Raw genomic sequence first — 57,671 nt, 5'->3', positions numbered from 1 at the left:
CCTCGCCGACGGTGTAATGAGCAAGGCCCAGAGCCAGGCCTTCATCCGCGTTGTACTTGCGGCCGGTCAGCATCATCTCGGTCATCCGGTCCGCGCCCAGAATGCGGCCCACGCGCACGGAAGCGCCACCACCGACGAAGATGCCCCTGCGGCCTTCCGGCAGCTGGAAGAACGCGGAGGTTTCGGCAACGCGCACATGGGTGGCACTGGCCAGTTCCAGACCGCCGCCGATGACGGCGCCGAACATGGCGGATACCACCGGCAATCCGCCGAACTGGATCCGGTCCATCACCTGGTGCCAGCCGCGCGAATGGCGCATGGTTCCTTCCGCGTCGCGGGCCACATGCTCGGACAGATCAAGGCCCGAGCAGAAATGCCCGGCCGTGCCGGTGATGACCACCGCCTTCACCTCGGCGGGCGGAGACAGGAAGAAGCCGTCGATGGCCCCAAGCAGCTCGTCGCACATGGCGTTGCGCTTGTCCGGACGGTTCATGGTCAGGGTCGCGACGCTATCGGAAATCTCAATTTTCAGGATCGGTTCTGTCATCGGTGTCTCCTCAGCGCGGCGGCAGACGCACGGCGCCATCCAGGCGGATGGTCGTGCCGTTCAGGAACGGGTTGGTCACGATGTGCCCGGCAAGCAGGGCGAATTCCTCCGGCTCGCCAAGACGTGGCGGGAACGGAATGTTGGCCGTGATCTTGGCTGAGACCTCTTCCGGCAGGCCTTCCATCATCGGCGTTCTGAACAGGCCAGGCGCAATGGCCATCACGCGGATGCCGTGCTGGGCAAACTCCCGCGCTGCCGGCAGACACATGGCGGCAATGCCGCCCTTGGAAGCCGAATAGGCAGCCTGGCCCAGCTGGCCGTCCTCGAAGGCGACCGATGCCGTATTGACGATCACGCCACGCTCGCCGTTTTCCAGCGGCTCCACGTCCATGAGACGTCTTGCGGCATGGCTCATGACATTGAATGTGCCGAAGAGATTGACCTTCAGCGTCTTTTCAAACGTATCGAAGGAGAGCTTGCCTTCCCGGCCGACGATGCGCGCGGCAAAGCCGACGCCGGCGCAGTTGACGACAACGCGCGGCGTTTCACCGAGCAACCCGATCGCTTCGTCCAGTGCAGTCCCTACGGCTGCCTCGTCGCTGACGTCGGCCTGAACGGCGAAGCCGCCGATTTCTCCCGCCACAGTGCGGGCCCGGTCGATATCAAAATCAAGGATCGCAACTTTCGCGCCCTGGCTCGCAAAATGACGGGCCGTCGCCGCCCCGAGGCCACTGCCGCCACCTGTCACGAAAGCCGCTTGTCCGGATATCAGCATGGCACAGCCTCTGAATTGGTTTTAGTCATCATTGTTATATCTCATACCTATTTTGATACGCCGAAAGGGCGCACTCCTTCCGGCTGGGTTAGCCAGCCAGAAGGAACAGGGTGATTGACGGAAAGAGAACCAACAGGATCACGCGGACTATGTCGGACGTTACGAACCAGAGAACCGCCTTGTAGGTCTCCTTCATCGGCGTCGACCGATCCATCGCGTTGATGATGAATAGGTTCATGCCGACGGGTGGTGTTATCAGCCCCACCTCGACAACGATCAGCACCAGGATACCGAACCAGATGGCAACGTGTTCCGGGCTCATGCCGAAGTCGAGTACGCTGATCACCGGAAAGAAGATCGGGATGGTCAGAAGGATCATCGACAGGCTGTCCATGAGGCAACCGAACACCAGGTAGAACAGCAGGATCAGCGTCAGAACAACAAGCGGACTGAACCCCTGGCCGACGACCCAGCCGGAGAGTTCCTGCGGCAGCTGGCTGAGTGCCAGGAAGCTGTTGTAGAAGCCGGCACCGAGCACGATGAAGAAGATCATCGCCGTACTCATGGCCGTCTGAATCATGCTGTCGACAAAGACCTTCCAGGTCAGGTTACCGGAAATGAGCGCGATGATGCCCGTTCCGGCCGCACCGACGGCAGCGCCCTCGGTCGGGGTGAACCAGCCCAGATAGATGCCACCGACCACGAGCCCGAACACCAGAAGCACAGGCCAGACGTCCATCAGCGCACGCATGCGCTCCGCATAAGGCACCGGCTCACGCGTTCCGGCGGAGCCGGGGTTGAGGCGGACATAGATCGAGATGGTGATCATGTAGCCGATGGCCGCCAGGATGCCCGGAATGAAGGCAGCCAGGAACAGTTTGGCGATGTTCTGTTCGGTCAGGATGGCATAGATCACCAGGATGACCGACGGCGGAATGAGAATGCCGAGCGTGCCGCCGGCGGCCAGCGTTGCCGTCGAAAAGCCGCCGGAATAGCCGTAGCGGCGCAGTTCCGGCAGGGCGACACGGCTCATGGTGGCGGCGGTTGCCAGCGACGATCCGCAGATGGCGCCAAAGCCCGCGCAGGCCCCGACGGCAGCCATGGCAACACCGCCCTTGCGATGGCCGAGCCAGCTTTCGGCGGCCTTGAAGAGAGACGACGACATGCCAGAGTGGGTCGCGAACTGCCCCATCAGCAGGAACATCGGAATGATCGTCAGCGAGTAGCTGGAGAAGGTGGAATAGGTCTCCGACTTCAGCTTGGCGAGAATGATGTTGGAACTGCCGGTCGCAAGATAGAGACCACCCAGACCGCAAATCATCATGGCAAGGCCGATCGGCGCCCGCAGGAAGATAAGCAGCAGAAGAACGGGAAACGACAGATAGCCGAGTTCAAGCAGGCTCAATGGACCCCTCCCTCGGCATCGGGCGTGAAACGCCGGCCGGTGATCAGTTCAAGCACCTTGGCGACGGCGCAGTAGAGCGCGACGACGGAGGCAACAGCGGCGGCGGCAAAGCTGAGCGCGAAGGCCCACCAGATCGGAAACTGCAGCAGGAAGGTGGTTTCGTTGTAGCGGATCTTGTCTTCCATGCCGACAAACAGCCGCCAGGTGATCAGGAAGATCAGCAAGCTGAGGAGAACCTCCCACACGACTTCCAGCCACCGGTTCATCCAGCGCGGAAAACTGCCGGCGAAAACGTCCACGGTGGCGTGCCCCCGCTTAAGCTGACAGATGGGCAGAAAGGCGAAAATGGTGAAGCTGATCCCCGCCTCGACCAGCTCGAAATCGCCGGAAACCGGACCGACACCGGTCGCGATCAGCGCGTTGGCGGCGCTTTCGGACAGCGAGGTCATGAATTCGGAATGACCGAATGTGTTCAGCCCGCGGCCAAGCACGCTGACACAGGTCAGCCCGATCAGCGCTGTCAGAACCAGACCGCCAAGGATCGCCATGAAGCGCGCGAGACGCTCCACCAGAGTGAGCAGCATTTTACGTGTATCCTGTCGAAGGATGCCCTCCGGAACACCTGGTTCCGGAGGGCTGCTTCATGACGGTCAGTTGGCCATCAGCGCTTCGGCACGGGCCTGCAGCGCCTTGCCGTCGATGCCCTTGGCATCCATTTCGGCGTACCACTCGTCGATGGTGCCCTGAGCGGCGGCTTCCCACTCGGCAGCCTGCTCGTCCGTCAGCGTGATGATGTTGTTGCCCATCTCCACGGCTGCGGCCCGCGGGCCGGCATCATCGGCCTGCATCTGCTTGCCGGCGAAGGCAGAGAATTCCTCACCGGAGTTTGCGTCGATGATGGCCTTCAGGTCGTCCGGCAGGCTGTCGTACTTGTCCTTGTTCATCCCGAAGATGAAGGACGTGGTGTAGAGCGCCTTGCCCGGAAACTCGGTATGGTTCTTGACCAGCTCGTTCACCTTCAGCGCGCCGACGACTTCCCACGGAATAACCGTCGCATCGACAACACCCTTGCTGAGAGCTTCCGGAATGGCCGGAACCGGCATGCCGATCGGCGTTGCACCCAGATTGGAGAACAGCTTGTTGGTGACACGGGTCGGTGCACGCAGCTTGACGCCGTTCAGGTCGGACAGCGCGACGATCGGCTTGCTGGAGTGGATGACACCAGGACCATGAACCCAGAGGGCCAGCGGCTTGAAGCGCGCGAAGTCCTCATCCATCATCGTTTCTTCGGCAAGCTTCCAGTAGGCGCGGGACATGGTCTCCGCATCCGTCATCGTGAACGGAAGCTCGAACACTTCTGCGCGCGGGAAGCGGCCCGGGGTATAACCGGCAACGGTCCAGACGATATCAACGACACCATCGACGACCTGATCGATCAGCTCCGGCGGCTTGCCGCCCAGCTGCATGGCCGGATAACGCTCGATCTTGATGCGTCCACCGGATTCCGCTTCGATCTTGTCGGCCCAGGGGTCGAGAACGTTCTTGGGTACATTGGCCTGAGCCGGCAGGAACTGGTGCAGGCGCAGCGTGACTTCCTGCGCAAGTGTGGACGACATGCTCCCGCCAAGTGCGATTGCGGAGACAGTCGCAGCCACAGCCAGTTTGGCAAACTGCTTATGCAAGTTGATCATGGTTTCCTCCCTGTTCGATCAACTTCAAAACCTGACCGGATTCCTCCCTCCGATCAGATGATGATCTATAATAGTTATATTACATAACTTTTTTCAAGCTCTATTTGGCGACCTGGTTCACTCCCTTCGCCCTGAGCTTTGCATGCAGGCGACCAATCGGAAAGTTATACATTCTGGTCAGCCGCAAAAGCATCACAAGATCCCGTAAAATTTGCCGGAGTTTGTGATGGATCAATCCCGAAGGCAAGGGTTTCCGTGAGAAGAATGGACAGAAAACGTCTTTATCATCAACCCTGCCACTTCCTGCAAAGGAAGACCCGCCAGCCGGCATGACGACAGGCACCTTACCTAACGCAAGGGCATCAAGGCGGTAGCATCAAGCCAACGGGAATTTGTGGAAAGCCTGCCGGAGATCGCAATGTCCCGGGACTTGCGGGTTATCCGAACGCCGGAACACCATTGGCGTGGACACGCGACCAGGGGCTGGCTCAATGGAATGGAAAATCAGGGAAAGCACCGGCAGGCCGTGGGCTCGAAGCCCGGCCTGCCGGTCAGGTGCCGGCCTACGCGGACTTGGAGTTAAGGGCCGGTGAGAGGGTCAGTTGCTCGAACAGCCGGGCGACGGCCTCCGCGCCCGGATCGTTGTGACCGGAGAGGTTCGCCTCCGAGACATAGGATGCCCTGCCCGCGCGCGCCCGCGTGATCCGCGACGTGGCGTCCGCGCCCTGACGGGCTTCGGCAGCAGCCGCCTCGACACCGTTTTCCAGAGCGTTGAGCGCCGGCAACAGAGCATCGATCATGGTGCGGTCACCCGGCTGGGCGCCGCCCACCTGCATGATCCGGTCAAGACCCGCTTTCAGCGCTCCAATGGCCCCACGGCCGCTGGAGGACGCATCGCCGGCAGCGGCAAAGAAGATCGCCAGCAGGACACCGGAAGACCCGCCCATCGTCTGGCTGAGTTCCAGACCGATAGCGCGATAAAGCTGGGTGAGATCCGCCAGCGGCAACCGGTCGAGCGCCTTCACCAGCGCCCGGGCGGCGGTGGCAAGCGTGCTGCCGGTATCGCCGTCGCCCGACTTGGCATCAAGCGCATTGAGATCGTCCTCGGCCGCGATCAGGATGTCGCAGCAGCGTTCGATGAACTTCCGCGTCTCCGGGTTCTTGGACGGCAGCGGCTGGATCGGCGTCAGACCGTCCGGCAGCGGCAGCACCGACACAGCGCCAAGCGCCAGACAACCGGGCCACGCCCAGGGTGCGACCGGCGCCTGCAGCAGGGCTTCTTCCGTCTTGCCGACCGGCAGCAGCGACACGGAGAACCCGTGCATGTCGAGCGAGGTCATCATGGCGGCCGGGCCGATGACCCAGCGGATCTGGCTGCCGATGCGCGAGGCCGTGAGCTCTTCCAGAAGCACCGACATTTCAAGAGGTGTCGTGCTGCCCAGATTGTTCACGATCGCCACATGAGGTCCGGGTGCGAGGTTCGGTGCAAGCCGGTCCACCACCATCGCCATGGCGGCACGGGCATTCGAATAGTCAACCTGCTCGATCCCCGCCTCGCCATGAATGCCAAGCCCGAGTTCCGCCTTGCCATGGGCAATCCGGTCTTCCTTGGGCGAGCCAGGCACCGTGCAGGTGTCCAGCGACATGCCGATCGAGATCGCACCGCCGATGGTTTTCTTCGCCGCCTCGGTAATGGTTTCCAGATCCGCGCCCTGATCGGCAAGCGCTCCGGCGATCTTGTGCACGAACAGCGTACCGGCGACACCGCGTGCCTGCGGCAGGTCTGGCAGGGCAACGTCGTCATCGACGATCACCATGTTGACCTTCAGTCCGAAGGAGCGAGCCCGCTCGGCCGCAAGACCGAAGTTCAGCCGGTCGCCGGTGTAGTTCTTGACGATCAGCAGGCAGCCGGCCTTGCCGGTGACGGCCAGAATGCCCGCCAGCACGGCATCCACGGAGGGCGAGGCAAACACCTCGCCGCAGACGGCCGCCGTCAGCATGCCCTGGCCGACGAAACCTGCATGGCTCGGCTCATGCCCAGAGCCGCCGCCGGAGACCAGCGCCACCTTGGATTTGTCCCAGTCGGTGCGCACCACCACCTTGATATGCGGATAGCCGTCGAGACGGGCGAGCCGCCCGCCGGCCGTGCGCAGCATGCCGTCAATCGCTTCGGTGACGAGCGTTTCCTTGGTATTGATGAATTGCTTCATGTCCCGTCTCCTCAGGAAATGCGAGCGCCGCTGGCGTCGAAGAAAAGCGGATTTCTTGGTTGAATGGCGAGAGTGTCGCCCGGTTCCAGGGCGGTGTGGCTGTCTGACAGCGTTACGACGGAATGTCCATCCAGAGATAGATGCAGCCGGGTCTGATCACCCAGATGTTCGACCCGGCGAACTTCCGAGACCTTGCCCTCGCCTTGCGCGATATGCTCCGGGCGCAGGCCGATGGTCTTGGCACCGCTCGGCGCACCGGCAAAAAGATCGGCCGGCAGCACGTTGATACGTGGCTGGCCGAGACGCCCGGCGACATAGAGATTGACCGGGTTCTCGTAGATCTCGCGCGGCGACCCGAATTGCACCAGGCGGCCATGATCGAGAACTCCGACGTGCGTTGCCATGGTCATGGCCTCGATCTGGTCATGGGTCACGTAAAGCAACGTCGCCCCCAGGCTTTCCTGGATGCGCTTCAACTCGATGCGCAGGTCCGAACGCAGCTTCGCATCGAGCGAGGAAAGCGGTTCATCCATGAGATAGATGGACGGATCGCGTACCAGCGCCCGGCCGATGGACACCCGCTGCATTTCGCCGCCGGAAAGGTTGGTCGCCTTGTTGGCAAGCTTGTGCGAAATGCGCAAGACTTCGGCCACTTCGGCAACCTTGCGGTCGATCTCGTCCGCAGGCGTCTTGAGCAAGGGCGAGCGAAGCGGAAATGCCAGGTTCTCCCGCACGCTCATGTGCGGATAGAGCGAATATTGCTGGAACACCATGGCAACGTTGCGCTGCGCCGGTGTGTCGCCAACCACCGACCGCCCCGCGATGACGACGTCGCCCGCGTCCGGCTGTTCCAGTCCCGCGATCAGACGCAGAATGGTGGTCTTTCCGGCCCCCGTCGGCCCCAGCAGCGTCACGAAGGCGCCGTTGGGGATGTTCATGCTCACCTCATCGACAGCGAGCGTATCGCTGAACCGCTTGGTGAGGCCTGACAGCCTGACTTCAGCCATGAGCAAGCACTCCCTCGTTCAGTTCCGACCGCAGCGCCCGCCCCGACTGATTGTCGAACAGCGTCACCGTTGACCCGTTGAATTCGAGGCCGACAAATTCGCCGGCGCGAACAGGCTGGTCTGAGGGAATGCGGGCCTTCAGCTCACCGGAGGTGGTCTTCAACGTGACGATCTGCGTGGTGCCGAGATATTCGGCGGCCAGAACCTCGCCCCGGTAGGATCCGCTGTCGTTGAGCGTGATGTGCTCCGGACGGATGCCGAAGACCATGTCGCCTTCAAAGGGTTCCATCAGCCGCGGCACGTCCAGTTCCTCGTGATGCATCATCACCTTGGATGCGCCCGCATGGACCTCGCCGTGAAAGCGCAGGAAGTTCATCGGCGGCGAGCCGATGAAGTCGGCAACGAACATGGTTGCCGGCTTGTCGTAGATATCCTGCGGCGTGCCGAACTGCTCGATGACGCCATGGTTCATGACCACGATCTTGTCGCCCATCTGCATGGCCTCCAGCTGGTCGTGGGTGACATAGACAGTGGTGGCGCCCATGCGGTCATGCAGCGCCCGCAGCTCCTCGGCCATATGCTCGCGGAACTCCGCATCGAGCGCACCGAGCGGCTCGTCCATCATGAAGGCTTTCGGATCCCGGACGATGGCCCGGCCGAGCGCGACACGCTGGCGGTCGCCGCCGGAAAGCCCGCCCACCGGCCGGTCGAGGATCTTCTCGATCCCGAGAATGCGGGCAACTTCCGCCACCTTCTCGGCAACCTGATGTTTCGGCATGCCCTGGCTGACCAGCGGATAGGAGATGTTCTTGCGCACATTCATGTGCGGGTAGAGGGCGAACATCTGGAAGACAAAGGCAATATCGCGCTGGCTCGCCGGCCGTTGGCCGACCTCCTCGCCGTCGATATAGATCTCGCCTGACGTCGGCAGCTCCAGCCCGGCGATCATGCGCAAGGTGGTGGTCTTGCCGCAGCCGGACGGCCCCAGAAGCATGAAGAACTCACCGTCCTCGATCTTGAAGGAAGACGACTGCACGGCAGTGAAGTCGCCGAATTCCTTCCGAAGGTTTCTGATTACGATCTCTGCCAAGACAGTCACTCCGGAAAGTGGCTGACGATGATGAACATGACTGTTCCGGTCAGCGTGACGATGAAGGAATAGGTGTAGGCCCACAGGAAGACCGGCTGCATCAGCATGATCACACCAATGGCGATCAGAAGGGATGCGAGCATTTCCCAGGACCCGCGGCGCAGGCGGACGAGGCCGCTCATGAAATCGCTGATCATTTGCGGACCGCTCCGAAGGTGATGCCGCGCAGGAGATGTTTGCGAAGCAGGATGGTGAAGACCATGACCGGCACCAGGAACAGGGTTGCCCCTGCCGCGACCGCCGGCCAGTCCTGGCCGCCGACGCCGATGATGGTCGGAATGAAGGGGGGAGCCGTCTGTGCCGTGCCGGAAGTCAGCAGCACCGCGAAGGCATATTCGTTCCACGAGAAGATCAGGCAGAAGATGGCAGTGGAGGCGATGCCCGTTGCCGCCTGCGGCAACACCACCTTGTAGAATGCCTGGAAGCGGGTGTAGCCGTCGATCAGCGCCGCTTCCTCGTATTCTCGCGGGATCTCGTCGATGAAGCCCTTCAGCAGCCAGACCGCAAGCGAGATATTGACCGCCGTATAGAGCAGGATCATGCCCAGGTGCGTATCCGACAGCCCAAGGGTGCGGAACATCAGGAAGATCGGGATCGCGACCGCGATCGGCGGCATCATTCTTGTCGACAGGATGAAGAACAGCAGGTCGTCCTTCAGCGGCACCTTGAACCTTGAAAAGGCATAGGCGGCGAGCGTTCCGAGGAACACCGACAGGAAGGTGGAGCCAAATCCGATAATGACCGAATTCAGGAACCTTTCGCCGTAGCGGGAGGGGCCCGCGATCACCATGTCGCGGTTACGCACGATTTCCTCGTACCAGGTAGCGGGCGGCGGCAGGGCCTGAAGCTGTTCCGGCGATACGCGGGTGCGGGTGGTGAAGAGGTTGACGTAGCCTTCCAGAGACGGCTCGAAGAGCACCTTCGGAGGATAGGCGATGGCATCGACCGGAGACTTGAACCCTGTCGTCAGGATCCAGACCAGCGGCAGCAGGGTGATGACCGCGTAGGCGATGACCAGCAACCCGGCCACCCACTTCTGCCGCGAAGACGGTTCTGTGATGGAATAGCTGCTCATCTTTCCTTCACCTTGTTCAGGGCTTTGACGTAGATCGAGGCGAGGCCGAAGACAGTCACGAACAGGACGATCGCGTAGGCGGAGGCATAGCCGGTGCGCCACTTCTCGAAGGCTTCACGCTTCAGGTTGATGGAGGTGAGTTCGGTCACGGAGCCTGGGCCACCGCCGGTGAGCTGCACCACAAGATCGAACATCTTGAAGTTCTCGATGCCGCGGAACAGGACTGCCAGCATGAGGAAGGGCAGCACCATGGGCACAGTGATCGTCCAGAACTGGCGCCACTTGCTGGCCCGATCGATTTCCGCGGCCTCGTAGATATAGTCCGGTATCGATCGCAGGCCTGCCAGACAGATGAGCATCACGAAGGGGGTCCACATCCAGGTGTCGACAATCACGATGGCCCAGGGCGCGAGCGCCACGTCGCCGATCATCTGGAAGGATGCCGGATCGACCCCGGTGAAGAAGGACACACCGTAATTGAAGAGACCGATCTGCGGCTGGTAGAGAAAGGTCCAGAAATTGCCGACAACGGCCGGCGACAACATCATCGGCAGCACAATCAGGGTGGTCCACAGATCGTTGCCCTTGAATTTCCGGTTGATCAGCCAGGCCAGTGTGAAACCGATCAGCACCTGCAGGACGATGGTCCAGAACAGGAAATGCGCGGTCGCCTGCATGGTCAGCCAGATGTCGCCATCGGTTAGGATGCGCTCGTAATTGCGCAGGCCGATGTATTCGACATCGCGGTTGGGCCGATTGGCGCGGAAATTCGTGAAACTGAGATTGATCGTCCAGATCAGCGGGAAGATATTGACCGCAAGCAGCAGGAAAATTGTCGGAGCGACAAAAAGCCAGGCAATCGTACGGTCGGAAAGCCCTCGGATTTTCGCGGCAACGGTGGGCGGCGTTGCCTTTGCTACTCGGTCTATCGGGGTGTCGGACATGAGACGCTCTTCTTGAGAAACGGTTCCGGAAAGCACGGGCCGGTACGGCCGGTCTTTCAGGGTGAGACAGCCCGCCAGAAGGCGGGCCGTCCGCAGAGGCAGGATCAGGATATGGCCGCCAAAAGACCGGCCATCCGCTGAGACAAGGGCAGGTCAACCCCTGACAAGCGCATTGGTATCGTCAGGGTTCACCTGGAGCCGTCAGAGTTTGCCTTCGTCCTCGAAGGTTTCGGTCCAGTCGGCGATCAGCTTGTCGAGCGCTTCCTGTGCAGTGCCCTGGTCGGCAACCACATAGTCATGAAGGCGTTTTTGCATCGCCAGCAGCAGTTCGGCGTAAGCCGGCTCCTGCCAGAAATCCATCACGTTATCCATGGCCAGAAGGAAGTCGGACGCAAACGGCGCACTGTCCGGGAAGCTCGGGTCACTGAGAACGCTGACATGGCAGGAATAGCCGCCGAGATCCCACCACTTCTTCTGAACGCTCGGCTGCGCGAACCACTTGATGTACTCAAGCGCCGCATCCTGCTTGTCGGAATAGGCCACCACGGAGATGCCCTGCCCGCCGAGCGTCGAGGCTTCCCGGTTCTGGCCGGGATTGACGAAGAAGCCGATCTTGTCGCCGCCCACATCCGGGTCGGCATAGAGGCCTGGGAAGAAGGCGAACCAGTTCATGGCCATGGCCACCTGCCCCGACTTGAAGGCATCGAGGGACTGTTCCATGTAGCTGTCGGTGTAGCCCGGGGGCGTGCCGGTCTTGTAGAGTTCCTTGTAGAACTCCAGTCCCGCCACGGCTTCGGGCGAGTTGACCGCACCTTCCATGTCGTATTTGCCCGGCGTCATCTCGTATTTGAAGCCGAACGGATAAAGCGCGCTGGTCGCGCCCATGGTGATGCCTTCCGAGCCGCGCTCGGTGAAGATGGACGCGCCGTACCGGGTTTGACCGTCGATCTCGCGCCCCTGGAAGAATTGTGCGACTTCCAGAAGCTCAGCTTGCGTCTTGGGCGGAGCCAGGTCACGGCCGTGCTTCTCCTTGAACGCAGCCTGAATTTCCGGCATTTCGAACCAGTCCTTGCGATAGAACCAGCCGTTGGCATCGCCCATGGCCGGCAGCGCATAGTAGTTCGGCTCCCCCTTGGGCCAGGTGGAATAGGCATAGACGGTCGCCGGAGCGAAATCGTCCATGCTGATGCCTTCCTTCTCGAAGAAGTCGTTCAGCTTGACGTAATGGCCGTTTTCGGCGCCGCCGCCGATCCACTGGCTGTCGCCGATCAGCAGATCGCACAGCTTGCCGCCGGAGTTCAGCTCGTTCAGCATGCGGTCGGCGAAGTTCGGCCAGGGCACGAATTCGAAATTCATGGTGTGGCCGTATTCGGCTTCAAATTCCTTCGACAGCTCGACCAGCGCGTTGGCCGGATCCCAGGCCGCCCAGCACAGCGTCAGCTCATCGGCCTGCGCATTGGAAACAGATAGTCCGCTAACCGCAACAATGGCGGTTGCCGCGAGAAGTTTCGCAGTTTTCATGGGTGAAGTCCTCCCGAATGGTCGCGTGCCGGCGCATGCCGGACCGCAGCACTCCTCCAAGTGCAGGCTCACGCTATCTGACATACGTATGTCACGTCAATCAAAAAACTGACATACGTCTTTCTTTTCGAGGTCAATCAGACCTGATTCATGCCGACAACACAGGGCATGATATTGATATTGCTTATTTTTAGGGGACAGAACTCTTGGCTGGAGCGGCCAGCCTCAATAGAGGTTTTCGCGCATGATGATCTCGATCCGGATCTTTTCCTGCGCCTCATAGATGTCCGTGCCGTCGCATTTGGCCCGCAAGACCCGCAGGGCACTGCGCACGAGATGCCCGACATTCTGGGCGATGACAGCATCAAGTTCGCCATCGGCAAGAGCCTGCCGCGTTACGGGCGTCAGATCGTGAGCGATCACCACAAACCGTCCGGCAACGCCATGCTCACGCAATGCATCCAGCATGGCCGCATTTCCCGACCCCATGGAATAAACCGCCTTCAGCTCCGGATGTGCCTTGAGCGCATGGTCAAGGGTTTCATGGATCCGGTCCGGATCGTCGTAGAATTCGATCGTCGGCAGGGTTTTCAGTTGCGGAAAGTCCCGCGACAGCACTTCGTCCAGACCGAAGCGGCGCTCGATACTGTCACGCGCCACCATGGAATTGGTCACCACCAGGATGCTGCCGGTCTCGTTGCGCAAAAACTTACCCAACAGCGCCCCTGCGGTCTTGCCGGCAGAGAAATTGTCGACACCTGCAAAATAGTGGCATTTCGAGTTCGGCAGGTCCGACACCAGCGCGACGACGTAAACACCTGCACTCTTGATATGCGCGATGGCATCGCGCACCTGCGGTGTTTCCGGAACCATCATGGCAACGCCGTCCAGTTCGGACAGGTCCAGGGTCTTCAGCTTGTCGACAACCGCGTGCGGATCAGCGGCGTCGACCAGCAACACGCTGACGTCGGTCCGGTCCGCCACCTGCGCACCGGACGCTTCTTCGACCGCGGCCACCAGCGTTTCGACGAAATGATTGGGCCCTTCGGGAAGAACGAACACGAATTTGTACTGGCGCTGCCTGGCGAGATTGGCCGCATTGGTATCGCGCACATAGCCGAGCTTGCGAACAGCTTCCTTCACCCGCTCCGCGTTCTTCGGGCGCACATCCGCACGCCCGTTCAAGACCCGGTCGACGGTCGACAGGCTGACCCCGGCCTCCCGGGCGATATCGTGTACGGTTGGCTTGACCATTACGTCTCCCGGACCATCCCGCGTTCTCGTGAACGCAGACAAGATGATCCACCACTTCAACGCCGATCAGCGTCCGGGCGCCCTCGCGGGATCGACCGGATACCCGCGGACCGACAGGGAGACAATGTCGCGCAGCATTCTGACATACGTCAATCAAAAATCCGCTTTACGGCGATTGACGGAAGAAATTTCCCCAAGGATATCAGGCAATTGCAAATCGCGGGCAAGCGTTGCAGAAGCAATATGGCGCCATTGGCCACGCTTTCCTGCAGCTAATCCGATTCATGGCAACAGGGCAAGCCAGGGCGGTCGTTTCAACCGGCACCGGCTCAAGGAACAGCAATCAAACAGCGGACAGACCGGGGTCAGTAGCACCTGCACTGAAGGCACATGTAGTCTCTGCAAGCTGCGCCTCGCCATTTGCATCCGCAAAGGCCCGAACCATATGCGCAAGCCCTTCCTCTATGCTTGTCTTCGTTTGCCAGCCAAGCAATTGCCGGGCTCTTTCCCCCGATCCGACGAAGCCGTTGACGTCGAAGCTGCGCGGCCCGACATGGTGGATTTCGGCGGCCGTTCCGGCAAGCCGTACGCTGGCTTCGGCAAGTTCGGTCAGGCTGGTGCCGACCCCGGAGACGAATTGCACAGGCGGCGACGCCTTCCGTTCCGCCTCGATGAAAGTGACCATCTTCAGAATACCGTCAACGACATCATCCAGATAATTGAAGTCGAAGACATGATTGCGGCCCTCGACCTGCAATCTGCGCCCTTCGGCGGCGGCTCTTGCGAAGGCGGGAACAACACGGTCCGCATGATCGGAAATCCGGCCATAGACGTTCGAGAACCGCAGGATAGCGGCCTTGACACCGGCCTCCTGGGCTGCCTCCACCAGCTTCTCGCCTGCCAGTTTTGACCGTCCATAGACATTCATCGGGCAGCGTGCAGTGTCTTCATCTGCCGGAAATCGGGTGACCGGCCCATAAGCTTCCCGGCTGCTGCCGAAGAGAACCCAGGGGCGGCTCCCGCTACTTGCAGCAGCTGCAAGAACGTTGCGGGTTCCCCCGACATTCACCTCCCGGCACAGCACGGGATTATGCTCGCCCCAAAGCACCCGGGACACTGCTGCCAGGTGAATAACGCCGCTGCAGCCCCGCACCGCGTCTTCAACCGCAGCGCCGTTGCGGCTGTCCTGCCCAGCATCGGCAATATCAAACGTACGGACAGGACGGCCCAGCGCCGTCAGCGTGTCCACAAGGGCGGACCCGATAAGGCCGGCACTTCCGGTGATCAGTATGGGAAGGGACATGATGTGGTGTGTTCCGGGGTAGCTGCGAAAGCCCGGCCGCCTACCCGCTCGGCCGTTAAATCGCACCTAGCACACGCCGTGCCAAAGACGCCCGGCAGCATCACAAAGCTGCTGCGGATCAAAATCTCTCGGCCAATTCCGCCAGACAGCTTCTCAATCAAGCAGCGTTTGCTCGGAGCCCCCTCAGCCAATGCCGGCCCATGGCATGGCCGCGCCAGGGCATTTCCTGCCGAGCGCACCACCAGCACCGGGCGAATTTTGCCTGGGGACAGCGGAAGATTTTGTCCGACGCGACCAACAGCCGGCATCCATTCAACAGGAGAAATCAGCGTTTTTCGCAAAAACAGGCACTGGCACGGAAGTTGCTTAGCAGCCTTCGGCCCGCTATGGGGCTTTCTGGAACCTCCTTAAGTGACGACAATCAACGCCACGCCCAGCGCGGCAACCTTCTACGTCTCACCTGCAAGCACGTCGGTGTCTCCGGCCACGGAGGAGCCATCTTCCGATACAACTTCCGGACAAACGACGACGGGATCTGGAACCAGCACCCTCACCTCGTCCCAGACGCTCGCCAGTTACGATGCGATCACCTACCAGGAAGTCAGTTCGGACGACGCGGACCATATCCGCGCGCTGACCACCACCCAGATCCGGCAACTGACGGCGGAGGACCTTGCCGGTTTTTCCGCGAGCGAGTTGCAGGCACTGACGGCACCCCAGATCGCCGCCCTTTCCGCCACCCAGATCCAGGATCTTTCCGGAACACAGATCGAGGCGTTTTCGCCCGGTCAGGTCAAGAGCTTTGCGACATCCGTCCTTGCCGGGTTCTCCGACAGCCAGTTTTCGCATTTCGGCTCTGACGATATTTCCGCACTGACCAGCCTGCAGGTGAAGGCGCTTTCACCCGCGAGAGTGGCGGGCCTGAGCCTGGAACAGTTTTCCGGCATGGCCAGCACCCAGCTTGGCATGCTGAGCGTGTCGCAATTCCGCAATCTGACCGTGGATCAGGTTGCGGCAATGACGGCGGAACAATCCGGCCAGCTGACGACCACCCACATGGGCAGCCTGACGATGCCGCAGGTGAAGGCGATCAGCGTCGACACGCTGCTGTCGCTCGCCAGCACCCAGTTCCGCGCCCTCAGCAGCCAGAGCATCGCCGCACTGACGACGACCCAGTTTGGCGCCCTGACCGCCACCCATATCGGCACTCTGTCGACCACCCAGGTGAAAGGGCTGACGCTGCCGGAAATATCCGCACTGACGTCCTCCCAGCTAGCCGGGCTCACGGCCCAGCAGGTCTCCGTGCTGTCGACCAGGCAGGTCCAGTCCTTCTCCGAGGACCAGATCCAGACCTTCAGCCCCGGGCAGATCAGGTTTTTTTCCGGAACCTCCATCGGCGCCATGACGACCACGCAGATCGGTGCGCTGACGGCTCCCCAGATCGCAAATTTCAGCAAGGCCCAAATCCAGGGCCTTACCCAGACCCAGACGCGTTACCTGAACGAGACCCAGCTCGGCGCGCTGAACTTCTCACAGATCGGTCAATTGACCCGGACGGCGGTGGCTGCCCTCGGGGCTCAGCAGGTCGCCTCCCTGACTGCGGACCAATTCGCGTCTTTCTCGGCAACGCAGATCACCTCGCTCAACAACGAGGTCATTTCCGGCCTCAGCGAGACACGCATCGCCAGTCTGACCACGACACAATTCCAGGGACTGACCGCCGGCGACCTGTCGCTGTTTTCCGAAGACCAGTTCAAGGCGCTGACAGAGACCCAACTGACCTCGATCACCGCGACCCAGGGCAAGGCGCTGAAAGAAACCCAGATCGCGCTTCTTACCGGCACACGCCTGAGCGCCCTGTCCAGTTTCGTGATCGCAGGGTTCAACGAGACCCAGTTCGACGCCCTGTCGACCGACCAGATCGGCGCCTTGAGCGTCAACCAGGTGCGCGGCATCGGCACCACAATGATCGCCGCACTGGATGAAACCCAGATCGGCGCACTCGGCTCGCTGCAGGTCCGCTCGCTGACCGCTCCCCAGATGCGGGCCTTTTCCGCCGGACAGCTCCGAACTTTCAGCACCGAGCAGATCGGCTCGATGGGCTATGCACAGGCGCTAGCCCTGAATGGCACGACAATCCGCCAGCTCAGCAGCGACCAGATCGCCGCCTTCAACAGCACAGCCATCAAGGGCTTTTCCACCACCACGATTGCCGCGCTCGGACCGGAGCAGATGGAAGCGCTGTCGAGCAGCTTCCTGTCGAACCTGTCGACCAGCCAGTTGCGGAGCCTGACCGAAACCGCCTTCGCAAGCCTGAGTGCCGAGCAGTTTGCGGCGCTCGGCAACACGCAACTTGCCGATCTTGCCCCGGCGCAGATCCGCGGTTTGAGTGAAAGCCATATCGCGGCCCTGACGCCAGACAGGCTGGAAAGCCTGACTGCCACTGCCCTGTCGGGCCTGACCGGCTCCCAGATCGGGTTTTTCTCGACGAGCCAGCTCAGCCAGCTTGCCCCGACCCAGATTGCCGGTCTCTCGGGCCAGGCAATCGCCGCCCTTGGAACGGACCAGCTTGCAGCGCTGTCAATAACGCAAGTGGCGGCTCTTACCGGCGCACAGGTGAAAAGCCTGACCGCATCGGCGGTTTCATCGCTGTCGTCCGATCAGTTCCAGGCGTTGTCCACGACCCAGATTGCAGCCCTTGCCGGCAACACTGCCGGCCTGACGGATGCTCAGGTTTCCGCCCTGCAGGGCGAGCGCCTGAACGCCCTTTCGGCAGCCGGCATTTCTTCCCTCGGCTCCGGCCAGATCGCTGCTCTGACACCGGACCAGATTGCGGCGCTGAGCAACACACAGGTTTCAGCTCTTTCCAGCACCGCCGTCGGCCAGTTGAGTACGGCGCAATTCGATGCCTTCACGACAACGCAGATCACATCCCTTGTCGCCAATCAGGCCAAGGGCCTGACCCGGGACCAGATTGCCTCCCTGTCGACAACACAGGTGGCAAGCCTTGCACCTGCCGCACTAGGCGCCCTCGACATCACCCAGACCGAAGTGCTCTCTTCGACCCAGGCGGCCGCGCTATCTGCCAAACAGATCGGCTCGCTGTTGGCCTCCGGGCTTGCCGGGCTGAACAGCGACGTTATTGCGGGGCTTGAGAAAACCCAGATTGCCGGACTGACAGCCACACAGACCGCATCTCTCGGCGCAACCCAGATCGCCGCATTGTCCGCGGACCAACTGGCCCAGTTCAGCTCCGTGCAATTGCGTGCCCTGACCCAGACGCAGATGGCGGCGGTGACGGCGACCAAACTCGGCTCTCTGTCGAACGCGCAGTTTGGAGAACTGACGGCAGCCGCAATCGGCGGTTTGCGTGAAGAGACCATCGCCGCCCTGACGACGACACAACTCGGCTCCCTGACAACAACACAGATGAAAGGCCTGACCGACGATCAGGTTGATGCGCTGTCGCCCGAGCAGATCCTGGCGCTGAGCGACAAGCAGATCGGCGCTTTGTCTGCAACGGGTCTCGCAGGTCTTTCCGCCTCCGACGTGTCGGGCCTGACAACAGCCCAGTTGCACGGCCTGACAGGGGTTCAGTTGAAGGCCTTGAACGCAACCCAGTTCGAAGCCCTGGTGCCAGGTCAGATCGCGGCGCTGACAGCAACCCAGATCGCCAGTTTCAACGCGGCGCAGGTGACCCGCCTGACAACGGCACAGGTGGAAGCGCTGACCACCACCCAAACCGCAGCCCTTTCGGCCACCGGGATCAAGGGCTTGACCCGAACCGCAATTGCAACCTTGAGCGATGCCCAGCTGGCCGCCTTGACCGGTACGGCGATGGCGGGCCTGGCCACCACGCAGATCCAGTCTTTCAGCACCGGCCAGATATCCGCCCTGTCGGTAACACAGGTGAAAAGCCTCAGCGCCGGAACGATTGGTGCGCTCAAGGCCACTCAGGCAGCCGCCCTTACCAACGAACAGCTTGCGGCCCTGAACACCACACAAATTGCGGGCCTGGGTGATGAAGCCCTTGAAGCCTTTTCGAGTGAGCAGATGGCGGCGCTGTCACGGTCACAGATCAGCAGTCTGAGCACCGCGGCGCTGACCGGACTAACCACCACACAGACCGCCTCCCTCTCCACATCACAGATCAGCGCGCTCACGAGAACACAGATTGGATCGCTGTCGGCTGATCAGATCGGATCTTTCACGACCAGCCAGATCGCCGGGCTGACGACCACCCAGGTCAGCGCCATATCCGGAGACGCTGCTGCAGGCCTGAGCCCGGCGACCTCCGCCTCCCTGTCGACAACACAACTGAACGCGCTTTCAGCCGCAGCCTGGAAAGGCCTTGCTCCGGCAGCAGTTTCCGCACTCTCGACCAGCCAGATATCCAGCCTCGCTGCAATCACCATTGGCCTTCTGAACGGCGATCAGGTCGGAGCGCTATCGACCACGCAGATCGAGAGCCTGTCTAAAACGCAGATACAGCGGCTTTCCGCCGTAGGTCTCGGCGCCATGAGTGCCGGGCAACTGGGTGCTCTTACCGACAAGCAGATCTCCGGCCTGTCTTCGAAAGCCCTTGCCGGTCTGACCCCGATCCAGGCAGACCAGCTTGGCCCGGACAAACTGCTGTCGCTGACCTCCGAGCAGATATCAGGGCTCTCCACGAGTGTCATTTCAAGCCTGGCGCCGGGCACGATCGCCAGCCTCAGCACACATCAGGTAAAGGCCCTCACGACAAGGCAGACAGGTGCCTTGACAACTGAGCAGTCCGCCGCCGTCACCGGCAATCAGATCGCTGCAATGTCGACAGCCGGTATCGGCGGACTTTCGTCCACGGTCCTCTCGAGCCTTTCGCAGGAACAGATCTCCCGGTTCGATCCGGATCAGGTAGCCGCACTTGCTCCCGGCGCCCTGGCAGGAAGCGGGACTGCCGTGCTTTCCAGATTGTCCGCGGAGCAGTTTTCCGCATTGACCGCCGGTCAGCTTGCAGCTCTCAAACCAGCGCAGATCGCGTCCCTTGAAAGCGGAACGATAGCCGGACTGGCAACGACACAGATTGCGGGGCTGTCGGCAGCGCAAGTCGGCGCTCTCACCCAGGATCAGATCGGAGCGCTTGGCACACGTCAGGTTGCGGCGCTGACACCTGCCGGCCTGTCCGGTCTGGGGGCCGATCAATTCTCCTGGTTGTCAGCCGGCCAGCTCGCCATGTTTAGCGGAAAGCATGTTGCCGGGCTTTCGACAACAACGATTGCCGCACTCGATGCAACGAGCCTTGCAGCTTTCTCCGGCGGACAATGGGCGAGCATGACCGCCACCCAGGCTGCAGCCTTGACGGCAACGCAGATCGGCACACTGACGCCACTGCGGGTCTCTCAATTGTCGCTGATCGAGATGGGTGGCCTTTCCAGCTCGGCAGCCGGTGCCCTGTCCGCCCCTCAACTGGCCGCGCTGACAACAGGACAGGTTTCGGCCCTGTCCCAAAATGCTGTTTCCGGCCTGAGTGCGGCACAAATCAGTGCGCTGTCCGAAGACCAACTCACAGCTCTGACGACCAGTCAGATCGAGGGATTGTCCGGAGCAGCGCTTGCCGGGCTTTCGCCAACGACGCTTGCCACCTTCACAGATCCGCAATTCGGCGCACTGTCGGCCACCGCGCTCAGCGGACTGAGCACCGGCCAGATCGCCTCCCTTTCCAGCACACGCATTGGCCTTTTGACGCCCGCCGCAACCGGCGGCCTGACCGGGGCGCAGATCGCCTCCCTGACCACCGACCAGTTGGCCGCTCTCAAGCCCGCACAGATTACGGCCCTATCGGCCAGCGGCATCAAGGGACTGACGGCAGCGCAGCTCTCGCAGTTCAACTCAGGTCAGCTTGGCGCCATCGGCTCGACCGGACTGGAGGCCCTGACCGCCACTGCCATTGCCGGCCTGACGCTGTCACAACTGAGCTCGCTCTCTACTTCGCAAATGGAATATCTGTCGGCGTCAGCGATCTCCGGTCTGAGCGCGGACCAGGTCGGCGGTCTGGCGACAGCACAGCTTCTCGCTCTTGCCAGAGAGGCGGTCTCCGGCCTGACGGCAACCCAGATTGGCGCCTTGTCTGCAGACCAGTTCACCGCCTTCACCTCGACCATGATCGGCGCCCTTTTGCCGTCGACGATTGCGGGACTTTCGGAAAATCAGATCGAAGCGCTGACCCTGACCCAGATCAGCGGCTTGAGCGCTGCGCAGGTCGGATCCATTTCCACCAGCGCGTTGGCCGGTCTTTCTCCGGATGAAATCGCCGAAATGAGCGCGTCACAACTTGCCGGTCTCGTGCGTGTGCAGTTGCGCGCCCTGTCAAATGCGCAATTCACGGCTTTGACCCCATCCCAGATCGCCTCCCTCAGCGCAAACCAGGTTTCCAACCTGACCAGCAGTGAAATCTCGATCCTGTCGTCCACCCAGTTCGGAGCACTGACTTCGCGCCAGGTCGGGGCGCTGACGGTCACGCAGCTGGGTGCCCTGGCACCGGAACGCATCGGAGCCATGTCTTACGCCCAGCTATCCGGCCTCACCGGAACCCAGATCCGTTCGCTCAGCGCGCAGGCGATCGCTGCCCTCGGCCCGCAGTCGATCGAAGCGCTCGACGCTGACCAGATCGGACACTTCACAGAGACACAGATCGCGACCATGACACCTGAGCAAATCGCCGCCATGGCTGTAGCGGTCTCCTGATCTTTGCGCCATCATTCCGACTCACCAGACACACCCAGGACCGCCACGAATGGCAAATGAAACCAGCCTGTCGATCGTTGAACTCATCGGCGCGGCCGAGGCCCTGAAAGGCAACGGCTCCTTTGGTGCCGCGGAAGTTCTCTATGGCACCTGGGTGGCACAGAACCCGGATGACCCACTGCTGTATGCAGTGCTTTTCAACCAGTCTGTGCTGTTTTCCGAAACCGGCAAGCTGACGGCTGCGCGCGAGACCCTGGAGCGCGCGTTGAACCTCAATCCGAGCTTTCATGCGGCCCATATCAACCTCGGCCGTGTTCTGGAACAGCAGGGGGATATCGGCGCGGCGGTTGGGCAGTGGAACACAGTGCTGGAACAGACCCTTGCGGTGACGCCGGCTTCGCTCTCCGTTCGACTGACGGCCCTCAACCAGATTGCCCGCACACTGGAAGCCGCCAACCAGGATGTTCTAGCCGAAAGCATGCTGCGCCAGAGCCTGGAACTCGACCCGCACCAACGGGAAGTCGCGCAGCATTTCATTGCCCTTCGGCAGCGCCAGTGCGAGTGGCCGGTGGTGCAGCCGCTGGAACGGGTAACGCCTTCACAGCAGGTGCGGGCCATGTCACCCCTTTCGGCCGCGGCCTTCAGCGACGACCCGCTGTTTCAGCTGGGCCTTTGCGCCGACTACAGCCGCCAGGACGTTGGAACGCCCTCCGCCCCCATGAAGGCATGGCCAAAAGCCATGGAGCAAGACGGCCCGCTGCGGATCGGTTACCTGTCGTCCGATCTTCGCGAACATGCCGTCGGCCACCTGATGGCGGAAGTGTTCGGCCTGCATGAGCGGTCCAAGGTCGAGGTCTTCGCCTATGATTGCGGCCCGGCGGCGGATGATCCGCTCAGCCGGAATTTCCGGGAAACCACCGACAACTGGCGCACCATTTCCGGCATAGACGACGAAGCTGCCGCGCGGTTGATCGCCGAAGACGGTATCCAGATCCTGATCGACGTAAACGGCTATACCCGGGAAGGCCGTACGCGGCTGGTCGCACTGCGTCCGGCTCCGGTCATCATCAACTGGCTCGGCTTTCCGGGCACGACGGCCAGTCCGTTCCATCACTATATCGTCGCCGACGACATCATCATTCCACAGGACCACGAGATCTATTATTCCGAAGAGGTTCTGCGCCTGCCCTGCTACCAGCCGAACAACCGCAAGCGCGTCGTTTCCGAGCGCATCTGGCACCGCTCCGATTTCGGACTGCCGGAAGACGGCACGGTGTTCTGCTGCTTCAACGGCAGCCACAAGATCACGCGGTTCTGCCTCGACCGCTGGTTCGCTATCCTGAAGCAGGTACCGGGAAGCGTTCTCTGGCTGCTGACCGGCGGAACGGAAACCGACCAGCGTCTCAAGGCTTGTACCGAAGCGGCAGGCATTGCTCCGGACAGGCTGGTTTTTGCCGGGAAGATGACCAACCCCGACCATCTGGCACGTTATCCGCTTGCCGACCTCTTCCTCGACACCACCCCCTATGGCGCCCATACCACCGCCTCAGATGCCCTCTGGATGGGCGTGCCGGTCCTCACGATTGCCGGAAAATGTTTCGCCGCACGGGTCTGTGCGAGCCTGGTCACCGCCGCTGGTCTTCAGGAGCTCGTCTGTCCGACGCCGGAGGATTACGTGAAACGCGCAGCAGACCTCGGCAAGGACCGCCAAGCGCTGCGGGATCTTCGTCAACGCCTGACCGAGAGCCGGGACGACTGCCTCCTCTTCGACACGCCGCTTCTGGTTTCGAAACTGGAAGGTCTTTATGCTGAAATGTGGCAGGCGTGCCGCAGCAATACGCTGCCAAAACCCGATCTCAGCGATCTGGACGCCTTGCTCGAAGTTGCCACCGGTATCGACCATGAAACGACAGACATGCTGGCCGTGGACGATTATCCCGCCGCCTGGCGCGATCTTCTCATCGCACGTCACGAGGCAAGGCCATTGTTCAGCCGCCGGTTTCTGGACTTTACCGGGGCCTGACCAACATCAGCCTCCGGAACGAGTTGGGTGTTCAGGCTTGGACGAGCGCGCCAAGTCGTTCCACGGTGAGGTTCACCTGTTCATCCGTCAGGCCCGGATGTATGGGCAGACACAGGATCCTTTTTGCCAGCATGGACGCAGTTTCGAGGCGACCAGACCGGCGGCAATGCAGCAGAACCGGCTGATCGTGCAGCGGAGCGGGATAATGAACTGCCGTTTCTATGCCTGCCTCGCGCAAACCTCTGGCAAGCGCTTCGCGATCCTCCAGAACGACGGCATATTGCGAACGGGCACTGCCTGCCATGTCCGGACTGCTGACAAAATCCAACTTTCCGGTGTCCCGGAGTGGTTCGAGGAGCCTGTCGTATAGCTCACCGATACTGCGGCGACGATCCAACGCCTTGCTGAAACGGTCGAGCCGCGCCAGCAGGGCAGCTGCGGCGATCGAACTCATCCTGCCGTTCATCCCCAGCCGCAGGTGATGGTACTTGCCGCCTTGTCCATGGTCGCGGATCTCGCGAAGCGCGCCGGCCATCACTTCATCATTGGTGAAGACCGCTCCGCCGTCCCCTGCCCCGCCGAGCACCTTCGTCGGAAAAAAACTGGTGCATCCGAGCCCCGCCAGATTGCCACTCCGCCTGTCTTCCAACCCCGCCCCCAGGCTCTGGGCAGCGTCTTCGATCACTGGAATTCCGTGCCTTGCGGCAATCGAATTGATGGCTTCGAAGTTGGCAGGCAGTCCAAAAAGCGAGACCGCGACGATGGCCTTGGTGCGGCTGGAAATCGCTGTTTCCAGCGCATCCGTGTCAAGCAGGCCGGACGGGTGCAGGACGTCCACCAGAACCGGCTCGGCACCGAGCACAAGAGCGCTTTCCGCTGGCGCGATGAAGGTAAAGTCCGGAACAATGACTTCATCACCCGGCCCTATGCCGAGAGCCATCATGGCCATTTGCAGGGCCGTCGTTCCCGAAGCACAGGCGACTGCAAATCTTGCACCAGTTATTCCGGCAAGTTTTTGTTCCAGCTCGGCAATTTCCGGACCGCCGACAAAACGCCCATGTGAGAACACCCTGTCGATACCTTCCAGAGCCTTGGCCCGGACAGGTTGCCATTCGGCAACCACATCGGCGAATGGAACAATCACCTTCACGCCGCACCTTCCGGTAGCTTGGAGGTCTCGAATGCGCATCGTCTGATTGCGTCCGACAGTCGAAGTACAGCGAGCGCCTCTTCAGCTGTCGCCAGCTCAGCCGCGTCACCTGCTCTGCTCATGACAAAAACTTCAGCCTGCCGCGTCAGTGGGTCCGGCCGCCCGTCTGGCGACAACGCAAGAAGGTCGAAACAGCGCGTTTCATCTCTGTCCAGCCTGACGTCAAGGCTGCGCTTCCGCTCGCGGGCTCCATGGACCGCAGCCAGTTCATAGGATCTGTCGCCAAAACCGAGACAGCAGCAGACATAATCCAGGCAGCCTGCCGTCCTGCGGCTCTCCAGCACCGTTATCTCGCAGTCACTTGTTCCCTCGAGTTTCACGATCCAGTCCAGATCATGCACCATCAGGTCGGCGATCACGTCCGGGCCGCCGGCAACGCTTTGCATCCGGGACAGCCGTTGCACACGCACCTTGCCTGAGCGCTTGCGCAAGGCGGCCATCGTGCTTTCGATGGCCGGGTTGAAACGTTCGACCTGCGCGACCGATAGCCTGGCGCCGCCGGTGCGGGCCGCGGCAATCATCGTTTCTATCTCTCCCGGGCACAGCGACAAAGGTTTTTCCACAAGGCAATCGATGCCGCGTGCGAGCAACGGAACGGCAGCCTCGGCATGCCTTTCGACAGGAACCGCAATAACGGCAGCTGCAAAGTCGTTGGCGAGACCATCGATCGATCGCGCGAACGGGATCCCGTTTGCAGCAATCTCTTTGCCCTCGTCTTCATCGACGATACCGACAATAGAAACGCCGGGCATTTTGGACAGGCATTCCATATGAAGCTGGCCCATCTTGCCAAGGCCAACCAGCAGCACGCGCAATGGTTCCTCGGAGACAATTTCGGCAAGATGCAGGGTCACGATTTCGGCTTCCTGAAGGACGCTATCTGCCGGCGGCACCGTTTGAGAACCTGCTTCTCGAACCCCTGCCAGGCCATCCGGACAGCAAATCCTGGAAATCTGTGTCTTTCCAGTTCCCTCTTCCGACCCTGCAATTCCCTCCTCAGGCCCTGCACTTCTCTTTCCAGTTCAGCGATCCTCGCCTTGTGTCGCGCATCATTGTTGGCAGCTACTGCCGTATCCCGCTCCAACTGAGCTTTCGCCGCCCTGAGGTCTGCATCGGCGAGGTTTTTGCAATGTTCCGCCTGTTCCTTTGCCTTCACCCGCGGTGCAAGCTGACTGACATAGCGCGATGCGGAGGTCAGTCTCTCGCCATCGTGCAGCGTCCCGGCAACGTCACTCCAGCGTTCGATGGTCCTGTAGTAGATTTCCAGCCATCGATCCACGGCTGCTTCCAGGCCGGCGTTCGCCCTGATCCACTGTGTCACCGCGCGCGCATCCGATGCGTCGTAACGCTCCAGTTCACGCTCGATCTTGTCCTGATGCAAAAGCTGGTTCTGCAAGGTTCGGATGCCGAAATTCAATCCGCGCATGCTTTGCAGATTGGAGGAACTGACAAGCCCGCCAAGTTGACCGTAATCCATGACGACAACGGCACATCCGGATGCCATTGCCTCGATTGCAGCGCGCGCCTTTGCAAAGACAACGTCATAGTCCGCCAGGATGGTCTCCGGATGTGCGGCGGAGCGGCCGGAGTTCTGTCCAACGATATCGACGCGCTCGATGCCCATGCGGGTGCAGGCGTCACGTATCGCCTTCGGGACCTGAGCCGCAGAATTGCTGAAGACAAGCGCGGACTTCGGCTTGTCCGGAAGGTCCCGCACCTTTCTGAAGCGGTCGAGATCGACAAAATTATGCAGGACCGAGATCTGGTCAGCCGGTACGCCCGCACTGGTGAGAAGACGTTCCCGGCACAGGTCATCAACCGCGACATAGTGCAGGACGTTCGGGAAGACCGGTGGCCATTCCTGCCAGGGAATCCAGCCGTGACAGGTATAGGTGACCGGCACCTGCGGAAAATGAAGCGCGGCCGTCATCGTTTCCAGATGATGCTGGCCGTGGATCACATCGGGCACCGCGGACAGGTCCCGCAGGTCGTCAACGACAGGAATGGTCGCCGCTCGGAGACGGTCGGCAACCGGGCCAAGGCTCTGGCTGTAGGCGACCGGGAAGTGTCCGCGCCGCATGAGGGACAGCGCCAGATCCCTGAGATAGAGCTCCGACCCGGCTGGTTGATCCAGCGTGTTGTTGGTCATCAGGATCCGGAGCGGACGACGGTCAGCCTGCATGAGGCGTCATCCCGAGCGCTTCGCGAACCTGCGAGGCAGAGGCAAACCGCTTGCCAAGGAGCGTGCAGAGTTCGCTTACCCGGCTAACCAGTTTCTCGTTTGTAGCCGGTTGCGTTCTGTCCGCGTCAAGCCACAGAAAATCCTCCAGACCGGTTCGCACACCGTTTCCGAACAAGAGCCCCAGCGTGTTGGCGGCAAGCTGGCTTTCGCCGATCCCGCCTGCACACCAGACGGATTCTGGAGGCAGATCCTGCGTGATCGCCGCCAGATGCAAGGGCGTTACCTGTGCACTGCTGAGATTCCCGAGCAGCACGTTGAAATAGAAGGGAGGCTTCAATATCCCGCGGTCTGCAAGATACCTGGCGTAGTTCACCATGCCCGCATCGAAGACCTCCAGCTCGGGACGAATGCCGCGGTCTTCCATGGTCTTTGCAAGGCGGACAACCATGTCCGGTGCATTGATACTTTCGGTGCGGGCAAAATTCAGCGAGGACAGCGTGAGGCTGGCCATGTCAGGCCTGAGGTCCCCAGTCAACAGCAAGGGGTCTGAACGTTGTTCGAACTCCGGGAAGTTCCGACCGCTGAGGGACACGCAGATGATCACATCCGGGTGCGTTTCCCGGATACCTGCAATGATCCGCCCGTATATGTCTTTCCGGAATGTTGGCCGGCCATCCTCGTCTCTTGCATGAACGTGCAGGATCGTCGCGCCAAGGTCCGCACACAGGCGGCAGTCGGCGATGATCTCGTCCGGCGACAGCGGCACGGCCGACGACATGGCACGGGTCGGCACCATTCCCGTGGGTGCAAGGTTCAGGATCAGGTCCTTCATGGGGATTTCTGAGCTTGCCTGTCCTGTCCGTCAGATCTGACACGAGCCGGATTACCAACCACGAGGGCACCCGGAGGAACGTCTCTGGTCACAACACTGCCGGCACCGACAACTGCATTTGCTCCGACACGAACACCCGGAAGAATGCGGCTGCCACCACCGATCTTCGCTCCGCGCTCGATATAAGGATAGACCATCGGTCCGCCTTTCAGCTTGTCGTTGAGCGTAACGACTTGCGGGCCGATGAAGACGTCATCTTCAACAGTAACCCCACGTGTAATATGGCAGCCGGTCTGAATGGAAACGTTATCGCCAATGACACATTCGCAAATATTGCAATGCGACCCGATAGTAGTTCCAGAACCAATGCTTGCATTCTTGTGAATTATCGTCATGGAACCGACACGTGTACCGGGTCCTATTGTGACGTTTTCCTGCACCTCCGTGAGTGAGGCATTGTAAAAATGCACGTCGGGAAAACGTTCTTCTGGCGTTTCGGATTGGCTCATGTGATTTGACGGGGCTGTTGTTGTTGTTTTTGAAGATCAGGTCTGCGGAACAATGGCATAGCCGTTGACGGCGTGAAAGGTCAAAGGCTTTCAAATACGCCTTTGCCGCAGGTGCTGTTTCGCGGTAGTCCACATGCCCGTTCCCGTCCTGTTACGACAGGACAACCACCACGAACCGCGAGACCTGACACCTTCACACGGAACGTGTTGCGGGCAGACAGACAGGGCAATGAAGACAGCATCGGATCAGGAAAAGACAAACGTCCAGCGCCTTGGCGAGAAGATGGCGCTCGACCACGGATTTCTTGGCGTGCCGACCCAGACCTTCGATGAAGGTGGCAGACGTCAGTTCGCAGAGCTCCTGCGCGAAGGCTTGTCGCCGGAAACGAGCCTGCTGGAAATCGGCTGCGGTTGTCTGCGGACCGCCTACTGGCTGATTCCCTTTCTTGGAGAGCGAAACTACTGTGGTATCGAACCGCACCGCGACAGGGTGCGTTGGGGACTTGATCTGTTGTTTGATGATCAGGTCCTTCGACAAAGACAGCCGCGTTTCGACCACAATGCCGAATTCGACCTGTCCGTGTTCGGTAAAAAGTTCGACATGGTTCTGGCGGGATCCATCTGGACCCATTGCAGCAAGTCTCATATCCGCACGATGCTGGAGGGTTTTCTCCAGAACTCGAACGAGAATGAGGTTTTCCTCGTTTCCTACCTCCCTGCGAAGTCCCCGGAAGAGGACTACAACGGCACAGCATGGGTCGGCACAAGCCATGTTTCCGATGAACCGGGGATCGTTCGCCACAGCAAGTCCTGGATCGACACCGAGTGCACCAGTCTTGGACTTCGTGTGGATTTTCTCGACAGGAAGGCCTTCGACGGACAACTCTGGCTGCGGGTACAACGGGCATCCAGCATCGGCTTTCCCGGCCGTCTTCAAGACTGAGCCGCTTCATGCCGTCCCAGGAACACACCGCAAGCATGTGGAACCATGACGTTTCGGCAAGCGCGTTGTAATTGTATTTCCAAGAAGACTTGCTAAATAAGAATCACTTTGAAAAAATTTTATCCGGAAGGGGCCCATGGCGGATTTCAGCGCTCAGATTGAAAAGTCGAAAAAGGAAGTTGCCGCCGCGAGGCAGAAGATCGACGAGCTGACCTCGAAGATCGAAACAGCGAAGTCCAAGCTGGACACCGGGCAGGATATTTCAATCGACATCGAGAACGCGTCCCTGGACGATGTTCACAAGCACACCGAGCTCATGGGCGCCAACATCGCCGAGCTGATCATGGGTCTTGACGATGTCACCGCGACCTTTTCCAAGGACTTCGATGCCATGCGCACGAAGACCGGATGGGAAAGCTTCATCGGCATCTTTTCCAAGCAGCGCTCCGACAGCATCCGCCAGGAACGCATGCGCTCCGCCAGCATCGACGACAAGCTTCAGGACCTGATCACCAAGTCCAATGTCATCGGACAGCTGCTGCAGGAACAGCTCAACACGCTGAACGAACATTCCAAGCGCGTGGAAACCAACCTCAGCGACACGCTGAGCCAGCGAGAACAGACTGTCGGCACGCTGGAAGAAATCAAGGCCAAGCTTGTGGCCATGGATCCGGATGTGATTGCTCTGGAAAACAAGATTTCCGTGGAAACCGATGCCTCCGAGCGCACCAAGCTGGAGAGCCAGCTGGCGGAGATGAACGCCGAATACAACCGCCTGGCCCAGGAAGAGCAGGTCAAGCTGGCCGAGAGCCAGACGCTGGAACGCTACATCGAAAAGGGCAAGACCTGGGTCGACAGCCTTCAGAACCAGGCGGCTACCCAGATGGTGCTGATCAACAAGCTGCAGACGGACACAAAGCAGCGCGTCGTGCTCTACGATGCGCTTGTGAAATCCCTCAAGACGGCCCAGCAGCAGGATATCGCCCACAAGATCAACGAGATCGGCGTGGCCACCGACAAGGAAGCCCAGTCCGCGATGGCCGCCATCGGCTCGGCAACCAACCAGCGCATGGCCGACATGATGGAAGCCCATGAGGACCACATGGTGTTCGCCCGCAAGGTGCTGGAGGAAAAGGCCAAGTCGGACGAGCGTTTCGCGCGCCGGTTCCAGCAGATCGTCGAGAAGCACGACAAGAACACGTACGGGGCCTGAGGGTCTGAACCGTGGATCTGACCCTGGACCACAGAACCCTGGAAGAAGCGCATGAAACACGGCGCTACTTCGCCAAGTTCGAGCGGATCATCTCGCATTTGCAGGGCGTCGCGGAAAGCGTCATCAACGAGAACACGGCGCTTCCGACGGAAATTCCGATTCTGAAGGAATACCTGGAAGCGCTGTCAGGCACCTTCACGGCGCTTTCCTACAAATACCTTCTGGCGGGCCGCGTCTCGGACATGCTGCCTTCGCTCCTGAACATCGACCGGCAGGACAGCGGCTTCCCGATCTATCAGGAGCTGCTGCAGATGGCGAATGACGCCATGCAGGCGGACAAGCATTTGCGCTCGCTGCCGGCAATGCGCGAACTCAAGCTGGAGATGGTCAACCATATCCTGCGTGAACAGTCCTCGCCGACCAACCTGCAATTTGCCGCCTCGCAGCGGCAGTATTACGAAGAGCTCGCCAAGGGCGACCTGTTCTGGGCACGGAACGATCCACGTCTGGCCTGGATGGGCAACGTCGTCGACAACCGCCGCCTCTACAGGGTGCATTGGGCCGTCTATGACAGTCAGCAGAACATTCCGCTGATCTACATTCTCGACCTGGAAGACAGCGGCAAGTGGCCTCTGGCCAAGGACGAGCGCCGTTGGCCGCGCGTCCAGAGCCATCTGACCGCGCAATCCTCCGCGTCCCTGAAGCTGGTGACAATCGCCCGCGGCTTTGACCGCGACTTCGATGACCTGCATCCCAAGCGCCTGCGCCGGTTCTTTCTGGGGCCGATGTACAGCCACACCTTTACCCAACAGTCCGGTCCGCTACGCGACGTCCTTGCCGAAGCCACCGGTCGTCCTGGAGAAGACTGGGCCCTGGCCTGGACAACCGAAACCCTGGTCGCCTCCGGCTCCGAGTTCGAATCCGCAGGCTTCTTTTCGTCTGTCGAGCGGCAGATCTACCAACTCGATCCGCTGTCGGCACACAATCCGGCGTCACAGGAAGTCGCAGGCCATACGCACCAGCAGCGGTCGCTGATCCTGCCGCAGCGGCCTTACCAAATTCTGGAAGAGCGAAACCCGCCGGGCTTCGCCAATATCCGCAAGTATGTCGTCAGCCCTTCGGGCAAGATCCTCAGTTACAAATAGGTTTTTCGCGTGACCCTTTCCAACGACCTCATGGAACTGAAAGAAGACAAGATCCGCGAGAAATACGCCTTTGTGGAAGCAATGCTCCAGGGCTTCGACCACACCCCGCGGATCGCCAAGAAGTCGGATGCGCCCGTTGCACAGGACCGTTCGCCCGGCCTTGGTGCCCGCCGGCGGTTCCGCTCCACGACGCCCGGCCTCGTCACCCGTTCCACGGCCCGTCCCGAAGGTGTGCAGCTTTCAAACCGCATTCTGGAATGCGACGACGATGCTCTGACCACCCCGCTTCAGGCGAGCGTTCTGCGGTCCCTGCGCCGAGCGCTGGCTGTCGCCCAGGTAACGTCCGACCAGTTTGCCGACCAGACCGGCCTTGCCGAGCTAAAGCGCGCCAACCTTGCCGGAACGCTGGACGCCTCGCAGAAAATGCGGTTCCAGGAACTTCTGTCGGCAACGGCCATGATTGCGCTGCACGTCTTTGCCAACATGACGGACTTCCTCCTGTCGGGGCTCTCAGCCGAAACCGGTGAAACCGAAGTCCAGTGCGGCGACGTCGAAGAAATCCTTTTCGACAACGACCAGCTCGCCCTTCATGGTGTTCTCTGGGAGCTGGACCAGGAAATTGCCGCCGCCGCGATTGAAACCGATGCCCAGTTGATCGGCCTGGTGACGTCCTTCTGCGAACAGCTGATGGAAAAGGTGACACTGCGCGCGGAAGGCGTCAGCGTGCTGCAGGCGTTCTCGGAAAGCCGTTACCGCGTGGAAGCGGACAATTTCGAGATCACCGGCTTCACGCCTTCCGCACGCGCGCACTCGACCACCCTCGCCATGGCGTTCAAGAAGCCGGAAGAAGTCGTCGGCAACCACATCGCCAAATACCAGGCGATGAAGCTTGCCAAGATGCTGATGGCCTACGATTTCGACCGCAAGCTCAACCCGTTCGCGGAACTCGGCGGCTTCATCTTCACCTTCATGGGCGACGGCAAACCGGGCACCGGCAAGACAACCCTGATCCAGATGATGGCCGGCATGGTCAACGACTATTGTCAGGTCGCCGGCTATCCGTTCCGCTATCAGAACCTGTCCACGGAGAGCATCGACAGCTACCAGGGCAAGTCTGCCCAGAATGCCAAGGCCTTCATCCGCAATGTCACCGACCCGAATGTGATCGGTTTCGGCACCATCGACGACATAGACCAGCTTGCCGGCAAGCGCGGCGATCGCCAATCCTCCGCCGGCCAGCTGGAAATTACAGCGGTCCTGATGGAGAGCTTTGCCGGTGCCAACACGGTGGTGCGCGGCAACTGCACGTTCGGCATGTTCTCCAACTATCCGGAGAACGTCGATGACGCCCTGCGTCAGCGCGCCGGCGCCCGCTTCCTGGTCGACGGCCCGCAAAGCCGCGAGGACTACATCGACATCCTGCATCTGCTGATGGGCAAGAACCACTCGATCCCAGTCGGCGACCATGATCTTTTCGAGGCCCAGGCCCTGAAGAAGGCTGTTGCGGCGTCCTACGAGCGTCACTCCCGGCCACAGGAAGATGCGCTGACAAAGGTGTTCGACAACGTGCGGGCTGAAATCGGTGACCTGGACACGATCGCCAAGCTCGGGACCTACCTGAAGGCCATCCAGCAAGCGGACGAACGTTTCACCGGCCGGGCGATCAAGAACATCACCGATGCCGTGAAAGTGCGGGCGATGGACTTCGAATTGCCGGATGCCTGGATGGAGGATCCGGAACTGTTCCTGTTCAAGGACTACGAGACCAAGAAGGCGATGATCGCCGACCTGGCGCAGCCGATCACCGTCGACATGGTCATCCAGGAAATCAACCGCTACGCGGACAGCGAATTCCGCTATGCGGACAAGTCGGACGAGGTTGCCATCGAGAATGCCGTGCGCGAGATGCAGCGCATGGAAGAAGCCAAGCGCCGCTACATGGAAATCACGCGCACATGATGAGGCTCGTCAAACATGGCTTGATGTTCGGCAACCTCTACGAGGTTTCCGCACCGTCCATGGTGGCCCGCTACAACCGCGCGCTGGAACACCTGACCGGCAAGCGAACGGCGCTCGAGGCCTTTCACGTCGATATCTCCGGATTTTCGCCGGAGATCGGCGATGAACTGGACGACATCCACTACCTCAATCCGCACGGCTGCAACCGGCAGTTCATTCTGCTGTCGATCGAACAGAAGACCGCACCGCTGCTGAATGCTCGGTTCTCCACGTCACGTTCGATCCTGAAACGCTTCATCGAGGACAATGAGGAACAGCTCTTTGCGCTGTCGATCCGCGATTGCGTCGTCGGTGAACTGGTCAACTCGATCTATTCCATCACCTCGCCGCAGGACCTGTTTTATATCAGGGCGATCGAAGTGGAGGCCGACACCGTCGGCGGGCATTCCGAAGCAGGTGACGAACTGGCCGACAAGATCGAAGCGTTCATGAGCGAGCCCGACGGCTGGTGGGACGATGTGCTGATCGCGGACATGATCGAGCTTTCCAAGCACACCGGCGATATCATCCGCACCCCCTTGGCGATCAGTTCGAAAAGCTATGAGCAAGGAAATTTCCATACCTCCCATTTCGGCGGCCTCTACATCTTTCGCGATGTGAAGGAAACCGCATGCATCGCCTCCAGGCGCATGGACATTGTCGTCGACCTGCCCGTGAAGCACCTCTTCAGCCTGGAAGACCGCTACGAGGTGGCCGATTTCCTCAATCGAAACCAGTTGGTGGAGCCTATCCTCGATGCAGGCGGCAGCGTCGCCAAGAGCCTTTTGAAACAGAAACTGGACTTCATCGTCATCGACACGGCCGCCAGCCAGGGCGAGGATCTGTCGGACGTCTCGCGGCGTGACCTGCGCGCTTTGAGACGCAAGTATCACCAGCAGCTCCCCGCGGAATATCACGCCCTCAACGACATCGTGCACAGGCTGGAGCTGAAAGACGACAAGCTGTGGGTCGAACCGGAAAACGCAGCCTATTTCTACCTGCTTCGCTCGCGCAATCACCGCGACAAGAACCTGGTCAACATGCTGCTGGCCGAATTGACACCGCTTGACTTCCGCCAGCTTTTCATTTGTCACAAGGACGCATTCTACGGTCATTACCGAAGCTGGAGCGAAGCCAAGAAGAACTACGCGGTCCAGTTCCTTGCGGAAGAATATATGGTCGACAAGGTCGGCACGCGGCTGGAGCTGTTCGGACCGGAGGCCGCCATGGCGGAAGAAGACCAGGCCGACTACGGCTTCGGCAGGAACATGGGGCCGTGGGGTGCGATCCCCGGGGAACAAGACGGCGAGGACGGCGCACAATGAAGTGGATCAAATGGATAATCGGCATTCCGCTCCTGCTGATCCTTGTCGCCTTCCTCCACTACACGCTGCCGGGACGTGATGTGGTTCGCATCGTCGGCACCGACGTCAAACGCATGGACATCGGCGCTTCGTCGCTCTTCTGGGCCGCCCCCGATGCAGGTACCAACAAGAACTGGACAAGGGACGTCCGCTTCATCAACACGGTCTGGCCGAACGGCAAGCCAAGGGTCTACCGCAACGAAGACACCGACTGGGGCTGGCCGCCCTATTTCAAGTTCGACAGCAGCAACATCACCGCCCAGGCGCAGGATCTGGCCAAGAAAAGCGATGATGTCTGGATCGCCGTCACCCACTATGGCTGGCGTGTGGAGCTGTTCACGATCTTTCCCAATGCCATCAGCATCGAGGTTGTCTCCGGGCCGGATGTCTTCCTGATCCCCTGGTTCAATATCCTGTTCGTCGTGGTGCTTGTCGCTCTCGCCTATCTGATCATCAAGACCGTCAACGCCTTCAAGAAACGCCGGATCGACCCGGTGGTCGACGGTATCGACGACTTCATGGACGATGTCGGCGATAGCGCCGAGCAGGCCCGCGCCAGCGCCCATCGTCGCGCGAGCGAAGCCACGAGCGGCTTCCGCCGATGGCTTAAACGCTGGTTCGGTTGACGGGACCGGAACGGCGTGCCTCTCTGTCGGCCGTGCTCTCTGCACCGCCCTCATCCTGAGGAGGACCGCCAGGTCCGTCTCAACGGACGGGCTTCATACTCCTGAGCAAGCGGCCCATCCTTCGAGGCAGCGCTTGCGCGCCTCCTCAGGATGAGGTCGTTCGTTTTAACTTTCCAATCGGCAGGAACCCCGAGTTTGAATCAGCCAATCGACCTAGTCATCTTCGACTGCGACGGTGTTCTCATCGACAGCGAAGTCATCAGCGCGCGCATGCTGGTGGCTGAACTCGCGACGCGGAACGTCCACATCACCATGGACTACGTCGCTCACCATTTCCTGGGTCGAAGCTATCCGGTTGTCCTGCAGCAGATCCGCAAGGAATTCGGTGTCGACCTGCCGCCGGAATTCGAAACCGCCTACCGGGCAAGCCTTCTCAGCGCCTTTGAAGCGGAGCTCAGACCGATCGACGGCGTGCGGGAGGTGATCGAGAACCTTGGCGTGGACTATTGCCTTGCGACCAGTTCCAGCCCGCCGCGGCTCGCCAGATCGCTGGAGATAACCGGGCTGACGGATCTCTTTGCCGGCCGGACCACCACGGCTTCCGAAGTCGCTCACGGCAAACCCGCGCCGGACCTGTTCCTCCTTGCGGCAGAAAAACATGGCATCGCACCGGAGCGCTGCCTGGTGATCGAGGACAGCGAAAACGGCATCAAGGCAGGGCTTGCCGCCGGTATGGAAGTCTACCGTTTCATTGGCGGTTCGCACCTTGCCGGCCTTCTGAATTCGGCCACTGCCACTGCAGGGGCCGTGCAACTGTTTGCATCTTTCGGCGAATTCTTTCAGCTTAGGCCGGATCTGAAGAACAACGGCAACTAAGATGAAACAGAAAATTCCTGCCGAGGCATCCCGTCTCGATGACGCCGCCCGCGCCGGCTGGTTATACTATGTTGCCGGCAACACCCAGGACGAGATCGCCCGCAAGCTCGGTGTATCCCGCCAATCGGCACAGCGGCTGGTTTCGCTTGCTGTCAGTGAACGGCTGATCAAGGTGCGGCTCGACCACCCGATCGCCAACTGCATGGAACTGAGCACCCGCCTGACGGAACGCTTCGGACTGCAGAGCTGCGAAGTGGTTCCCAGCGACCCGGACGCCCCGTCCTCCACGGTCGGCATTGCCCAGGCGGCCGCCACCGAGATGGAACGTCATTTCCGCTCCCAGAAACCCAAGATCATCGCCTACGGCACGGGCCGCACCTTGCGCGCCTCGGTGGATCAGTTGCCGATGATGGACTGTCCGCAGCACCGCATCGTCTCGCTTCTGGGCAACATGATGTCGGACGGCTCGGCCTCGGCCTACAACGTCATCATCCGGCTTGCCGACCGCATCAATGCCCGGCACTACCCGATGCCTCTGCCCGTCTTCGCCCGCTCCCGCGAGGAACTGCAATTGCTGCATAACCAGGAAGCGGTGCACAATATCCTCGATCTCATCCGGCAGGCGGACGTTACTTTCGTGGGTATCGGCAACATGGGACCGACTGCGCCACTGACGGTCGACGGATTCGTCAGTCACGACGAAATGCGCGCACTGGAGAAAGCCGGTGCCATCGGCGAGATTACGAGCTGGGTCTACGACCGAAAAGGCGCGCTGGTCGAAGGACTTACCAATGACCTGGTAGCCAGTGCCCCCCTGCTGCCGGCCGGAGAGAAACCGGTTTACGGAATTGCGGCGGGCGACGGCAAGGTGCCGGCCATGCTGGGAGCGTTGAACGGCAAATTTGTCAATTGCCTGATCACCAACGAGACGACGGCTGAGCAATTGCTCAAGCTCTGAGCGATTTCCCAATATAAATAACTATATGAATTTTAAAGGCTTTTCGCAGTGCAGCGAGAAGCCTTTTTTGTTTTAGGCGATTCACATCTTGACTCGGGGTGCGAATTGGAGCGAATATTTGCCCGCAAGAATGGCAAATGCCCAATCTCGCTTGGGAGGAAAATATGGCATTTCATACCCGTGCGCTCCTCAGCGCATGTGCAATGGCGGCTCTGTGCGCATCCGCATCTGCAGAAACAATCACCATCGCGACCGTGAACAACGGCGACATGATCCGCATGCAGGGTCTGACGAAGGACTTCACCGACAAGAACCCTGACATCGAAGTCAAATGGCTGACCATGGAGGAGAACGTTCTCCGCCAGCGCGTCACCACTGACGTCGCCACCAAGGGCGGTCAGTTCGACGTCATGACCATCGGCACCTATGAAGTTCCGATCTGGGGCAAGCAGGGCTGGCTCGTTTCCCTGAACGACCTGCCGGAAAGCTACGACGCGGACGACATCCTGCCGGCCATCCGTGGCGGCCTGACCGTTGACGGCGAGCTCTTTGCAGCACCGTTCTACGGCGAAAGCTCCATGGTCATGTACCGCAAGGACCTGATGGAAAAAGCCGGCCTGGAAATGCCGGAAGCCCCGACCTGGGACTTTATCGTCGAAGCCGCCAAGGCAATGACGGACAAGGAAAACGAAGTCTACGGCATCTGCCTGCGCGGCAAGGCCGGCTGGGGTGAAAACATGGCGTTCCTGACGGCCATGGCGAACTCTTACGGCGCCCGCTGGTTCGACATGGACTGGAAGCCGCAGTTCGACACACCGCAGTGGAAAGAAGCTCTTACCACCTATCTCGACGTGATGAACGAAGCAGGCCCTCCGGGCGCTTCTTCCAACGGCTTCAACGAAAACCTGGCCCTGTTCCAGACCGGCAAGTGCGGCATGTGGATCGACGCCACCGTGGCGGCCTCCTTCGTGACCAACCCGAAGGACAGCCAGGTTGCTGACAAGGTCGGCTTTGCTCTGGCACCGGACAAGGGCCTCGGCAAACGCGGTAACTGGCTCTGGGCGTGGTCCCTGGCCATTCCGGCCGGCACCCAGAAGGAAGCTGCTGCGAAGAAGTTCATCGAGTGGGCGACTTCCAAGGAATACCTGGAGCTGGTTGCAGCCGAAGAAGGCTGGGCGAACGTTCCCCCGGGAACCCGTACGTCTCTCTATGAGAACCCGGAGTACCAGAAAGTTCCGTTCGCAAAGATGACGCTGGACAGCATCAACTCCGCTGATCCGCAGAATCCGACCGTCGATCCGGTTCCGTATGTCGGCGTGCAGTTCGTCGCCATTCCGGAATTCCAGGGCATGGCAACCGTTGTCGGCCAGGCATTCTCGGCAGCTCTTGCCGGCTCGATGGATGCGGACGCTGCACTGGCTGCTGCCCAGGCGACCGCTGAACGCGAAATGAAGAAGGCCGGTTACCTCAAGTAGAAGCCTTCGCGGACCGGCGGGTGCCTGCCCGTCCCGCCGGTCTCCTCCTTTCTGTTCCGCGTGAGCTCTGGCTCTGACCGAGCAAAGGTCGCATCATGGCTACCCAACATTCACGGGCGGCGGCCCGTTTGATGATCTCTCCGGCAGTTCTCCTGCTGCTGGGTTGGATGATCATCCCGCTCTCGATGACCCTCTATTTCTCTTTCCTGCGCTACAACCTGCTCATTCCGGGAATGGAAGAGTGGACCGGCTGGACCAACTACGAGTTCTTCCTCACCGATCCGGCTTTCTTTGCAGCGCTGAAGAACACCCTGCTGCTCGTTGGCGGCGTCCTTCTCATCACCATTGTCGGCGGCGTGCTGCTGGCCCTGCTGCTCGACCAGCCCTTCTGGGGCCAGGGGATCGTGCGCATTCTGGTGATTGCCCCGTTCTTCGTCATGCCCACCGTCTCCGCGCTGGTGTGGAAGAACATGTTCATGAACCCGGTCAACGGCCTGTTCGCATACTTTGCGAAATTTCTGGGGCTGCAACCGTTCGACTTTCTTTCGCATGCACCGCTGTTCTCGATCATCCTGATCGTCGCCTGGCAGTGGTTGCCATTTGCGACGCTCATTCTGCTTACCGCCCTGCAGTCGCTGGACAGCGAACAGCTGGAAGCGGCCGAAATGGACGGCGCCAATTTCCTGAACCGCTTCGTCTTCATCATGGTGCCGCACCTGGCCCGTTCGATCACCGTCGTGATCCTGATCCAGACGATCTTCCTGCTGTCGGTCTTCGCGGAAATTCTCGTCACCACCAATGGCGGTCCGGGCTATGCCTCGACCAACCTCACCTACCTGATCTACGCCCAGTCGCTGCTGCAGTTCGACGTCGGCGGCGGATCGGCCGGCGGTGTGGTCGCCATTATCCTCGCCAACATCGTTGCGATCTTCCTGATGCGGATGATCGGCAAGAACCTGGAGGCCTGACCCATGGCGCGCGCAGTCTCCAACCGCCGCAAGGCTCTCGTCACCGTATGTGCGTGGGCCGTCGGCATCGCCATCTTCTTCCCGATCCTGTGGACCGTGCTGACCAGCTTCAAGACGGAAGCGGAAGCCATTGCGTCTCCTCCTAGCTTCCTGTTTTTCGACTGGACGCTGGAAAACTACAGCACGGTCCAGGAGCGTTCGGACTATTTCCGACACTTCTCCAACTCGGTCATCATTTCCTTCGGCTCCACCCTTCTGGGTCTGCTGATCGCGATACCGGCGGCCTGGTCAATGGCCTTCGTGCCGGGCAAGCGCACCAAGGACGTCCTGATGTGGATGCTGTCCACCAAGATGCTTCCGCCGGTGGGTGTGCTGATCCCGATCTATCTCCTGTTCCGGGATACCGGTCTCCTCGACACGCGTGTCGGCCTCGTGATGGTGCTTACCCTCATCAACCTGCCGATCATCGTCTGGATGCTGTTCACCTACTTCCGCGAAATACCGGGCGAGATCCTGGAAGCCGCGCGGATGGACGGTGCAGAGCTGTGGTCCGAGATCATCTACGTGCTGACACCCATGGCGGTGCCCGGCATTGCCTCGACCCTGCTGCTGAACATCATCCTGTCCTGGAACGAAGCGTTCTGGACCTTGAACCTGACGGCGGTCGACGCCGCCCCACTCACCGCTTTCATTGCCAGCTATTCCAGCCCGGAAGGCCTGTTCTACGCAAAACTGAGCGCTGCCTCGACGATGGCGATCGCCCCGATCCTCATCATCGGCTGGTTCAGCCAGAAGCAGCTCGTACGCGGCCTGACCTTCGGCGCGGTTAAATAGGAGACCTGAACATGGGTCAGATAACCCTCAAGCAGATTACCAAGAGCTTCGGCGACGTTCAGGTTATCCCGCCGTTGGACCTGCAGATCGACGACGGCGAGTTCGTGGTGTTCGTCGGTCCGTCCGGCTGCGGCAAGTCCACACTCCTGCGTCTCATTGCAGGTCTGGAGGATGTCTCTTCCGGTGACATCACCATCGACGGCAAGAACGCCACCGAAGTGCCGCCCGCAAAACGTGGCCTTGCCATGGTGTTCCAGTCCTACGCGCTCTATCCGCACATGTCGGTGCGCAAGAACATCGCCTTCCCGCTGCGCATGGCCGGCATCGACAAGGCTGCGCAGGACGCCAAGGTGACCGCTGCCGCCAAGGTGCTGAACCTGACGGATTACCTGGACCGTCGCCCGGGTCAGCTTTCCGGCGGTCAGCGCCAGCGTGTTGCCATCGGCCGTGCCATCGTGCGCGAACCGGCCGCCTTCCTGTTCGACGAACCCCTGTCGAACCTGGATGCGGCGCTGCGGGTCAACATGCGGCTCGAGATCTCCGAACTGCACCAGTCCCTCAAGACGACCATGATCTACGTGACCCACGACCAGGTGGAAGCCATGACCATGGCCGACAAGATCGTGGTGCTGCAGGCAGGCAAGATCGAGCAGGTCGGCTCGCCGCTGGAACTTTATCACACGCCGCGCAACAAGTTCGTGGCCGGTTTCATCGGCTCGCCGAAGATGAACTTCCTGATGGGGTCCTTCGCCACCGAATACGATGCCGCCACGATCGGCATCCGCCCGGAACATCTGACCGTCTCGCAAAGCGACGGCAAATGGGTCGGAAAGGTCGGTGTCTCGGAACATCTCGGCTCCGACACCTTCCTCTACGTCGATATGGAAGGCGTCGACGAACCGATCACCGTGCGCTCGTCCGGTGAGATCGGGTTCCGCCATGGCGACACCGTTCACCTGACCCCGGCTCCTGACAAGATCCACCGCTTCGACAACCAGGGCCTGAGGATTGCATGAGCCGACTTGAAGGAAAATCCGCGCTGATCACGGGTTCGGCCCGGGGCATCGGCAAGGCCTTTGCCGCGCGGTTTGCAGAGGAAGGCGCCCGGGTGGCGATTGCCGATATCAACCTGGCCGGCGCAGAAGCGGCGGCCAGTGAAATCGGTCCGAATGCCTATGCCGTTCAGTTGGACGTCACCGACCAGTCGTCGATCGACGCTGCCATCGCTGCCGTGGAACAGAAGACCGGCGGGCTCGACATCCTGGTCAACAACGCGGCTCTGTTCGATCTGGCACCGATTGTCGAGATCACCCGCGACAGCTACCAGCGCCTGTTCGACATCAACGTTTCCGGAACCCTGTTCATGATGCAGGCCGCGGCAAAGTCGATGATCAGGCGTGGTCAGGGCGGCAAGATCATAAACATGGCCAGCCAGGCAGGCCGACGCGGTGAGGCGCTGGTGGGCATCTATTGCGCCACCAAGGCAGCGGTCATCAGTCTGACCCAGTCGGCAGGTCTCAACCTGATCGAACACGGCATCAACGTGAATGCCATCGCCCCCGGCGTCGTCGACGGCGAGCACTGGGACCATGTGGATTCGATGTTCGCGAAATACGAAGGCCTGCAGCCCGGTGAAAAGAAGGCAGCGGTCGGAGCCGCGGTGCCTTTCGGCCGCATGGGCACCGCCGAAGATCTCACCGGCATGGCTGTTTTCCTGGCGTCGAAAGACGCGGATTACATCGTATCGCAGACTTACAACGTCGATGGCGGCAACTGGATGAGCTGACCAATGACCCAGAACCTAAGTGAAACTGTGCTCTCTTCTCTTCCTGAAACCGTCAAGGCACCGGCGTATCGCCGGTCGGACCTGACCCCCGGCATCCTTCACATCGGCGTCGGCAACTTCCATCGCGCGCATCAGGCCATCTACCTGAGCAAGCTGTTCGATCTCGGCGAAGGTCGTGACTGGGCCATCGTCGGCGCGGGCCTCAAGCCCTACGACAAGACCATGCGTGAACGCCTCCAAGCCCAGGACTGGCTGACGACCGTGGTCGAGCTCGACCCGGAAGGCCTCAGCGCGCAGGTCTGTGGCGCCATGATCGACTTCGTCGACGTGGATCCGAAGGCGCTGATCGCTCGCCTTGGCGAACCCGATATCCGCATTGTCTCGCTGACGATCACCGAAGGCGGCTATTTCGTCGACCCGAACACCGGTGGCTTCGACGTCAATCATCCGGAAATCCAGGCGGATCTCGCCTCACCGGATGCGCCACAGACCGTGTTCGGCGTGCTTGTCGCCGCCCTGCTGGCCCGCCGCGACAAAGGCCTTGAACCCTTTACCGTGATGTCTTGCGACAACCTGCCCGAAAACGGCCATATGGCGAAACAGGCCGTTGCCGGTTTCGCCAGAGCCTTGTCGCCGGAAGCCGGAAGCTGGATTGCCGACAACGTCGCCTTTCCAAACGGCATGGTGGACTGCATCACCCCCGCGACCGGCGACCGCGAACGCGGCCTGGTTCAGGAACGCTTCGGCCTGACCGATGCGGCCCCTGTCGTCTGTGAACCCTTCCGCCAATGGGTGCTGGAGGATCATTTCCCGGCCGGTCGCCCGGCTCTGGAAAAGGTCGGCGTCGAATTCGTTGAGGACGTCGCTCCATACGAGCTGATGAAATTGCGCATTCTCAATGGCGGTCATGCGACCATCGCCTATCCGGGTGCGCTGCTGGGACATTACTTCGTCCATGACGCCATGGCCGATCCACTGATCTGCGCGTTCCTGAAAAAGCTGGAAGAAGACGAGATCCTGCCGACGGTTCCGGAAATTCCGGGGGTCAGCTTCGAGACCTATCTCACCACCGTGATGGACCGGTTCTCCAATCCGGCGGTGGGAGACACGATCCCCCGTCTCTGCCTTGACGGCTCCAACCGCCAGCCGAAGTTTATCCTGCCTTCTATCCAGGACCGCCTCGACAAGGGGTTGCCGGTGGCTGGCCTTGCCCTCGAAACGGCTCTTTGGTGCCGTTACTGCCTCGGTCACAACGAGGCTGGAGAACCGCATGTCATCGAGGACAACAATGCCGACATCCTGAAGGCCTGGGCACAAGGCGTATACGCCGACAAGCCTGCGCGCATCGAAATGCCGGAGCTATTCGGTGGGCTCGCTTCCGACGAAACCTTCCTGAAGGCCTTCAGCTACGCCGCAGGCATGATCGCTGAAGATGGGGTAGCCGCAACGCTGAAAGCCTACCTCGACGGCCGCTTCGACAAAGGCGCCCCCGCCCTCAAGGCGAACGCCCACTAGGAAACGAGGGATCACACTCGCGCCACCGTGTGCGCAATGTGATCCCATTTGCCTTTCAATTTGCCCTGTCCCGCTTACCTTGATGTCACTGACAGACGAGGATTTGACCTTCGCCTGCACGACGGAAAGCGGTAAGGCGGGATTACGGGCATGAGACAATTGAACAGACGGGACCTTCTGGCTGGTAGTGCGGCAATGGCATTGCTGCCGGGATCAGTGTTTGCGGCAGGCAACGACTTCTTCCGACTTGGTCTGGCCGAACCGGCCTTCGAAATCGAACCGAAACTCGACCTTCCCGATCTTGATGGCACCGTCCACACGCTTGCCGACTATTCCGGAAAGATCCTGCTTGTATCGTTCTGGGCGACATGGTGCCCGCCCTGCCGAAAGGAAATGCCGGGTCTGGCGCGTCTCAACCGGGAACTCGGCCCCGAAGGCTTTGCAGTGCTCGCCGTCAACGTAGGTGACCGGCAGGACCGGATCGAAGGTTTTCTGGATGAGATCAACCATGATGGCCTCACCGTCCTGATGGACAAGGACAAGGCCATGCCGAGCACCTGGTTCCTGCGTGGATTGCCGGTGACCTACGTCCTCGATGGCACCGGCAAGGTTGCCCTCGCCGCCATTGGCGACCGGGTGTGGGATTCAGAGGAAATGATCTCCGCGCTGCGCAGTTTGAAGACTGCCTGAACCTGACCACGTCGAACATCAGCAGCGTGAAAGACCCTCAGCCGTTGTCCATCGGCACGATGACAGGCCGTCCTCCACCCGAGCGTGTCAGGATTTCCAGCGGAAAGTCATAAGCTTTCGACAACATCTCCGCCTGCATGACCTCGTCCCGCGTACCGAAGGCAAGACGGCGGCCACCCTGCATGACCAGCACCCGGTCGGCAAAGGCCGCGGTCAGGTTGAGGTCGTGCATCACCGCGACGACGCCGCCACCACGCTTGGCGTAATCGGCTGCAAGCTGCATGATCTGGACCTGGTGCTTGATGTCGAGACTGGAGACCGGTTCGTCCAGGAACAACCAATGCGGCAGGCCTTCTTGCGGAAGCGGGTCCCAGACCTGACACAACACCCGTGCGAGCTGCACCCGTTGCTGCTCGCCGCCGGACAATTCCTGATAACTTCGCCCTTCGAACCCCGACAGGCCGACTTTCGCAAGGGCTTCGGCAATGCGCCGGGCACGGAAGGTCCGCTCCCGGCGGCTGGAGGTCAGGCCGAGACCGACCACTTCCGCCACGTTCAGCGGAAAGGAAATCTGGCTTGCCTGCGGCAGCACCCCGCGCATGGCGGCAAGCACTTCCGGTGACAGGCCGCCAACCTCCAGCCTTGCCAGCGTTAACCCGCCGGAATAAGGCAGTTCACCGGTCATTGCCTTCATCAAGGTCGTCTTGCCGGAACCGCTTGGCCCGATGATCGCTAGCACTTCCCCAGCCTTTGCGTGAAAGGAAAGGTCCTGCACGATCCGGGTCTTGCCTGCCGAAACAGACACCTGCTCGACAACAAGATCGGGTGTCAGCGCCGTGCCATTTTCAATTGTCCTGTGCAACATGACTACACCCTAAAGACCTGTGAGGCCGCGCTTGCGCAGCAGGATCCAGAGGAAGAAAGGCGCACCGGCAAAGGCGGTGATGATACCGATGGGCATTTCCGCCGGTGCCACGATGGTGCGCGCCAGCGTATCGGCGGCTATCAGCAGGCAGGCGCCAAGAAGCGCTGCGGCCGGCAGCATGTAGCGATGGTCGGGACCGATTGTGAGACGAAGCAAATGCGGCACGACGATGCCGACAAAACCGATGCCGCCGCTGACAGCCACGGAGGCGCCGGTTGCCGCCGCCACCAGCAGGATGCTGAGGTTCTTGAGCCGCTGCACCTTGATGCCGATGTGCGAGGCGGCGGCTTCGCCAAGCGTCAGACCGTTGAGACCGCGTGCCAGGAACGGCACGCAGACCAGCATGGTGAGGATGATTGGCGCGGCAGAAGCGACCTTCTGCCAGTTGGATCCCGCGAGCGACCCAAGTCCCCAGAACTGCAGGTCGCGCAGTTCCTGGTCATCGGCCACATAGACCAATAGCCCTGTCATCGCACCGGTGAGCGCACCGAGCGCAATGCCCGCCAGCAGCAATGTCGCAACTGACGTGATGCCTCCGCGCGTGCCGATCCTGTAAAGAAGCAGCGTCGTGACGAGGCCGCCGGCAAAGGCTGCCAGTGGGACCGCATAGATACCCAGAAGCGCCATCACTGGCGCCAGTACGGTATTTCCGAAAACGATGAACGCGGCTGCGCCAAGTCCCGCCCCGGCGGAAACGCCGACAATGCCCGGATCTGCAAGCGGATTTCGGAACAGCCCCTGCATTACGGCGCCGGACACCGCCAGGGCCGCTCCGATAAGCGCTCCCAGCGTAACCCGCGGCAGGCGAATATCCATGAGCACGATCCAGTCCCTTGCCGAAACGCCCTGTGGCACGCCCTCTCCCGCTCCCGCGAAATAGGACGGCACATGCGGCAGAAGCTCCAGAACCGGGATCGAGATAGGGCCGATGGCAAGGCTTCCCAGAACGACGAGACATGCCAGCACGGCGAGCAGCACAATGACGGCCCGGGCGAGCGGAGCCCTGTCTCCGCGCTGCAGGTCGGCAAGCCCAAGGAGAGAGGAAATCCGTCCCCTTCTGGCGGGCAAGGCCGTATCGCTCATCAGTGCCATCAGCTTGCCGTATCCGCCAGACGGGTCGACAATTCACGGACGGCTTCTGCGGTGCGCGGACCGAACCCCAGCAGGAGCTGCCCGTTCATGCGGACCAGTCGCCTGTTCTTCCCTGCCGGCGTTTGCGCCACGGCCGGATGATCGAACACCGCATCACCGCTCGTTGCGTCTTCGCCGTCGCCGTGGCGATCCATCATCAGCACGACGTCCGGTGCCGCACTGACGATCGCCTCGTCGCTGAGGATCTTGTAGCCGGAAAAGCCGGACGTCGCGTTTTCAGCACCCGCAAGCGCAAGTATGCCGTTGGCGGCCGTATCCGATCCGGCGGCAAGGATGCGCCCGCCCTTTGTCGACAGGACGAAGAGGACACGAACGCCTGACGTCCGGCTTTCAGCGGCACGTTGCGCCTCGGCCAGATCCTGTTCAAGCTTGCCCGCAAGAGCATCGGCCTTCGCCTCGACGCCGAGCACATCACCAACGACACGCACCTTTTTGATGATGCCTTCGGCGGTATATGCCTCCGGCACATCCGCCATCGCCACACCGGACTTGCGCAACACGTCCACCGTTTCCTGAGGCCCGCTGCCTTCCAGCATCAGGATCAGCTCCGGATTGACAGAGAGCACACCTTCCGGGGACAGCGCGCGCATGTACCCGACATCCGGAAGGCTTGCCGCTTCCGCCGGGAAGATGCTGGTGCTGTCACGGGCAATCAGCCTCTTGTCTTCGCCCAGGGCGTAGACGATCTCCGTCACCGAACCGCCGATGGCAACAACATTGCTGCTGTCCGGACTGCCCGTGCCTTCCGCAAACAGTGGCTTGCCGGGCAGGACCAGGGCTGCGACGGTCAGCGCGACAGCCGCCGAGACGCCGGAAAAACGCGAAAGTGACCCGATCATTCCGCTGCTCCCAGCTTTACCGCCCGATCCAGTTTCGGCAGGTTTTCGGCAAGGCCGCGCCAATCGGACCGTTCCTGGTTGCCCTCACCACGCACACCGAAGAACTGGATGATCTGCTGTCCGTCGCTGTCATAAGCTTCCACCGACGTGACATGGCCGACATCCGCCGGTTTGCGCACGGCCCAGACCTCGTGGATGTGGTCGGTCCGCAGATGCAGATGGAAGGTCGGGTCCATCACATTGATCCATGGGCCCCGGTCCATCACCGTTGCCACCGCCCCGGAGTGGATCTGAATGCAACCGCGATTGCCGACAAAACACATGATCGGGATGTTTTCCGACGCTGCAAGACGCAACAAGGCCGGCACCGCCCCACGATCGAGCGGCCAGGCCCAGGCATCGCCCGCCAGTTCAAAGGCGCTAACCCGGTCGAGGTCCAGATCCTTCAAAAGTCCGTGGAACTGATGCGGATCGGTCATCGCCTGCCAGCGGTCGCGCAGCATCGCTTCAGCTCCTTCGGATGCCTGTTTTCGGCTGAACGGTTTTGCTTCGCTCACTTGCGGCAACACATCCGGCGTCTGGTCGTCCAGCACGAGCTTTTCAACCAGAGTGTTCCACGCATCCAGGTCCGTTTCCGCACGGGTGTGGATCTTCATCACCGCATCACCATGGGCATCGAAGAACTGCAGTGACCGGCGGATATCGTTGCCGTCAGCCTTTTCGACCGCAAAGCCATGCACCCAATTGGCCGGAAACATGCGCGTGTCGATCTGCTCGCCCAGCATCAGGGCCGCCCGCTTGCCGTTCACGAATTTCTCGAACGGGCCGATCTTCTCGTGCACCGCGCTCTCGTTGCGCGTCAGTGCCATGACCGTGCCGACGGTCTGCAACCCCGGAAACAGATCCTCGAAACGCGGCGCGATGCGGCGCACGCCATGCCCTACGAAGCTGGCGACCAGCTCCGCTTCCGTAATGCCGAGTATCTGCGCCAGATCCCGCTCCCGCATCTTCGGATTGTCCGCGCGTGCCGCCCGGATGTCGGCTGCGCTCTGCCTGGTTTCAGAGGAGATCTGATCGGCATTCATGAGTTCTATCCCCAATCGCTATGGTCTTCCTGCAGCCCGCGCTCAGTTTTCCGCCTCATCATCCCGTAACGTAAATTACTGAGATTATTAGGAATTTTTGAATCATTCCAAAGAGACGCTTTTCCTCGGCGACCGCAATCTAATACTTGACTCCTATATTCATATTTCATTAGGAACACAATACCTGAGTCACTGACTCATGTTTAAAACGCTGTGTGAGAGGCAGCGAAAAGGACGCGAACAACGCGCACTCTTGGAGAATTTTTATGGGGCTCAAGAAGACCGGTAACACCCGCTTGATGGGTGGTGTTGCCCTTTGGGTTTTGGCTTTTAATTGCGGGGCGGCTGCACAGGATGCAGTAGCGGATGCAGCACCGGCGACACCCGTTGCCGGACAGGATCAACCGGTGTCGCAGCTACAACAGATCGTGATCAGCGCCGGCGTGCCCAAAGTCGCGATCGACACTCCTCAGGCCGTCACCGTGCTGGACCAGGAAGCCATCGACGATCTGCAACCGCGCTCGATCGGAGACGTCTTCCAGGAGATCCCGGGCGTCACGCCGATCGGCAGTAACTCGATCCTCGGCGAAAGCATCAATATCCGCGGTATCGGTGAAGCTCTTTCCGGCGACGAGACCCGGATCATCATGCAGGTAGACGGGGTCAACAAGTTTTTCGAACAGTACCGGATGGGGTCGTTCTTCTCCGATCCGGAACTCTATAAACAGATCGAGGTCCTGCGTGGACCGGCATCATCGACACTTTATGGCGCCGGTGCGATGGGGGGGGTGATCACCTTCACCACAAAGGATGCCAGCGATTTCCTCGATCCGGGTGACCTGATCGGTGGCCGGCTGAAAACCTCCTGGGATTCGAACGGCAACGGCTGGCTGGGCAGCGCGATCGTCGCGGCGGAACCGGTCAAGAACCTCGAGTTGCTCGGCGCGCTCAACTATCGGCAGTCTCAGGACATTACGGATGGCCAGGGCAACGAGGTCCCGGACACGGATTTCAACTCCATCAACGGTCTGATCAAGGCTCGTTACACCTTCGGGGAAAATGAAGACCAGTCCGTTTTCGCAAGTTACCAGAACTGGTCGAGTGACGAGGACGACCAGAACTACGACCAGATTGCCTGGGGTCCGGACTTTGGCGACGTCGACCGCACAGTGACGGATCAGACTGCGATCGTCGGTTATGCAAACGGGTTTTCAGGAAACGATCTGCTTGATGTGAAGGCCCAGTTCAGCTGGTCCGACACGCGGGTCGAGCAGAAGAACCAGGATCAGATCTGCGCCCAGTTCGCACCGGCGCCAGCGCCGCCGACCTGCTATTACCCGTTTGGCTTCAATTCCGAATATTCCTACGAGACCTGGCAGGGCAAGGCCGACAACGTCGCAACGTTCCAGCTGGGCGAAGACTGGATGGCCTATGTCACGACCGGCATCGACGGCCAGTACCAGGAACGCCGCAATCCGCGTGATTTCGGCACCTATGTGCGCAGTGGTTCAGGGTCTCACCCGGAAGGCGAAACGGTCAACGTCGGCGGTTATGCGCAGGCCGAACTGGTGTGGAACGACCGCATCACCCTCATTCCCGGCATGCGGATCGACTACAGCAACGTGTCTGTCGGCAGCTATGTGGACGGCAGCGGCAACACCATTAACCTGAACGAGGAAAAGAGCGCCGTCGGCTATTCGCCAAAGCTTGCAGCCATGATCAAGATGTCCGAATGGCTCGGCGTCTTCGGTTCCGTCGCACACACCGAGCGTCTGCCCTCCCTCGACGAGGTGTTTTCGAACTACGTCGTCAACGATCTCGACAAGGAACTGTCGAACAACTTCGAGGCCGGCGTCACCTTTTCTTTCGATGACCTGATCATGGGTGGTGACGCTTTCCGCCTGAAGGGAACGGCGTTCCGCAACAACGTCACCAACTACTACGCCAGCTACTGGAACGGTTCGACAGTGGTGACGGAAATCATTCCGAAAGCCCGTTACGAAGGGCTTGAGCTGGAAGCCTCCTACTGGACCGAAAGCATCTACGGGTCTCTCGGCGCCTCGCTGATCCGGGGCAACAACGTCAGCACCGGCGGCTACATGAATGCCGTCCCCGCCGACAGCGCCTTCCTCAAGATCGGCTACGTCTACCGTCCGTGGAACCTCGACTTCGGCTGGAAAGGCGATTTCTACGCCGCCCAGGACCGTGTGGGCGCCGACGAACAGGAAACCGCAGGCTACGTGCTGCATAACCTTTATGCGGCATGGCAACCGACCGACGGTTTCATGGCGGACAGTGAGGTCCGGTTCAACGTCGACAACGTGTTCGACAAGTCGTACCGGAACCACCTGAGTGAAGACGAAGGTGCAGGCCGCAGCTTCAAGCTGAGCTTCGCCAAGAAGTTCTGACCCATGACCCGCCGCCTGTCCCCGCGGGCGGCGGGTTTCAAGCCCGGTTGCGGCTGAAGACTGCGCATCGAAAAGCGCTCCCTTTCCCTTCTGGAAACGCTTTCATCAAAGTGACATCGACACCCTGTATTCAGTGTTGGAAACGTTTCCAAGACTGAAGGAACCAAGGGTGAGATCGCGTCCGCCGACGATCAAGGATGTTGCCGAGCAGGCCGGTTGCGGCATTGCAACGGTAAGCCGCGTCCTCAACGGCACCGGCTCCGCCAGCGCCGACACCCGCCGGAAGGTTCTTTCGGCAGCAAAAGCACTCGGCTTCGAATTCAGCGCGCTTGGCCGGTCCCTGCAAAGCAGCTCGACAAAGACACTCGGCTGCATTGTCCCTTCTCTCGCCAATCCCGTGTTTGCCGAAGTCGTCCAGGCTGCCCAGCAGGAAGCCCACCGCGAAGGCTATCAGCTCATTCTGGCATGTTCGGAATACGACGAAGTGCTGGAGCTTCAGGCCGCACGCACCCTGATTGCCAAACAGGTCGACGGCCTGGTCCTGACGGTCAACAATGCGGCCGACAGCGAGGCTCTGGAGCTGATCCGGGATCGGAACCTTCCCTGCTGCCTCGTCTATAACCGCTCTTCTTTCGGCTTGCCCGCGTGGGCCGTCGACAACCGCGCCGCCGCGCGTGAAGTCGCAAGGGCCTTTCACAGCCAGGGGCACGTTCAAACCGGTTTTCTGGCCCTGCGGTTCCATCGCTCCGACCGCTCGCGTGAGCGCTACGAAGGATTTGCCGCCGCATGCCGCGAGTTCGGCATGGCAGACCCGCTTCTTCTGGAAATCGAGGAGCAGGACGGCACCCTTCTGGAATTGCTCGGCACGCTTCTGGCCGAACATCAGGCCCTGACCGGAATTTTTGCGTCGAACGACTTTCTCGCCCTTGCCGCCATGAAGGCCGCACGCGCACTTGGAAAGCGTATTCCCGACGATCTGTCGCTGGTCGGCTTTGACGGCATTTCCACCGGACTGCTGGTCGACCCTCATCTGGCGACGGTCGAAACAGATCCGCGCACCATGGGTCAGGGCGCCGTCCATTCCGTGCTGGCAAGGCTGCTGGACCGGCCCACCCCCGACCTGCCGTCCGCAGCCGCCACATTCAGTTTCCGCGCGGGAGGCAGCCTTGGCCCTCCCGTTCCCGGAAAAGCCGATGGCAGAGAAGCTGCCACTTCCCTGCCATCCAATGAGTAACCCCGAGACCTGCTTGAGATCGCTTCAGGAGTCACTGACATGAAACGTACACTTTTCGCATTGGCCATGACAATGGCGGCCGTCGTGCCGGCAAAGGCCGAAGATGCCGTTTGCTACAACTGCCCGCCGCAATGGGCCGACTGGGCATCGATGCTGGAAGCCATCAATGAGAAGCTCGGCATTGCCATGCCGCATGACAACAAGAATTCCGGCCAGACCCTCAGCCAGCTTCTGGCCGAGAAGGCCGCGCCGGTCGCCGACGTTGCCTATTACGGCGTGACCACTGGAATCAAGGCCGGCAACGAAGGTGTCGTCACCGCCTATAAGCCGGCCGGTTTCGATGACATCCCCGAAGGTCTGAAGGACCCGGAAGGCAAGTGGTTTGCCGTTCACTACGGTACCCTCGGCATGTTCGTGAATGTCGACGCGCTCGGCGGCGCACCGGTGCCGCAGTGCTTCGCCGATCTGAAAAAGCCGGAATACCGCGGCATGGTCGGCTATCTTGATCCGTCTTCCGCCTTTGTCGGCTATGCGGGAGCGGTTGCCGTCAACCTGGCATTCGGCGGCGATCTGGAGAACTTCGATCCGGCCATCAGCTACTTCAAGGAACTGGCCGAAAACGATCCGATCGTTCCCAAGCAGACCTCTTTCGCGCGCGTCGTTTCCGGCGAAATCCCGATCCTCTTCGACTATGACTTCAACGCCTATCGCGGCAAATACGAAGAAGACGGCAACTTCGAGTTCGTGCTGCCGTGCGAAGGTTCCGTGCGCGTTCCCTACGTGATGAGCCTGGTGGCAGGCGCCCCGCATGAAGAAGCCGGCAAGAAGGTTCTGGACTTCATCCTGTCCGACGAAGGCCAGGCGATCTGGACCAATGCCTACCTGCAGCCGTCCCGCCCGGTGGAACTGCCGGCTGAAGTCGCCGCGAAGTTCCTGCCTGCAAGCGACTACGAGCGCGCGGTTGCTGTCGATTATGCCCACATGGAACGCGCCCAGGCCGGTTTCGGTGAGCGTTACCTGAACGAAGTCAAATAAAATCCTGACCTTGCGGGCCGGAGCGCATCGGCGTTCCGGCCCGTTTTCCCGAAGGCATTCTTCATGTCCGACAGAACATTCGTGACCGCCTGCCTTGTACCGCTGGCGGTATTCGCCCTCGCTTTTCTGGCTCTGCCGCTGGTGCGCCTGGTTCAGGCTTCCTTTGAATCAGAAGCCGGATGGCACATCTACCTGCAGATCCTGCAAACGCCTCGATATCTTGAAACGCTGGTCAACACGGTGCTGGTGTCGCTGGCGGTCAGCCTTGCCGCGCTTGCTCTGGCGACCACCGCCGGCCTGTTCCTGGCGCGGAACAGGTTTATCGGACGCGGCCTGCTGCTTTCCGTCCTGACCCTGCCGCTAGCCTTTCCGGGCGTCGTCATCGGCTTCCTGATCATCCTCCTGGGAGGACGCCAGGGGCTGTTCAACCAGCTATTGCCCGGACACATCGTGTTCGCCTATTCGCTGACAGGCCTCTTTCTCGGCTATCTCTATTTTTCCATCCCGCGCGTCCTGCTGACGGTGATGGCCGCGGTCGAAAAACTCGACCCCGCGCTGGAAGAAGCCGCCCGCACCCTGGGCGCATCGCCGTGGCGCATTCTCATCGACGTGATCCTGCCCGGTCTTGCCCCGTCCCTCGTTGCCGCCGGTGCAATCGCCTTTGCCACCGCCATGGGAGCCTTCGGAACCGCCTTCACGCTGGCAACCAATATCGATGTCCTGCCGATGGTGATCTATACCGAATTCACCCTGTCGGCGAACATCGCCATGGCGTCAGCCCTGTCCGTTATGCTTGGCCTTGTGACCTGGGCCCTGCTTTACATCGCCCGCAGTTTTGCAGGAACGACGGTTGCGGCGGGAGGCTGACGTGAAAAGATCACTCGCCTGGTGGCTGCAATGCGCGGTCACGCTTGTCATTGCGGCCTTTCTGCTGGTCCCGGCCATCCAGTCGATCCTGGCCGGGGTAACAGCCAACTACTTTCGCGGTCTTTCCTCTGGCCTGACCCTGAAATGGATCGGGCGGGTCTGGGAGTTATATTCCGCCAGCATCTTCCTGTCGCTCTGGCTCGCGATAGCCTGCCTTGCCGTCACGCTGGTGATCGGCGTTCCGGCGGCCTACGCCCTTGCCAGGAATCCCGGACGCCTGTCGCGCCTGCTGGAAGAGTTCATCTCGTTGCCGCTCGCCATTCCCGGCCTCGCACTGGCACTCGCGCTCTTGCAGCTCTACGGAACCTTGTCCGGGTTCCGCACGTCCTGGACCTTCATCCTCGTCGGCCATGTTCTCTACACGCTGCCGTTCATGGTGCGATCCGTCCTGGCCGTTCTGATGGCCATGGATTTCCGCAGCCTTGAAGAAAGCGCGGCGACACTTGGCGCGTCTGCCTTCACGCGGTTTCGAACGGTGATCATCCCCAATGCCATGCCGGGCATCCTGGCTGGTGCCCTGACCGTGGTGACGCTCTCCATCGGCGAATTCAACCTCACCTGGATGTTGCACACGCCTTATCTGAAAACCCTGCCGGTCGGTCTTGCCGACAGCTATGCCTCCATGCGGCTGGAAGTCGCCTCCGCCTATACGCTCATCTTCTTCGCGATGATCGTGCCGCTGTTGATGGCCATGCAATGGGCCTCCGCCAGAGCGCAAAGGATCGCTCAATGACCCTGACAATCGAAAACGCCGCCAAGACCTTTGCCGATGGCACGCGGGCTCTCTGCCCGACCAATCTGACCGTCGGTCCCGGCGAAATCCTGTCGCTGCTCGGTCCTTCCGGCTGTGGCAAGACGACCCTGCTGCGCATCATTGCCGGACTGGAGCGCCCCGATGCGGGCAGCCGGATCCGGTTCGACGAGACCGACGTGACCGGACTTGCCGTGGAACATCGCAATGTCGGCATGGTGTTTCAGTCCTATGCGCTCTTTCCCAACATGAGCGTGCGCGCGAATGTCGGCTACGGCCTGAAGGTTAGAAAAGTGCCGGCGGAAGAACGCCGGCAACGTGTGAACGAGGTGCTGAGCCTGTGCCGCCTTACCGACTACGCCGACCGGCCGACACATGCCCTTTCGGGCGGGCAACGCCAACGGGTGGCCCTGGCCCGTGCCGTCGCACCGCGCCCCAGGATCCTGCTGCTGGACGAACCCCTGTCCGCGCTGGACGCCGCCTTGCGCGACAACCTGCGTGACGAACTGGCCGCAATGCTGCGGCAGTTCCGGATCACGGCTGTTTTCGTCACCCACGACCAGAGCGAGGCGATGGCAATCGCGGACCGGATCGCGGTGATGTCGAACGGAACCATGCTTCAGGTCGGCAGGCCAGAAGAGCTGTACCACACTCCGGCCAATGCCTTCGTCGCCCGCTTCATCGGCAACGCCATGCCATTGACCGGACACATGGAAAACGATGTACTGCAGCTGCCTGGCGGGCAGCTGAAGCTTCCCGCTGGCGCCGCCGGCAAAACAGCTTACATACGGTCGGAAAACGTCCGGCTAGACCAGACAGGATCCTTGTCGGGAACAGTGGAAACCGTCACGTTCTCGGGCGGTCATTTCCGTCTCGCCGTGGGCGGCGTCCTTCCGGATGCCGGCCTTCTCTATCTTCAGCACCCGGGCAGGACAGCCCCTGAAACCGGCAGCACCGTGCGCCTCACCATTGATCCCTCCGACCTCATCTTCCTTGCAGACCAGACATCGACCCATTCATGACCAAGATCATTCAGATTTCAGACACCCACATTGTTCCTGAAGGAGCACTCGCCTACGGACAGGTCGACACGGCCGCGGCCCTTGCCGAAACGGTCGCCACAATCAACCACCTGCTGCCGCAGATCGGTCCAGTCGACCTCGTGATCGTTACCGGTGACCTGACCGAACATGGAACGCCAGAAGAATACGACCGCTTCAAGATGCTGATGGCGGACCTCGACCTGCCCTACAGGGTGCTGCCGGGCAACCACGACCGGCGCGAGCCGATGCGGGAGAGCTTCGCAGACGCACAGTGGATGCCCCGCACCGGCCCCCTGGACTGGCAGATCGATTTTGAAGACTTTGCCGTTGTCGGGCTCGACAGCCTTACCGAAAGCGCAGCGCATGGCACACTTGAACCGGCAACCCTGTCCTTCCTGACGGACGCGCTCTCCGGTCTTGGCGACAAACCCGCGATAGTCGGGCTTCATCACCCTCCCTTTGCCGTGGGGATCAGGGCGATGGACGCGCAGAACCTGCACGACGCAGACAGCCTGGGCACCGCCCTCTCCCTTCATTCCGGGCAGGTTCGGCTTGTCTGCGGCCATCTGCACCGCTCCATCGCCGGCCTCTTTTCCGGCAGCCTGTGTCAGGTCTGCCCCGGCACCTCGCATGCGGTCACGCTGGACCAGCGCACCAACGCTGGCAACAGCCTGACCAAGGAACCCGGCGGGATGCTGCTTCACGAATGGCGAGACGATGGTTTCCTGACCCACCTCATTCCGGTCGGCGCCTTTCCGGGGCCTTATCCCTTCCTGGGCGTTTCCTGAGGACCTGAAACGAGCATCATGCAACGCGCCTGCCGGCGCCTCATGGCCCGGGAAACGTCGACCGCCATCGGCGCAAAAAGGTTTCCCGGGTCAGGGCATCCAGCGCAACCATGAGCGCAGGGGAAAGACCTATCGGCCGCAGGGCTGTCGAACTCAGGACTTCGCCTTCGTTGCCATCCTCCGTTTCCAGAAGCGGGCTGATCAGCAATGCGGTCCGAAGTGCAAGCGTGCCTTCCGAGGACAAGAGGAAATCCAGGAACGCCTCGGCCTCGGCTTCGTTGTTTGCCTGCTTCGGGATCATGAAGGTGCGTGACAGGACCAGTGTGTAGTCGGACGGCAGCACGATGCCGATCCGGTCGTCGTTGAGCTGATAGCCCTGGGCGTAGGAGCCAAGCACGTTGTAGGCGATCAGGTAGCGCCCCTCGGCAACACCCTTGATGATGTCGACCGAGCAACAGGTGGAAATCGCCTGTGAGCGGCCGAAGGATTCTTGCAGCGCGCCGAAGGTGGTTGCTTCCTGCGCGTCGGCAAAAGCAAACAGATACCCAAGCCCCGACTGCTCGATGTCATAGGTTGCGACCCGCCCGGCATATGGAGTGCCGGAAGGCCGAAGGAGATCGAGCAGGTCGAAGCGGGTCTGCGGAATATCCTCAACGGGCACCAGCTCGCGGTTATAGACGATCACCGCGGGCTCGCGGGTGATGCCCCACAATTCGTCGCGCCAGCGAAGGG

General features: G+C 60.8%; 48 protein-coding genes (2 of these 48 only partly in view). 24 read left to right on the top strand and 24 right to left on the bottom strand.

The features are described from left to right. The 14 genes from HEP89_RS13575 to HEP89_RS13510 form a co-directional block, all read right to left on the bottom strand. Positions 1–547, bottom strand: partial view of a crotonase/enoyl-CoA hydratase family protein gene (locus HEP89_RS13575; protein WP_055656770.1) — the 5' portion only. The gene continues 221 nt to the left of window position 1, outside the view; the window shows 547 of its 768 coding nt (coding positions 1–547); its start codon is at positions 545–547; the stop codon falls past the left edge of the window. Between the two features lie 10 nt (positions 548–557). Beyond that, positions 558–1,322: an SDR family NAD(P)-dependent oxidoreductase gene (locus tag HEP89_RS13570; protein WP_168692252.1), complete on the bottom strand. Its 765-nt coding sequence runs from the start codon at positions 1,320–1,322 to the stop codon at positions 558–560. Between the two features lie 88 nt (positions 1,323–1,410). Continuing rightward, positions 1,411–2,727: a TRAP transporter large permease gene (locus tag HEP89_RS13565; RefSeq protein ID WP_023003190.1), complete on the bottom strand. Its 1,317-nt coding sequence runs from the start codon at positions 2,725–2,727 to the stop codon at positions 1,411–1,413. Beyond that, the gene (locus HEP89_RS13560) at positions 2,724–3,311 is read right to left on the bottom strand and encodes a TRAP transporter small permease (RefSeq protein WP_062487389.1); all 588 of its coding nucleotides are present in this window, start codon (positions 3,309–3,311) and stop codon (positions 2,724–2,726) included. The genes HEP89_RS13565 and HEP89_RS13560 overlap by 4 nt, the downstream gene beginning before the upstream one ends. 66 nt (positions 3,312–3,377) lie before the next feature. Beyond that, positions 3,378–4,418 carry a TRAP transporter substrate-binding protein gene (locus HEP89_RS13555; RefSeq protein ID WP_023003188.1) on the bottom strand — a complete coding sequence of 347 codons (1,041 nt, stop codon included), beginning with the start codon at positions 4,416–4,418 and terminating at the stop codon, positions 3,378–3,380. Between the two features lie 563 nt (positions 4,419–4,981). Next, positions 4,982–6,628: a dihydroxyacetone kinase subunit DhaK gene (locus tag HEP89_RS13550; protein ID WP_062487387.1), complete on the bottom strand. Its 1,647-nt coding sequence runs from the start codon at positions 6,626–6,628 to the stop codon at positions 4,982–4,984. A gap of 11 nt (positions 6,629–6,639) precedes the next feature. Beyond that, positions 6,640–7,635, bottom strand: a complete 996-nt coding sequence (locus HEP89_RS13545) for an ABC transporter ATP-binding protein (RefSeq protein WP_077291931.1) — start codon at positions 7,633–7,635, stop codon at positions 6,640–6,642. Beyond that, entirely contained in the window at positions 7,628–8,725 is a 1,098-nt protein-coding gene (locus HEP89_RS13540; RefSeq protein ID WP_077293427.1) for an ABC transporter ATP-binding protein, read from the bottom strand. Before HEP89_RS13540 ends, HEP89_RS13545 begins: the two co-directional genes overlap by 8 nt. A gap of 5 nt (positions 8,726–8,730) precedes the next feature. After that, on the bottom strand, positions 8,731–8,919 hold the full coding sequence (locus HEP89_RS13535) for a hypothetical protein (RefSeq protein WP_035908047.1): 189 nt from the start codon (positions 8,917–8,919) through the stop codon (positions 8,731–8,733). Continuing rightward, a complete protein-coding gene (locus HEP89_RS13530; RefSeq protein WP_077291930.1) occupies positions 8,919–9,860 on the bottom strand; it encodes a carbohydrate ABC transporter permease in 942 nt (313 codons plus the stop codon). The genes HEP89_RS13535 and HEP89_RS13530 overlap by 1 nt, the downstream gene beginning before the upstream one ends. Then, positions 9,857–10,804 (bottom strand): sugar ABC transporter permease, encoded by a 948-nt coding sequence (locus HEP89_RS13525; RefSeq protein WP_031270370.1) that lies wholly within the window; start codon positions 10,802–10,804, stop codon positions 9,857–9,859. Before HEP89_RS13525 ends, HEP89_RS13530 begins: the two co-directional genes overlap by 4 nt. Positions 10,805–11,005: 201 nt before the next feature. Beyond that, entirely contained in the window at positions 11,006–12,325 is a 1,320-nt protein-coding gene (locus HEP89_RS13520) for an extracellular solute-binding protein (RefSeq protein ID WP_062487385.1), read from the bottom strand. Positions 12,326–12,550: 225 nt separating this feature from the next. Beyond that, positions 12,551–13,579, bottom strand: a complete 1,029-nt coding sequence (locus tag HEP89_RS13515) for a LacI family DNA-binding transcriptional regulator (RefSeq protein WP_023003179.1) — start codon at positions 13,577–13,579, stop codon at positions 12,551–12,553. A gap of 343 nt (positions 13,580–13,922) precedes the next feature. Continuing rightward, positions 13,923–14,882: an NAD-dependent epimerase/dehydratase family protein gene (locus HEP89_RS13510; RefSeq protein ID WP_077291929.1), complete on the bottom strand. Its 960-nt coding sequence runs from the start codon at positions 14,880–14,882 to the stop codon at positions 13,923–13,925. Between the two features lie 411 nt (positions 14,883–15,293). Here HEP89_RS13510 and HEP89_RS13505 point away from each other — a divergent pair, with 411 nt between their 5' ends. Continuing rightward, positions 15,294–21,605 carry a hypothetical protein gene (locus HEP89_RS13505; protein ID WP_168692251.1) on the top strand — a complete coding sequence of 2,104 codons (6,312 nt, stop codon included), beginning with the start codon at positions 15,294–15,296 and terminating at the stop codon, positions 21,603–21,605. A gap of 49 nt (positions 21,606–21,654) precedes the next feature. Further along, on the top strand, positions 21,655–23,628 hold the full coding sequence (locus HEP89_RS13500) for a tetratricopeptide repeat protein (RefSeq protein WP_168692250.1): 1,974 nt from the start codon (positions 21,655–21,657) through the stop codon (positions 23,626–23,628). Between the two features lie 31 nt (positions 23,629–23,659). Here the strand turns inward: HEP89_RS13500 and HEP89_RS13495 are convergent, their stop codons facing one another. The 5 genes from HEP89_RS13495 to HEP89_RS13475 are packed head-to-tail and all read right to left on the bottom strand — an operon-like array spanning position 23,660 to position 28,361. Further along, complete coding sequence (locus HEP89_RS13495; protein WP_197923216.1) at positions 23,660–24,778, bottom strand: DegT/DnrJ/EryC1/StrS family aminotransferase; 1,119 nt, start codon at positions 24,776–24,778, stop codon at positions 23,660–23,662. Continuing rightward, entirely contained in the window at positions 24,775–25,692 is a 918-nt protein-coding gene (locus HEP89_RS13490) for a Gfo/Idh/MocA family oxidoreductase (protein ID WP_168692248.1), read from the bottom strand. Before HEP89_RS13490 ends, HEP89_RS13495 begins: the two co-directional genes overlap by 4 nt. After that, a complete protein-coding gene (locus tag HEP89_RS13485) occupies positions 25,689–27,020 on the bottom strand; it encodes a glycosyltransferase (RefSeq protein WP_168692247.1) in 1,332 nt (443 codons plus the stop codon). Before HEP89_RS13485 ends, HEP89_RS13490 begins: the two co-directional genes overlap by 4 nt. Continuing rightward, complete coding sequence (locus HEP89_RS13480) at positions 27,010–27,852, bottom strand: 3-keto-5-aminohexanoate cleavage protein (protein ID WP_062487371.1); 843 nt, start codon at positions 27,850–27,852, stop codon at positions 27,010–27,012. The genes HEP89_RS13485 and HEP89_RS13480 overlap by 11 nt, the downstream gene beginning before the upstream one ends. After that, a complete protein-coding gene (locus HEP89_RS13475) occupies positions 27,849–28,361 on the bottom strand; it encodes an acyltransferase (RefSeq protein WP_062487369.1) in 513 nt (170 codons plus the stop codon). Before HEP89_RS13475 ends, HEP89_RS13480 begins: the two co-directional genes overlap by 4 nt. Before the next feature lie 229 nt (positions 28,362–28,590). Here HEP89_RS13475 and HEP89_RS13470 point away from each other — a divergent pair, with 229 nt between their 5' ends. The 15 genes from HEP89_RS13470 (at position 28,591) to HEP89_RS13400 (ending at position 44,752) form a co-directional block, all read left to right on the top strand. After that, positions 28,591–29,304 carry a class I SAM-dependent methyltransferase gene (locus HEP89_RS13470; protein WP_168692246.1) on the top strand — a complete coding sequence of 238 codons (714 nt, stop codon included), beginning with the start codon at positions 28,591–28,593 and terminating at the stop codon, positions 29,302–29,304. A 136-nt stretch (positions 29,305–29,440) separates the two neighbouring features. Beyond that, on the top strand, positions 29,441–30,517 hold the full coding sequence (locus HEP89_RS13465; protein ID WP_055656172.1) for a hypothetical protein: 1,077 nt from the start codon (positions 29,441–29,443) through the stop codon (positions 30,515–30,517). Positions 30,518–30,528: 11 nt separating this feature from the next. Further along, positions 30,529–31,662: a hypothetical protein gene (locus HEP89_RS13460; protein WP_168692245.1), complete on the top strand. Its 1,134-nt coding sequence runs from the start codon at positions 30,529–30,531 to the stop codon at positions 31,660–31,662. Between the two features lie 9 nt (positions 31,663–31,671). Further along, positions 31,672–33,621, top strand: coding sequence for an ATP-binding protein (locus HEP89_RS13455; protein ID WP_168692244.1), 1,950 nt, complete (start codon positions 31,672–31,674; stop codon positions 33,619–33,621). After that, on the top strand, positions 33,618–34,985 hold the full coding sequence (locus HEP89_RS13450; RefSeq protein ID WP_168692243.1) for a DUF6638 family protein: 1,368 nt from the start codon (positions 33,618–33,620) through the stop codon (positions 34,983–34,985). The genes HEP89_RS13455 and HEP89_RS13450 overlap by 4 nt, the downstream gene beginning before the upstream one ends. Continuing rightward, positions 34,982–35,650 (top strand): DUF1523 family protein, encoded by a 669-nt coding sequence (locus HEP89_RS13445; RefSeq protein ID WP_023003164.1) that lies wholly within the window; start codon positions 34,982–34,984, stop codon positions 35,648–35,650. The genes HEP89_RS13450 and HEP89_RS13445 overlap by 4 nt, the downstream gene beginning before the upstream one ends. A gap of 195 nt (positions 35,651–35,845) precedes the next feature. Then, a complete protein-coding gene (locus HEP89_RS13440) occupies positions 35,846–36,526 on the top strand; it encodes an HAD family hydrolase (RefSeq protein WP_209014690.1) in 681 nt (226 codons plus the stop codon). Position 36,527: 1 nt separating this feature from the next. Continuing rightward, positions 36,528–37,484, top strand: coding sequence for a sugar-binding transcriptional regulator (locus HEP89_RS13435; RefSeq protein ID WP_023003162.1), 957 nt, complete (start codon positions 36,528–36,530; stop codon positions 37,482–37,484). A gap of 203 nt (positions 37,485–37,687) precedes the next feature. Continuing rightward, positions 37,688–38,959 carry a sugar ABC transporter substrate-binding protein gene (locus HEP89_RS13430; protein ID WP_023003161.1) on the top strand — a complete coding sequence of 424 codons (1,272 nt, stop codon included), beginning with the start codon at positions 37,688–37,690 and terminating at the stop codon, positions 38,957–38,959. A gap of 95 nt (positions 38,960–39,054) precedes the next feature. Then, positions 39,055–39,927, top strand: coding sequence for a sugar ABC transporter permease (locus HEP89_RS13425; RefSeq protein WP_031270353.1), 873 nt, complete (start codon positions 39,055–39,057; stop codon positions 39,925–39,927). A 3-nt stretch (positions 39,928–39,930) separates the two neighbouring features. Next, positions 39,931–40,761, top strand: coding sequence for a carbohydrate ABC transporter permease (locus tag HEP89_RS13420; protein WP_023003159.1), 831 nt, complete (start codon positions 39,931–39,933; stop codon positions 40,759–40,761). Between the two features lie 11 nt (positions 40,762–40,772). Next, entirely contained in the window at positions 40,773–41,777 is a 1,005-nt protein-coding gene (locus HEP89_RS13415) for an ABC transporter ATP-binding protein (protein ID WP_023003158.1), read from the top strand. Continuing rightward, on the top strand, positions 41,774–42,547 hold the full coding sequence (locus HEP89_RS13410; RefSeq protein WP_062487354.1) for an L-iditol 2-dehydrogenase: 774 nt from the start codon (positions 41,774–41,776) through the stop codon (positions 42,545–42,547). Before HEP89_RS13415 ends, HEP89_RS13410 begins: the two co-directional genes overlap by 4 nt. A 3-nt stretch (positions 42,548–42,550) precedes the next feature. Beyond that, the gene (locus tag HEP89_RS13405; RefSeq protein ID WP_168692241.1) at positions 42,551–44,062 is read left to right on the top strand and encodes a mannitol dehydrogenase family protein; all 1,512 of its coding nucleotides are present in this window, start codon (positions 42,551–42,553) and stop codon (positions 44,060–44,062) included. A 150-nt stretch (positions 44,063–44,212) separates the two neighbouring features. Continuing rightward, a complete protein-coding gene (locus tag HEP89_RS13400) occupies positions 44,213–44,752 on the top strand; it encodes a TlpA disulfide reductase family protein (protein ID WP_168692240.1) in 540 nt (179 codons plus the stop codon). Between the two features lie 37 nt (positions 44,753–44,789). On the opposite strand, the gene HEP89_RS13395 is transcribed toward HEP89_RS13400, so the two are convergent. From HEP89_RS13395 to HEP89_RS13380, 4 genes are read right to left on the bottom strand one after another with little or no spacing between them, the layout of a single operon-like run. Then, a complete protein-coding gene (locus HEP89_RS13395; protein ID WP_168692239.1) occupies positions 44,790–45,617 on the bottom strand; it encodes a heme ABC transporter ATP-binding protein in 828 nt (275 codons plus the stop codon). Between the two features lie 9 nt (positions 45,618–45,626). After that, a complete protein-coding gene (locus tag HEP89_RS13390; RefSeq protein WP_168692267.1) occupies positions 45,627–46,760 on the bottom strand; it encodes an iron ABC transporter permease in 1,134 nt (377 codons plus the stop codon). An 8-nt stretch (positions 46,761–46,768) separates the two neighbouring features. Then, positions 46,769–47,668 carry an ABC transporter substrate-binding protein gene (locus HEP89_RS13385; protein WP_168692238.1) on the bottom strand — a complete coding sequence of 300 codons (900 nt, stop codon included), beginning with the start codon at positions 47,666–47,668 and terminating at the stop codon, positions 46,769–46,771. Beyond that, positions 47,665–48,753, bottom strand: a complete 1,089-nt coding sequence (locus HEP89_RS13380) for a ChuX/HutX family heme-like substrate-binding protein (protein ID WP_168692237.1) — start codon at positions 48,751–48,753, stop codon at positions 47,665–47,667. The genes HEP89_RS13385 and HEP89_RS13380 overlap by 4 nt, the downstream gene beginning before the upstream one ends. A 266-nt stretch (positions 48,754–49,019) precedes the next feature. On the opposite strand from HEP89_RS13380, the gene HEP89_RS13375 reads away from it, so the two are divergent. The 7 genes from HEP89_RS13375 (at position 49,020) to HEP89_RS13345 (ending at position 56,939) form a co-directional block, all read left to right on the top strand. Then, positions 49,020–51,161, top strand: a complete 2,142-nt coding sequence (locus tag HEP89_RS13375) for a TonB-dependent receptor (protein ID WP_168692236.1) — start codon at positions 49,020–49,022, stop codon at positions 51,159–51,161. Between the two features lie 169 nt (positions 51,162–51,330). Further along, on the top strand, positions 51,331–52,395 hold the full coding sequence (locus HEP89_RS13370) for a LacI family DNA-binding transcriptional regulator (protein WP_168692235.1): 1,065 nt from the start codon (positions 51,331–51,333) through the stop codon (positions 52,393–52,395). Positions 52,396–52,434: 39 nt separating this feature from the next. Beyond that, a complete protein-coding gene (locus tag HEP89_RS13365) occupies positions 52,435–53,430 on the top strand; it encodes an ABC transporter substrate-binding protein (RefSeq protein WP_031270345.1) in 996 nt (331 codons plus the stop codon). A gap of 63 nt (positions 53,431–53,493) precedes the next feature. Further along, complete coding sequence (locus HEP89_RS13360; RefSeq protein ID WP_077291913.1) at positions 53,494–54,297, top strand: ABC transporter permease subunit; 804 nt, start codon at positions 53,494–53,496, stop codon at positions 54,295–54,297. 1 nt (position 54,298) lies between these two features. Beyond that, entirely contained in the window at positions 54,299–55,090 is a 792-nt protein-coding gene (locus HEP89_RS13355) for an ABC transporter permease subunit (RefSeq protein ID WP_167579554.1), read from the top strand. Continuing rightward, positions 55,087–56,130 carry an ABC transporter ATP-binding protein gene (locus HEP89_RS13350; RefSeq protein ID WP_077291912.1) on the top strand — a complete coding sequence of 348 codons (1,044 nt, stop codon included), beginning with the start codon at positions 55,087–55,089 and terminating at the stop codon, positions 56,128–56,130. The genes HEP89_RS13355 and HEP89_RS13350 overlap by 4 nt, the downstream gene beginning before the upstream one ends. Further along, positions 56,127–56,939, top strand: a complete 813-nt coding sequence (locus HEP89_RS13345; RefSeq protein WP_168692234.1) for a phosphodiesterase — start codon at positions 56,127–56,129, stop codon at positions 56,937–56,939. Before HEP89_RS13350 ends, HEP89_RS13345 begins: the two co-directional genes overlap by 4 nt. Before the next feature lie 40 nt (positions 56,940–56,979). On the opposite strand, the gene HEP89_RS13340 is transcribed toward HEP89_RS13345, so the two are convergent. Next, positions 56,980–57,671, bottom strand: the 3' portion of a protein-coding gene (locus HEP89_RS13340; protein ID WP_228148023.1) for an extracellular solute-binding protein. 382 nt of this gene lie beyond the right edge of the window; the window shows 692 of its 1,074 coding nt (coding positions 383–1,074); the start codon falls outside the window, past its right edge — the gene reads right to left on this strand; its stop codon occupies positions 56,980–56,982.

The sequence above is a fragment of the Labrenzia sp. 5N genome, assembly GCF_012395805.1.
GTDB lineage: Bacteria > Pseudomonadota > Alphaproteobacteria > Rhizobiales > Stappiaceae > Roseibium > Roseibium algicola.
Note: the sequence above shows the minus strand (reverse complement) of the source record. Positions and strands in the feature narration are given on the sequence as shown.

Excerpts from the sequence above, each read along its gene's own strand:
- HEP89_RS13560 (WP_062487389.1), bottom strand. The coding sequence starts at position 3,311 with ATGCTGCTCACTCTGGTGGAGCGTCTCGCGCGCTTCATGGCGATCCTT.
- HEP89_RS13410 (WP_062487354.1), top strand. The coding sequence starts at position 41,774 with ATGAGCCGACTTGAAGGAAAATCCGCGCTGATCACGGGTTCGGCCCGG.
- HEP89_RS13380 (WP_168692237.1), bottom strand. The coding sequence starts at position 48,753 with ATGAATGCCGATCAGATCTCCTCTGAAACCAGGCAGAGCGCAGCCGAC.
- HEP89_RS13415 (WP_023003158.1), top strand. The coding sequence starts at position 40,773 with ATGGGTCAGATAACCCTCAAGCAGATTACCAAGAGCTTCGGCGACGTT.
- HEP89_RS13420 (WP_023003159.1), top strand. The coding sequence starts at position 39,931 with ATGGCGCGCGCAGTCTCCAACCGCCGCAAGGCTCTCGTCACCGTATGT.
- HEP89_RS13520 (WP_062487385.1), bottom strand. The coding sequence starts at position 12,325 with ATGAAAACTGCGAAACTTCTCGCGGCAACCGCCATTGTTGCGGTTAGC.
- HEP89_RS13510 (WP_077291929.1), bottom strand. The coding sequence starts at position 14,882 with ATGTCCCTTCCCATACTGATCACCGGAAGTGCCGGCCTTATCGGGTCC.
- HEP89_RS13435 (WP_023003162.1), top strand. The coding sequence starts at position 36,528 with ATGAAACAGAAAATTCCTGCCGAGGCATCCCGTCTCGATGACGCCGCC.
- HEP89_RS13500 (WP_168692250.1), top strand. The coding sequence starts at position 21,655 with ATGGCAAATGAAACCAGCCTGTCGATCGTTGAACTCATCGGCGCGGCC.
- HEP89_RS13470 (WP_168692246.1), top strand. The coding sequence starts at position 28,591 with ATGAAGACAGCATCGGATCAGGAAAAGACAAACGTCCAGCGCCTTGGC.
- HEP89_RS13475 (WP_062487369.1), bottom strand. The coding sequence starts at position 28,361 with ATGAGCCAATCCGAAACGCCAGAAGAACGTTTTCCCGACGTGCATTTT.
- HEP89_RS13445 (WP_023003164.1), top strand. The coding sequence starts at position 34,982 with ATGAAGTGGATCAAATGGATAATCGGCATTCCGCTCCTGCTGATCCTT.
- HEP89_RS13390 (WP_168692267.1), bottom strand. The coding sequence starts at position 46,760 with ATGAGCGATACGGCCTTGCCCGCCAGAAGGGGACGGATTTCCTCTCTC.
- HEP89_RS13430 (WP_023003161.1), top strand. The coding sequence starts at position 37,688 with ATGGCGGCTCTGTGCGCATCCGCATCTGCAGAAACAATCACCATCGCG.
- HEP89_RS13400 (WP_168692240.1), top strand. The coding sequence starts at position 44,213 with ATGAGACAATTGAACAGACGGGACCTTCTGGCTGGTAGTGCGGCAATG.
- HEP89_RS13530 (WP_077291930.1), bottom strand. The coding sequence starts at position 9,860 with ATGAGCAGCTATTCCATCACAGAACCGTCTTCGCGGCAGAAGTGGGTG.
- HEP89_RS13525 (WP_031270370.1), bottom strand. The coding sequence starts at position 10,804 with ATGTCCGACACCCCGATAGACCGAGTAGCAAAGGCAACGCCGCCCACC.
- HEP89_RS13555 (WP_023003188.1), bottom strand. The coding sequence starts at position 4,418 with ATGATCAACTTGCATAAGCAGTTTGCCAAACTGGCTGTGGCTGCGACT.
- HEP89_RS13485 (WP_168692247.1), bottom strand. The coding sequence starts at position 27,020 with ATGCAGGCTGACCGTCGTCCGCTCCGGATCCTGATGACCAACAACACG.
- HEP89_RS13570 (WP_168692252.1), bottom strand. The coding sequence starts at position 1,322 with ATGCTGATATCCGGACAAGCGGCTTTCGTGACAGGTGGCGGCAGTGGC.
- HEP89_RS13365 (WP_031270345.1), top strand. The coding sequence starts at position 52,435 with ATGAAACGTACACTTTTCGCATTGGCCATGACAATGGCGGCCGTCGTG.
- HEP89_RS13515 (WP_023003179.1), bottom strand. The coding sequence starts at position 13,579 with ATGGTCAAGCCAACCGTACACGATATCGCCCGGGAGGCCGGGGTCAGC.
- HEP89_RS13545 (WP_077291931.1), bottom strand. The coding sequence starts at position 7,635 with ATGGCTGAAGTCAGGCTGTCAGGCCTCACCAAGCGGTTCAGCGATACG.
- HEP89_RS13395 (WP_168692239.1), bottom strand. The coding sequence starts at position 45,617 with ATGTTGCACAGGACAATTGAAAATGGCACGGCGCTGACACCCGATCTT.
- HEP89_RS13480 (WP_062487371.1), bottom strand. The coding sequence starts at position 27,852 with ATGAAGGACCTGATCCTGAACCTTGCACCCACGGGAATGGTGCCGACC.
- HEP89_RS13425 (WP_031270353.1), top strand. The coding sequence starts at position 39,055 with ATGGCTACCCAACATTCACGGGCGGCGGCCCGTTTGATGATCTCTCCG.
- HEP89_RS13350 (WP_077291912.1), top strand. The coding sequence starts at position 55,087 with ATGACCCTGACAATCGAAAACGCCGCCAAGACCTTTGCCGATGGCACG.
- HEP89_RS13405 (WP_168692241.1), top strand. The coding sequence starts at position 42,551 with ATGACCCAGAACCTAAGTGAAACTGTGCTCTCTTCTCTTCCTGAAACC.
- HEP89_RS13375 (WP_168692236.1), top strand. The coding sequence starts at position 49,020 with ATGGGGCTCAAGAAGACCGGTAACACCCGCTTGATGGGTGGTGTTGCC.
- HEP89_RS13465 (WP_055656172.1), top strand. The coding sequence starts at position 29,441 with ATGGCGGATTTCAGCGCTCAGATTGAAAAGTCGAAAAAGGAAGTTGCC.
- HEP89_RS13360 (WP_077291913.1), top strand. The coding sequence starts at position 53,494 with ATGTCCGACAGAACATTCGTGACCGCCTGCCTTGTACCGCTGGCGGTA.
- HEP89_RS13385 (WP_168692238.1), bottom strand. The coding sequence starts at position 47,668 with ATGATCGGGTCACTTTCGCGTTTTTCCGGCGTCTCGGCGGCTGTCGCG.
- HEP89_RS13345 (WP_168692234.1), top strand. The coding sequence starts at position 56,127 with ATGACCAAGATCATTCAGATTTCAGACACCCACATTGTTCCTGAAGGA.
- HEP89_RS13450 (WP_168692243.1), top strand. The coding sequence starts at position 33,618 with ATGATGAGGCTCGTCAAACATGGCTTGATGTTCGGCAACCTCTACGAG.
- HEP89_RS13550 (WP_062487387.1), bottom strand. The coding sequence starts at position 6,628 with ATGAAGCAATTCATCAATACCAAGGAAACGCTCGTCACCGAAGCGATT.